Genomic DNA, 57,671 nt, shown 5'->3' on the forward strand with positions numbered 1-57,671 from the left:
AAATAGATCGACAATTATCAAGTCAAAAAAGCTGAATTTTATGAATTAACACACTGTTAACATCTAGTCCATTTGATGTACGATGATGCGATTTTAGTACTATGCGATAATATACGATGGGGGAGGCTGACGATGGACATACTTCAAGAAAACCATTCTGTTGAATTTGAAGATGACGCTATTGGTGCACTGACACAACTTGAGAATGGTAAGTTTATCGAGGTTCCAGAAGGGGCCAGCCCTGCGGGTCGCATAGTCCGCCAAGTAGCGGATAAAATGATGCAGTTTTGTGAGCGCTCCCTGGGGCGTATGGTCGATGTCTCTATCTCGCTCAATAATGCCGTCATTTCCGCCGCATCCATGACCCACGATGTACGGGAAGTTGATCATTTTAGTCACTCAATTCATGCGGCATCCGCTGACATGATCGCCACGGTGGATGAAATTTCCACCAATTCTCAAGCCGCTTCTGCTGAATCTCAGATGGCATTAGAAGCCTCACATTCCGGAAAAATGGCTGCGGAACGTTCCGTCACGACCATGGAAACTATCGCCCGCGCGGTCGAAGACGCCGCCGCTAAGGTGGATACGCTTCAAGGCGCCGCCTCGCAAATCAGCGACATGGTCGGTGAAATTGACGCTATTGCCAAACAGACGAACCTTCTGGCGTTGAATGCAACCATAGAAGCGGCACGTGCGGGCGATGCGGGCAAAGGCTTTGCCGTGGTGGCCTCGGAAGTGAAAAACTTAGCCAACCAAACCTCGCGGGTGACGGATGAAATCACCAATCGCATCGACAACTTGCGCAAGGAAATGAACGTCATCGTTAAATCCATGGAAGAAGGTGCAAACGCCGTTGCTGCGGGTCGTGAAGTCATTCAAGAGACCTGCGATGAGATGGATACCATTTCCACGCACATTGCCGATGTCACCAATCGTATGGGGGAAATCGCCAATGTTTTGGTGCGCCAAACGGATGCTTCTCAACAGGTGAGCAAAGGGATCACGGAGATTTCGGATATGGCGGAAAAAAACGTGGCGTCCATTGACAAAGTGGTTGATGCCATGGAAAACGCGGACAAACACATCACCGCCGACATGGACGATTTGATGGCCATGCAAGTGCCCAACGGCACCATAATGCGGGCCAAGTCTGACCATGTGATCTGGAAGAAAAAACTGGCCGGTATGATGAAAGGCCGTTGTACCCTTAATCCGGATGAATTGGCGGATCATCACACGTGTCGTTTAGGCAAATGGTACGATGCCGTAACCGATCCAACCCTCAAAAACCACCCCGCCATGAAGGCCCTGAGTACTCCCCACGCCTTGGTGCATAAGCACGGTATCGAAGCGGCCCGAAAATTTCAAAATGAAGACTTGGATGGTGCGATTGCGGAAATCTATTTGGTGCAAGAGCCGTCCGCCGAAGTGCTGCGCCTCCTGGATGAATTGATCGCGTCCCATTAGGGTCAGGACCTATTAATTTGATGCATTTTTAACAAATCCGTTCCGGACGGGACGATTTTTACGCCTGATGTCCTAGCTTTTCGTCGGAAGTGATTGGGTGTCTTCAATTACCTGACGCACAATGGCTTCCAGCATGATTTCGCGGGGAAAGGCATTGCGGTTGAGAAACTGCCGGGTGACAAAGCGCGCCAGAAGTCCCAAATTGCGGTTAAAGGGCATGGCCGAGGCGATGTGGTCACAGTTGAGCACGCCCAATACGGTGGCGTTCGGCATGATTTGGTCGCGGAGCAGCATTTGCCCGTCGTTAAGCGGCGAAATGGTGGTTAAGGCTCGATAGGACGGCAACATCCCCTTTGACACCCCCTCTTCCCCCACGGCCGCGCCTAAGCTGTAGACGCGCACGCCTTTGGGCATTTCAAAGTGACTTAAAAAATCCGTACGGGTTTTGGGGCTGAGGCTGTGCACCGCGTCGCCGTTAAAGCGCGCGCAGTTGAACAACGGCATATTGCGCTCAATCCATTTCAGCCATTTGGGCGACATCTGCTGCAAAGGAGAACCGCAAACACAGCCAACGATGGAGACGATAGCGTCGATGTGCGCTACAACGTCGGGATACAGCGCCAACATCTCCAACGTGTCAGCGGCCCCTTTGGACATGGGGACCAAGATGGTGAGTTCACCGGGCTTGGTGCCTTGGGCTTTGATATGCTCATACAGCCGCCCGGCATTGAACGCGCACCCGCCTCGTCCGGCCACCGGGGCGATGGAGGTGCGAGCCCCCAAATCTTCCATGTGCGCCAGTGCATCGGTTAAGCAATCGGCCAAAAAGGCCACGCATTCGGTCAAAAAGCCCGGAACGGCGATGACGTTGATACCGTCCAACGCCCTCGACACGTCAACCTTGGCTCCGCTGCCTAGTGGAGGAGGTCCAAGATCCGTAAAAATCGATTCCGTTGAACGGGCATCCGGCAAAGACGGGCCGTGATGGGCATTCAGCTCTGCGATGATTTCACGAAACCGCCCACGCCCGTCGCAAAGGCTTTGGCGGTCGATCGCTAAATTGAGGGGAAAATCATCAGGCAAGCTCATGGTGCAACATAGCAAGTCTCTGTGATTGTTTCTTTACAAAAAAAAACGCCCCGCTTTGTCTAAGGGGCGTTTTTGAACCAAGACTGTGCTGGCGTTAAAAAACCATGGATATGATCATGATGACGAATGCGCCTGCGGCAATCAGTGCCGTGGCACCAACAGGTATCAACAGGACCAGTGGCCAGTGACTTCTCTTCGGGGCGCCGACCAGGTGTGCGGTATATTCATCAACGTGAGGTGAACGCATAAAGCCTCCTTTGCGCACCGGGTGCGCGGTCTTGTGTGATGAAAGTTAATTATACGCTATTTTGTGGAAAATTGTGCTAAAAACATTGTTTTTCAGATAAATACTTGGAATAACACAAGAATTTTGAGTGTCAAGGTGTGCCCCACACCGCAGCCCTTAAAGGCGAAAGCGGCTGTCGATCAGTTGGACCAGTTGCTCGGTGCACGCTTCAACGGACAATCGCCCGGTGTCGAGCACCAGTTCGGCTTGTTCGGGGCGTTCATAGGGCGCGTCGATGCCTGTGAAGTCTTTGATTTCTCCGGCGCGGGCTTTTTTGTACAAGCCTTTGGGGTCGCGGGTTTCACAGACTTCCACGTCGGCCGACAAGAACACTTCGACAAAGTTTTTTCCGCCAATCTTGCGGGCCAATTGGCGTTCTTCGTGATAGGGCGAGATGAAGGCCGCAATGGCGATGATGCCGGCCTCGGCAAACAAGCCCGCGACTTCACTGACGCGTCGGATGTTTTCGCGTCTGTCAGATTCTGAAAAACCGAGGTTTCCCGACAAACCGTGACGGATGTTGTCGCCGTCTAGGACATACGCCTGAAAGCCTTTGTCGAACAGATGCTTTTCCAAGGTAAATGCCAACGTCGACTTACCTGAACCAGACAGTCCGGTAAACCACACCACGCCCCCCCGGTGACCATTTTTGGAATGGCGCTCAGTGGCCTTAATGCGGTGGTCTACGCGAGTGATGTTTTGTGATTTTTGGCTCATGGGGGCGGAGCATATTGTGCTGTATGGGTTAGGTCAATATTACACTCTCGTAAACGATGATCTCGACGGCGCGAACAAGGCGTGAAAGAATGCGCCTATGAAAATTGACGTGTTTTTTGATCCCATCTGTCCGTGGTGTTTCATCGGCAAGCGCCGACTTCAGCGTGCCTTGGGTTTGCGCGCCACCATCAGTGCAAGTCTGGTGTGGCGTCCGTTTATGCTGAATCCGGAAATGCCTCCGGCCGGTATGGACCGCAATGCCTACTTGATGCATAAATTCGGCACCGAACAGCGCGTGCGGCGGCTGTTGGGGGCGTTGGAAGAAGCCGGGCAGTCTGAAGAAATTTCGTTTCGCTTTGACCGCATCAACTTGACGCCTTCGACCGTCAACGCTCACCGGCTGGTTCATTACGCGGATGAATTCGGTTTGGCTGAAAGCGTGGTTGAACGGTTGTTTTGCGCCTATTTCCAAGAAGGCCGCAACATTGGCGAACTTGATGAACTGTCCGCACTGGGGCGTTCCATCGGCCTGGACGGCGGCGCACTGGATGAATACCTAGACAGCAGCACCGACATTTCCTGGGTGCGCGAACAAAACAGTCGCGCGCATCGCATCGGCGTCAATGGCGTGCCGTGTTTTCTGCTCGACGGCGAACTCGCCCTGCAAGGTGCCCAACCGCCCGAAATCATCGCCCGCTTGCTCGACGCCGCAGCAGCTTAGGCTTCAGCCTCAGCAATATCGGCCAGAGTGCGGACCAAAGTGATGACGCCTTTGAGCCTGTCAGATTCGGAATTCCAGGCGCGCTTGATGACCAGTTTGTGATCGGGGCGCAGGTTGACCGTGCCGACTTGGTCGGTGATGTAGCGAATAAGGCCGCCCGGATTGGGGAAGGTGTTGTTGTGAAACGACAGCACCGCACCCTTGGGGCCGCTGTCGATTTTGTCGATGTGCGCACGCTTGCACATACGCTTTACGGACACGATGTTGAGCAGGTTTTCCACTTCACCGGGCAGCTTGCCAAAACGGTCGATCAGCTCTGCGGCGAAGGCTTCTGATTCTGGGTCACTGGTCAACCGCGACACGCGGCGATACAGCTCCATGCGTAAATTTAGATCCAAAACGTAGCTTTCGGGGATCAGCACCGGAATGCCCAGGCTGACTTGCGGAGAGTATTCCTCAGCGGGCGCGCCCTCGCCGCTGATTTCACCACGCGCCTCGGCGACAGCTTCTTCCAGCATGTGCTGGTAAAGCTCGACGCCCACTTCGCGAATGTGGCCCGATTGCTCTTCACCCAACAAGTTGCCCGCGCCGCGAATGTCCAAATCGTGGGACGCCAGTTGGAACCCAGCGCCCAAGGTGTCCAAGGTTTGCATGACGGTGAGACGCTTTTGCGCCGTCGGGGTAAGCTTTTTGCCCGGTGGCAACGTCAGATACGCATAAGCGCGGGTCTTGGAGCGCCCCACCCGGCCGCGCAATTGGTACAACTGGGCCAAGCCGAACATGTCTGCGCGGTGGATCAAGATGGTGTTGACGCTGGGCAAATCAAGGCCCGATTCAATGATGTTGGTGGACAGCAACACGTCGTACTTGGCGTCGTAAAAATCAGAAATCACATCTTCCAAATCGCTGGCGGGCATTTGCCCGTTGACCACGGCGACGGACACTTCGGGGACCAATTCTTTCAATTGTTTTTTCAAAAAGGCTTGGTCTTGGATGCGCGGACAGACGTAGAACGTTTGCCCGCCGCGAAAACGTTCACGGATGATGGCTTCGCGCACCACCACGGGATCAAACGGCGTGACGAAGGTACGCACCGCCAAACGGTCCACCGGCGGGGTCGCGATGAGGCTCATTTCCCGCACCCCCGTCAGCGCCAGTTGCAGCGTGCGCGGAATCGGCGTGGCGGTCAGTGTGAGTACATGCACATCGGCTTTTAAGGCTTTCAGCTGTTCTTTGTGTTTGACGCCAAAGTGCTGTTCTTCGTCGATGATCAGCAAGCCCAAATCGCGAAAGCCGATGTCTTTGGCCAGCAATGCATGGGTGCCGATGACGATGTCCACGTCGCCCGATTTCATGGCGTCTTTGTTGGCTTTCATGTCTTTGGCGCTGACCAGTCTGGACAATTGCGCGATCCGGACGGGAAAGCCCTTAAAACGCTCCTGGAAGTTTTTGAAGTGTTGGCGTGCCAGCAACGTGGTGGGCACCACCAAAGCCACCTGACGCCCCGACAGGGCCGCGACAAACGCGGCACGCAGTGCGACCTCGGTCTTGCCAAAGCCCACATCGCCACACACCAGGCGGTCGGTGGGACGGCCCTCGCCCAAATCCGCCACCACACTCCTGATGGCTCGGGCCTGGTCTTCGGTTTCCGTGTAAGCAAAGCGCGACGCAAATTCATCCAACGCGCCGGGGTCCGGGATCATGCGCTCAGTCGTGCGCAATTCGCGCGCCGCCGCGATTTTGATGAGCTCCTCGGCCATGTCTTTGAGGCGTTCTTTCAGCCCCGCACGGCGCGCTTGCCATGCGGCACCGCCCAGCTTGTCCAACTGCGCGCCCGCGTCTTCCGATCCATAGCGGGTTATGACGTCAATGTTTTCGACCGGCAAAAACAGTTTGTCTTGACCGGCGTAAATCAGCTTTAAACAATCGTGTGCGGCTCCGCCCACATCCAAGGTCACAAGCCCGGCGTATTGCGCGATGCCGTGTTCGATGTGCACCACCATGTCGCCTTCGGATAAGGTGGTGACATCGGCGATGAAGTTTTCTGCTGAAATCTTGCGCTTGCCGGGGCGGCTTAGGCGTTCGCCCAAAATATCTTGTTCGGAAATAACGCAAATGTCCGCCGTCACGAACCCGCGTTCCAAGCCCAACACGGCCACCCCGATGACGCCCTTGGCCAAGCCTTGTGCGGCGGTCCAGCTGTCGATCAACGCCAGCGGCTCCAAGCCATGCTCGCCCATCACCGTCATCAAACGGTCGCGGGTGCCTTCGCTAAACGCCCCGATAAATGCCCTTTTGCCTTCTTTTTCCAAGGCTTGGACATGGTCGCCCAAGGCATCGAAGACGTTGATGTCGGGATTGACGCGGGCGTCGGAAAAATCCCGCCCGGCTTTGGCCCCACCGTTGATGACGCCCTCCGTTTCGGGGGCGTCAAAGGGGTCCAAATCGGCGGCGGCAAAAGGCTTAAGGACTTGGGGGATGTCTTGCGCGCCCAAATACAGACGTTCCGGCGGGACAGGTTTGTAGGGCGGCGCGTCGGATGACTGCGCCCCTACCTTTGTCCCCTTGGGCCCACCCAGCATAGATTTTCGGGCTTGGTAGTATTCGTTGATCAGGTCCAGGCGGGCCTCCATGGCCTCGCTCGCTTGGTGATCCAACAAAACAATCGCGCCGGGCATATAGTCGAGTATGGTTTCCAATCGGCCATCGTAAAATAGCGGCAACCAGTGCTCCATGCCGATGTGACGGCGTCCTTCCGACACCGCTTCATACAACGGATCAGCCTTGGTTACGGCCCCAAACAGCGCCCGATATCCGGTGCGAAACCGGCTGATGGCGTCTTCGTTTAAGGGCACTTCGCTGACCGGGTGCAGGGCCAGTTCTTCGACGTCACCGATGGTGCGTTGGCTGGCGGGGTCAAAGCGACGCAGGCTTTCGACCTCATCGCCAAAAAAATCAAGCCGTACGGGCTCCAAAGCCCCTGTGGGGAAAATGTCCACCAAACCACCGCGCTTAGCGAATTCGCCCGGCTCCATCACCGTTTGGGCGTTGTGATAGCCGTGCTCAACCAAATAGGTGTCCAAAGCATCAGACGTTATGGTTTGACCTGGACGGATGATCAGGGTTGAGCCTTTGAAGGCATCACGCGGCGGCACGCGCTGCAAAAAGGCGCTGACACTGGCCACAATGACTCGGCCTTGACCTTCGGATTTCGACAACAACTGGGTCAGGGCATGAATGCGCTGGCTGACGATGGTGGCGTTGGGCGAAACCCGGTCATAGGGCAGACAGTCCCAAGACGGAAAATCAATACGTTCCACACCGGGAGCAAAAAACTGCAGCGCCTCATCCAAACGCGCCCCTGCCACGTCATCGCGGGCAATGAACAAAACGTCGCGCCCGCTTTTCGCCAATTCGCCCACCAAGCGGGCATCCATACCGCCGGGGGTGCCGGAAATGCGTATGCGTCCGGGCTGGGTGAAGTGATCAAGTACGTGTTTCACGCGTCTTTGGCCTCTAACGCGAAGGTTTGCAGGCGTTTCATCAAGTCCGTGTCCCACTCGGGTGGCACCGGGGCCTTGCCCATCACCCATTTGAACAGGTCCAGGTCATTGTTTTTAAGCAAAACCTCCAACGCTTCGACCTGTTGATCGCTCAAATCCATCAAATGGGCCTGGGCGAAGTCGCCAAAAATCACATCGTTTTCTTTCATACCCATATGGGTGCAATGAAATAGAAGGCGTTTGCGTTTGGCGTCCATCGATATGCTCGGCTAGTGTGGGAGGGCGAGTGAAGGTATAAATCTTTGTACGCCGTCTGTCAGCACACTCATTTGGGATAAACATGCGCCCTGAAGTCCTCTACCCCCTGTTCAAGCCTGTCGATACGCTCAAAGGCGTCGGTCCGCGTTTGAAGCCGGCGCTGGAGCGTCTTGTGGGCGGGCATGTGGTGGACTTGCTGTGGCACCTGCCCGCCGCCGCCGTTGATCGCCGCCATCAATGTAAAATCGCCGAGGCCGAACACGGCGCGCTGTGCACTCTGACGGTGCGCATTTCTCAGCATATCAAGCCATCCAGCCCGACGCGGCCTTATCGCATCCTTTGCGAAGACGAGACGGGTACGCTTGTGCTGACATTTTTTCGCGCCCATTCCGATTATTTGCTGAAAACCCTGCCCGAAGGCGAGCTGCGGGTGGTGTCGGGAACGGTTGAGCATTATTCGGGCGAAATCCAAATGACCCACCCCGATCATGTGGTGAAGGTTGAAGACATCGATAGCGTTTTGAAGCTGGAGCCCATCTATCCCCTCACCCAAGGTCTGTCGCAAAAGGTTCTTGCCAAGGCCATTCATGGCGCGCTGGCCCAAACCTCGGAACTGGCCGAATGGCACGACCCGGCTTTGATGGCCAAGCATGGGTGGAGCGGCTGGCACGAAAGCCTGTTGAAGGCGCACAATCCCCAAGAGACGACGGATATCGATATGCTGGCCCCGGCCCGCCAGCGGTTGGCCTATGACGAATTGCTGGCCAACCAATTGGCTCTGGCTCTGGTGCGTTTGGGTATGCGCAAGACCAAGGGCCACCCCACCAAAGGTGACGGCGCGTTGCGTCAAAAGGTCCTCGACGCCCTGCCCTTCACCCTGACCGGATCGCAGCTTAAGGCGCTGGGCGACGTTATTTCGGATATGGAATCGGACCACCGTATGCTGCGCTTGCTGCAAGGCGATGTGGGTTCGGGCAAGACCGTGGTGGCCTTGTTGGCGATGCTGGCGGCCATTGAAACGGGCGCGCAAGCGGTGATGATGGCCCCCACCGAAATTTTGGCCCGCCAGCACTTAAAGACCATTGAGCCTTTGGCCGAAGCAGCGGGCGTCAAGGTCGCCTTACTGACCGGGCGCGACAAAGGCAAAACCCGCGAGGCGTTGCTGGAGAATTTGAAGTCCGGCACCATTCAAATCGCTGTCGGCACCCACGCGCTATTTCAAGACGACGTGGCGTTTCAAAACCTGCGCCTGGCGGTGATCGATGAACAGCATCGTTTTGGCGTGCATCAGCGCCTGGAACTGGCCGCCAAGGGCCAAGCCGTGGACGTGTTGGTGATGACCGCTACCCCCATTCCCCGCACCTTGATGCTGACCGCTTACGGCGACATGGACGTGTCGCGTTTGGTGGAAAAACCCGCCGGGCGGCTGCCGGTGAAAACCAGCGTCATGCCGTCGGGCAAGCTGGGGAGTGTTGCCGAAGGTATATCGCGCAAGCTGGATGAAGGGGCGCGGGTCTATTGGGTATGCCCGTTGGTGGAAGAAAGCGAAAAGCTTGATTTGGCTGCTGCCGAAGACCGCTTTAAAGACTTAAAAAAGATGTTCGGCGACCGCGTGGGTCTGGTCCACGGGCGCATGAAAGGCAAAGACAAAGACGCCGTCATGGCGGCGTTTAAAGCGGGCACCATCGACATCTTGGTCGCCACCACGGTGATTGAAGTGGGTGTCGATGTCCCCGAAGCCACCGTCATGGTGATTGAACACGCGGAACGCTTTGGGCTGGCGCAACTGCATCAGTTGCGCGGTCGTATCGGACGCGGTCATGGTGCCTCTTCGTGTTTGCTGGTGTATCAAACGCCGTTGGGCGAAGTGGCGCAAAAACGCCTGAAAATCATGCGCGAAACCGAAGACGGTTTTGTCATCGCCGAAGAAGACTTAAAGCTGCGCGGCGCTGGTGAAGTGCTGGGCACACGGCAAAGCGGCTTGCCCCAATTTCGCATGGCGGATTTGGAAGCGCACAAGGCCTTGCTGACCACCGCCAGCGACGACGCCAAGGTGATTCTAAACGGCGATGCGGATTTAAAAACCCCACGCGGCCAGGCTCTGCGCACGCTTTTGTACTTGTTTGAACGCGACGCTGCGATCAAATATTTGCGATCTGGTTAAAGGAATTTTGATGAAATTTTTTTTCCTCACGCTCTCCCTTGTGTGTGCCTTGGCGTTGAACGCCTGGGCCAGCCCATTGGAGGACGGCCTGAGCGCTTATGAAGCCCAAGATTACGCGACTGCGCGAACGCAGTGGGAGCGCCTCCGGGACGACAAGAGCATAGCGGGCTTTTGGGCCAAGTATTATCTGGGCATTTTGTATGAACACGGCTTGGGCGTAGAGACGGATATGGCCAAAGCGTACAGCTATTATCGCCCCATCTATGGCCAAGTTTCGCGTGTTCTTTTGGATGCGGAAGAGCAAAAAAAGGCCAATGAAGCCCTGCCCATTGACGGCATTTACAGGATGGCCATGATTGACCTGACGAATGCACTGGAAATGGAAAAATCCACCGACAAAAAGGTCCGCGACAAAGCCACCCAGAAGCTTCAAGACCTGCGCATAGCGTTCGACGTTGCAGGCTTTTACCGCCACGGTGCCAGCTTTCACCAAAATGGTTTGCTAAGCCTCAATGGCGTGGGCAAGCGGTTTTACAAGGACCCGCCCCGGGCGTGGGCTTTTTTCACCTTGGCGGCTGAGTTGGGCAACCCCGGATCGCAAAAACAGGCCGATCTTTTGGCAGCAACGTTAAAGCCCCATAAGATGAAAGAAGGCCGAGAAATTTTAGACAGCTACCGTCCCTACATTCGCCAACCGTTTTAGGCTCAGGCCCTATTCCTCTGTGGATGTGTTCTCGGTCGAACGCACGACGTTTTTGGGCCGTTCGTCCTGAGGGCGATCGTCGGGTGGTGTGACGATGCCGCCGGAAATCACCATTTTCAGGGCGTCTTCAACGCTCATGGACAAAGACACCATGTCTTCTCTGGGCACGAAGATCAAAAAACCCGACGTCGGGTTGGGGGTGGTCGGCACAAACAGATTGATGACTTCCTTTTCCGTCAAGCTTTGCACTTCACCCTGGGTTTTTCCGGTGATGAACGCGATCACCCACATGCCACGGCGCGGATATTCAACCAATACGGCTTCGCGAAAGGCATTCGATTGCTGCGCTAAGATGGTCTCCAAGATTTGCTTCAGTGCTTTGTAAACCCCACGCAACACCGGAACGTTGTCCATAATCCCTTCCCAGGAGCGCTGGAAAAACCGTCCCATAAAGCCCGCCGTGAACGCGCCGATGAGGATGAGACCAATCACCAAAACCACGACCCCCAGCCCTGGCACGCCGAACGGCAGGTAGTTTTCAGGATTGTATTTCGCGGGAAACAGCGGTGTGACCTTGCTGTCTACATAGGTGACGAATGCCCATCCCAAATAAATGGTGATGGAAATCGGCGCGGTGATGAGAATGCCCGCAATGAAATAGCCTCTGAGCTTGCCCAGAACCCCACCCCGCGCGGGTTTTGAATTGGAACTTGAGGGACTGATTTCATCGGACATTTGGATCACTCTTCAGGGCTGAAGCGAAAGGATGGGAAACGCGAGCGAACACTCTAGCAAGCGCGGACAATCGGCAAGCGATATTCGTCCGTAAGTCAATATGAGGAATAAAAACGACAAAAATATGGTTTTGCACCCTATTTTTGCAGTTCGTTATGCGCTTTTTTGCCCATGGATCGGATGGTGTCGGCCATGATGTTCATCAGACCGCGAATAAACGGGTCGGCTTTGCTAAGCTTGTTGAGAAACATTTGTTCGGTGATGATAATCACTGTGGTGGGTTCCGCAGCGCGCGCCGTCGCCATGCGCGGGCTGTCGTCGATCACCGCCATTTCGCCAAAGATCCCCCCGACGCCAACCGTGCCCAACAGCACCTGTTCTTCGTCATCCCCTTCGCGCACAATATCAACACTGCCCTTTTGCACGATATAAGCCGTGTGCCCCGTTGTGCCTTGTTTGAAGATGATGTCGCCTTGGGGAAACACCTTGCGTTCGATCAGCACGTCATGTCCCATTCTTGAACACTCCTGGTTTCATTGTCTGAGGTAAACGTAACCTTATTAGGGAGATTTAGATAACTCTTTCGCAAAAAGAGTACGTGCGACCTCAAGGGCTTGGGCCTTGTTCAATCCTGGCTTCATTTGCGGGCTGTACAGGGTTTTGAGATATAATTTGTCCCACCGTGACCAATTCAAAGAGCTGTCGATCGGTTTGAACAAGGTCGGCCAATACGCATCCACATCGTTGGGCAGCCCCATCACCTGGGTCAGTTCTTCCAGCAAACATGCGTTAACTTCTGCTGGTTCAAGTTTCGCATTCACAAGAACGATAGCCTTCACGATCCGGTCGTTGGGGACTTTCCAACTTAAAAAAAAGCACCGTGCCGTCGGATCGTTGATCATCGTCGTCAACGCTGAGGCATCGCGTGGCGGAAGCTGTTTGGCCACCGCCGACATTTCTTGGCGATAAAGAAACATCAAATCGATCTTCGCATTGGGCGAGCCCGGGGCAACTTTTTTGAATTGAACGCCGGTAATTTCAGTCAGTCCGCGAATGTGGCGTGCGGCAATATCGATGAGTTGATCGGTTGAATGCCCTTGCACGGCAATCCCGATGGGACTTTCTTGCCATTTGGCGACCACGCCCGGCGCATCGCCGACCCCATATTCATCGCCAAAGACGACATTGCCGAAGTGGCGCACCAAATCATCAAGTTGCGGGCGCAGTTCTTCTGCTAAAAGCGGTGTGCTCATCAACAAGGACACACACACTCCCAGAACACAGCCTTGACGCCAAAAGATTTTCACCCGACATGCTCCAATGATTTAAGGGGATATCAACACTCTAACGCGATTGTTATGGGATTATTTTGTATCGTGATCCAGTCTTGTATAAAATACCACTGAAACGATCTCAGCCCAAAGACACCTTGAGAAAAAAGTGAGCACCATGTCCACATCAGCCTTGGTTTCCGTTATCGGTCCGGACCGCGTCGGTCTCATTTCCGCCATCACAGGACGGTTGTTCGATTTGGGCGCGGATCTTGGCGACACCACCTTTGCCGTTTTGGGTGGAGGTGCGGAATTCACCGCCATTTGCGAATTTCCCAGCGGCATTGAACTCGATGATTTATACCGTGAACTCGAAGCCCTGCCCGAACTTGAGGGGGCCGAGATCAAAGTTTCCAAGTTTGATCTGTATGCAACCCATCCCGCATCGGAAACCATCACCCACACCATCTCCGTTTCAGGCGGGGACAGCCCCGGTTTGATGGCGCGGCTGTGCGAAGTGTTTGAGCAATTTAATGCCAATATCGTGCGCCTCAATTCCGAACGTTTGCCGGTCGATGGGCTGAACCAATATGTGATCAGCGCGTCCGTGGCCATTCCGCCGGACACTGAAAATTCCTGCCTGGCCACTGTCACCAACACCGCCGGGGAATTGGGCCTGACGTGTGCGTGGCACAAAGTTCATCCGTAGAATTTTTTTACCGCTCATGGCATACTTTTGCGAATCCTGCCGACTTGGCTCAGGACCTGGCAAAATGCATCAATAGATCACTGACATCATGGCCCGTGTAAAAGACGATTATAGAGCCCTCACCGGACCCCAAAAGGCGGCGATTTTCATGCTGTCTTTGGACGATGCACAGTCGTCTGCTTTGTTTGAGTTGATGGACGACGAAGAAATTCGCGAACTGTCGCAGATCATGTCGAACCTGGGCTCGGTCAATTCCAAGGTTGTGGAACGCTTGTTCCTGGATTTTGCCGACCAATTGTCTTCGACCGGGTCGCTGGTGGGGTCGTACGATTCCACCGAACGGTTGCTGAGCAAGGCGCTGGGCGAAGAGCGCGTGGCGCAGATCATGGAAGAGCTGCGCGGCCCTGCCGGGCGCACCATGTGGGACAAGTTGGGCAACGTCAACGAAGCGGTTCTGGCCAACTATTTAAAGAACGAATACCCGCAAACCGTGGCGGTGGTGCTGTCCAAAATTCGCCCCGATCACGCCGCCAACGTGTTGGGTACCTTGCCGGAAAACTTCGCCATGGAAGTGGTCATCCGCATGCTTTCGATGGAAGCGGTGTCGAAGGAAATTCTCGACCACGTGGAAAAGACCCTGCGCACCGAATTCATGACCAACCTGGCGCGCACCGCCCGTCAAGACAGCCATGAAATGATGGCCGGTATCTTCAACACCTTGGACAGAAACACCGAAACCCGGTTCATGGGGGCGTTGGAAGAACGCAACCGCGAAAGCGCCGAACGCATCAAACAGTTGATGTTCACCTTCGACGATCTGGAACGGGTCGACAGCTCCGGCATTCAGGTGTTGCTGCGCCAGACCGACAAGGGGCAACTGTCCATTGCGCTCAAAGGCGGCTCGGAAAGCGTCAAGGAACTGTTTTTCTCCAACATGTCGGAACGCGCCGCCAAGATCATGCGCGAAGACATGGACGCCATGGGTGCTGTACGCTTGAAAGACGTCGACGAAGCCCAGGCCGCCATCGTCTCCATCGCCAAACAACTGGCCGACAGCGGCGAAATCGTCATCGCCGGACAAGGTGAAGAAGAGCAGCTGGTTTACTGACCCTAAAGACCGTGACCGGGCAAGCCCAGAATAAAGGTCGTGAAATCGCTTGCCGACAACGGTCGAGAAAAGAAATATCCTTGAATTTCATCACACCGATAAGCCTTGAGAATATCAAGCTGCTCTTCGGTTTCGACACCCTCGGCGATGATTTTGCGATTGAGGGTATGGCCCATATTGATGATGGTGTGGATGATCTCGGCGTCGTCTTGGTCGACGCTGATATCATTGACGAACGAACGGTCGATTTTGATGGTGTCGATGGGAAACCGTTTGAGATAGCTCAGCGACGAGTATCCGGTGCCAAAGTCGTCCATGGAAATGTGCACACCAAAATCATGCAAGTCTTCCAGGGCCGCGACGATGACCTGCGCGTCGCTCATTAACATGCTTTCGGTGATTTCAATTTCCAGCGCACTGGGTGGCAGGTTGGCGCTTTTTAGCGCCGATTTGACGATCCCCACGAACGACGTTTCGCGCAACTGACGCGCCGACAGGTTGACCGCCACCTTGATGGGCGGCAAGCCTTCTTTGATCCATTGCGCATGTTGACGACACGCGGTGTGCAGGGCCCATTCGCCGACCTCGACCACCATGCCGGTTTCTTCCAAAATGGGGATGAACTTCACCGGGCTGACCGTTCCCATGGTCGGGCTTTCCCAGCGCATCAGCGCCTCAGCACCGGTCACCCGGTTGGTTTTGAGATCCAGTTTGGGCTGATACAAAAGCAAAAACTCGTCATGTTCCAAGGCTTTGGAGAGCCCGTTTTTGACGATCAGGCGTTCTTTCACCTGCTCGTTCATGTCAGCGGTGAAGAATTGATAGTTGGCTTTGCCCTCTTCCTTGGCCCGGTACATCGCCGCATCGGCGTTTTTCAAAAGTTCAAGGGCATCCAACGCATCATCGGGGTAAATGGTGATGCCGATGGAGCCGGAAATAAAGGCTTCGTGGCCACCCAGCAAGAACGCCCGGCCAAGAGTGTCCAAGACTCGTTGCGCCAACAACGGCGCATTTTTGGGGTCGTCCAAGTTGGGCATGATGATGGTGAATTCATCGCCGCCCAAACGCGCGACCGTATCCCCGGTGCGCACGCATATACCCAAACGCTTGGCGGCTTCCTTCAACAGCAAATCACCGATGTTGTGACCCAGAGTATCGTTGACCAGCTTAAAACCGTCCAAATCGATGAACAACAAGCCCAGGTTGCTGGACGTGCGCTCCATATTGTTGATGGCCTGGGTGAGACGATCCAAGAACAGAGAACGATTGGGCAGGCCCGTCAGGCTGTCATAATTGGCCTGGTAGAGGATGCGCTCTTCATCTTGCTTGCGCTTGGTGATGTCGGAAATGATCGCCGCGAATTGCATGACTTCGCCGTTGGGATTGGTGATGGCAGTCACCGACAGGCGTTCGGCGTACTCCTCGCCATTTTTGCGCAGATTCCAAAATTCCCCTTCCCATCGTCCCTCAGCCTCAAGCCCCGCCCACATTTCATCAAACATCGCCCCGGTGTGGCTGAGTGCGGTGTGATTGATGGGGAACTTGCCGATGACTTCTTCGACGTCGAAACCCGAAATGGATGTGTAGGCTGGATTGACCGAACTGATTTTAAAGTCGGGATCAATGATCACCACGCCTTCGACCAAAGCTTCAATGACTTCTCCGGCCAAGCGCAACTTATCTTCAGCGCGGTGACGCTCAACGATTTCCTGGGTCAGTTCACGGGTGCGTTCCTCGACCCGCATTTCCAATTCGTCATGAGCGCGGCGAATTTGTTCTTGGGCTTGCTTATTCTCGGTGATGTCGCGCACCACCCCGGTGAAAAAGCGTTTTGTGCCATGGGTGAGCTCTGTGACGGCCAGTTCCAATGGAAAAATGTCGCCGTTTTTGCGCATACCTTGTTCTTCGCGTCCGGTGACGCCAATGATCTTTTTCTTTCCCGTGGCAGCGTAATTCGCCAAATATTGATCGTGCTGAGCCCCGTGGGGGGCCGGGATCAGCATGGAGATGTTGTGGCCCACCACTTCGCGGGCTTCATAGCCAAAAATGTGTTCCGCAGCCTTGTTAAAAGCGACCACTTCACCACGAATATTGATGGTGATGATGGCGTCGGCAACGGTGTTCAAAATTCCGCGCAGACGCTGTTCACGTTCTTGCAAAATTTCAGCCGTGCGGGTGCGTTCGGTGATATCGCGCGCTTCAAGCATATATTGGCCATCACCGATGGGCGAGAATTTGACATCGGCGTCGATAATATCAGCATTGGCTGCCAAAAACTTGAGCGGAAAAGGTTCTTTTTCATCGGCAAACACATCCAGTCCCATTTCGATCACGTTGTGATAGTCGGGGTGGACAATATGGAGGAACGGACGACCGGAAAGGCCCACCGCGCTGGTGTAGCCTAAAATCCGCCAAGCGGCTTCGTTTGACAGCAAAATGTAACCGTCACGATCCAGCACGCAGATCATCGCCTGCGAACTTTCAAACAGGTACTGATAGAGATTGCTGCCGATCAGGTCGCCTTGCTGCTTTTGGGCAACCGTGCGTACACGGCGTGCCCGAATGGCGATGCCGTCAGGGCCAATTTTTAATGAACTTATGGCGACGTCAAACGGCTCGCTGGAGTCAGAGGGCACCATTTGCACGACGATTTCCGTACCGGGTGACGTTCTGGCCGACAACGCTTCGGCAGCTTTGGGAAGATGGTCGGGAAAAATGTATTCGGCAAAAAAGGACCCCAGCACCTGATCGGCCTGATCCATTCCCAGCATCGTGAGACCGTTTTCATTAATGTCGACAATGCGGCCGTCGCGAAGGAACACGGCCAAGTCATTTTGCAGACAGTCAAATAAACTGCGCGCCCACCCAGCAGGAGCATGCCTTTGACCAGCCTTCCCCTCATCCGACGAAGCTTGTTTTTTGGTTTTAACTGTCATGCCCGTGGTTTGCTTTGTCGGTTTGGTTGATCAAATTTGGTGTCATCTTAAACCTGTACCGCCTCCGCCTTAGCTCATCGTAAATCTTCAACAATTTCAGCATCATTCTTTCCCTGCATAAGCTCAATTGCAAGCAAAGATACGGGAGTGGTTCGACTTAAGAGCAGAGCATTAATTCTAGGCCGTCTAAGACAAGAGGACTAGGCATTCAGACGCGCTCAAAACGAGTCTATTTAGAGGGGGAATCAGCGGTTCCAGGGCGCTTATCCCTTCGGCGGAACAGCCTTGAGTTTTTTGATTAAGGACCCAACTTGTTCCCAAAAGAAGAAGTCACCCATGTAGCCGACAATGCGTCCCATTTCTTTACCGTCTTCAACGGCGACAAAAGTGGGGGTGTAGACGACGCCTTTGATAAAAGCTAAGTCAGCAGCTCTTTCGTCGTGAACATCTTCATGGCGCAGAGGTAAAATTTGCGATTCTTCCGTCTTGGGGTAGATTTCGCCAACCTCTTCGTCCCATCTTTCGCAAACCAAACACGCACTTGAGCCGAAATAAATCAATTCTGCCGCACGGCTCTGTGCGGTAAAGGCAATCGTAGCCACGACAACCAGCGCTGACGTGATCAAGGCGAAGAGTGTTTTCGGCATCGGCTTGCATCTCAACACGATAAAGGAAAACTGATCCCAAAGCACGCCGGCAACTTGGCACATGGGCGACTTAGCGCCAACGGCCTTGGGATCTTTCGTTTTCAAAACACAGCGATATCAGAACATCGCGGAAGCATTTTGATCAAAAAAGAGCTTAGCCTTTTTCGATTTCGTAGGTGAACACACCGCCGTTGTCGTTGCTGCTCAGCAACTTGTTGCCGGTGGATTTGCAAAACGCTTCCATATCTTTCACGGAACCCGGATCGGTCGACAAAACCTCAAGGGTTTCGCCGGTGGCGAGGTCTTTCATCGCTTTTTTGGTTTTCAGGATCGGCAGAGGGCAGTTCATGCCTTTGGTATCAAGAGTTTGGGTAGCCATTCTTAATCTCTCTCTTGTCTGAGGGTTTTTGGTTAAATACGAAAATCCTAAGTGGATAAAACAATGGGCTTTGTCAGATTGAAGTCCTCGTGCCCCTTAAAGGCCAATATTGATAAACTTGAGGCATACGACCCGCAAGCACGAAGCAAGATTTTTTTGGTTTGCAAATTGGCAGTGGTCGTAAATCTTGGTGACGACCATGGCGACGGACAAATCTTCCGAAGCTGCCAATTCTTCAAGAACATTCCAAAAAGCACGCTCCAAACGGATTGTGGTTGAATGTCCATGAATTCGCAAAGAGCGGCGTTCCGGCAAAAACTCCGTATCTTGGTTGCCCGTACTACACAAACCGAACAACTGATTTAACGGCGTTCCTTCATCTTGTTCATGTTCACGTTCATTCCCAAGGTTTGCAATCACGTCAAACGCTCCATTTCGCCATTTACAAAGCACTCAGAGGTCCTTTTTGAGTGTAAATGCGCCTCGAATGTCGCCGATGGAAAAGCCTCGTGCTTGGTCTGTGGGGTACAGCCCATCCAGCTTTGCTGCGACGTCGGGGTTCAATTTGTCACCATGACAGCTTAAACAAACCTCAGCGGTGCCGATGGCTTTCATGAAGCGGTATTGCTTTACGCCGTTCACCTCAACCACTTCACCAAAAGCAATGTCATCAGGGCTTTCACCTGCGGCTTTGCGCGCCTCAAACTGGTTGAGAACATCGCGCTCCCACGCATCCGCTTCATTGCTGGGGTTGCGGAGTTTTAAGCTGGTGCGCGCAACATCCCAACCGGTGCTGGCCATTGCCGCAGCCGCGATCGCTGGTGCCTTTTCGTTACACACGCCAATGGCATGGATCGGTCCGCCATTTTTCATGCCGTCTTGTAACGCCATTTTCAACGGTCCGCCGAACGCTTTAACAACACCGACAGCTTCAGTTTTCAGCGCGGCTGTATCCATAGCGGTTACCGGGAAGGTGAATGCCAGCGCAAAAACGGCGCCGAAAGCCGCTTTAACAGCCCTGCTTTGGAATTTGGATTTCATTGCTATCCCCATTGCTTGATCACGATATCTACACAATCTACACAAAATGTAGGCCTCAACACGGCCCCTTTATGCGTGTGCAGTGCGCCGCCCAGATGTGTACACAGCGCTGTTACGCCAGTCACCATCCGGGCGTCCTGCAGTGAACTTAGATATACAAATTGATGTCAGATTCCAGGGCTTCGGCCATGTAGGTCGCCGCGCCGCCCAGTTCCATTTCCGGGATCATCATATCGGGGGTCCACTCGAACAGATCCAGCGTCATGTTACAGCCGACGATTTTCACGTCGCTTTCAACGCAGATGTCACGCAGTTCGGGAATAGAAGCAATACCCTTTTTCTTGATCATGTTGCGCATCATGGAAGACGCCATGGCGTCAACACCGGGAATAGCCGAAATGATGTTCGGCATGGTCATGTGCATGCCCATCATCGGCATTTCCATCGCCGGGTTGCCCAGGGTGGAAATCTGCAGGTGGCTCAAGTCTTTCTTCAAAAGTTGAAGACCGTAAAACGTAAAGAACAACGTCACGTCAATGTCCAGGCTCGCAGCCGTGGAAGCCAGAATGAACGGAGGATAAGCCCAATCGAGCGTGCCCTTCGTTACAATGATGCTCATCTTTTTGTTATTGCTGCCGTCACTCATGTTCGTCTCCCAATTGCGCCGTCCCGACCTACCCTGCTTCGCAGTCCCTGTAAGGTCGTCCTTGGCGTGTTGTGTTTGCTGTGTGGTGCACAGCCTTGGCTTCGCCTATCGATATTGACCTGCGCTTGTTGGCCGCGCTTTGATTTTAGATTTTGCTTATATACGCACAATCTAAACGTCAACGGAAAGGGCTTGGTAGTATTCGGTGCCCACTTTGCGTTTTTTCATCGCGCCGGATTTTCCCCCAGTATTTTACGTAAAAAACTGAGCAGGTCCCGCGCGACATTTGCATTTAATACGCACCCAAAAGACAGACATCTTCGGCGCGATAAACACTTAAGTCATGACTAATATACACGCCTCCAGCTTTTAGACAAACCTAATATACAAGCGCCGCGAAATGCTCTATATCCGTCGCACAAAAAAAATGCGAAATGTGGGATCAACTTCAGCGCATAAAGGCGGATTTAACCGCCATAAAACGCGATAATGGCTTTAAAATACCGGGAGAGTTAAGATGGAAGAGATGAGTGTGGCCACGCTGGTCGCAACGGCGGGATTCGCTGCAGGCATAGTGTTTGGAGCAACGGCGAACAAAACCAATTTTTGCACCATGGGCGGCGTTTCCGACATGGTTTTGATGGGCGACACCTCACGGTTTCGGGCCTGGATGTTGGCGATTGCCGTTGCGATTTTGGGCACCCAAGCCTTGCATATGATGGAGCTGATTGACCTGACCCTTACACCGGCTGATGGCGGTGCCATTTATTTGACCTCTTCCTTGGGGTGGCCCGGCGCCATTATCGGGGGCTTGTTGTTTGGTTTCGGCATGACCCGTGCGGGGGGCTGCGGCAACAAAACGCTGGTCCGACTCGGTGCTGGGAACCTAAAGTCCCTGGTGGTGTTTTTGGTCATGGGCGTGGTCGCTTACATGACCTTGCGCGGTCTGTTTGGTCTCGTGCGTTTGGAATTGGAAACGTTCAACACTGATTTAAGTGTATTTGGTTTGGAAAGTCAGTCGATGGTTGAAATCGCGGCTGCGCTCGTCGGGATGGAAACGGAAAGTTTGCGTTTGGGGGTGACGGCGGTGTTTGCATTCGCCATTTTGGCTTATTGCTTCAAAAGCGAAGAATTTCGCGGTTCTTCGTCAGACATCATCGGCGGCGTGATTATTGGTCTGTTGATTCCTGTGGGTTGGTACATCACGGGTGTGTTGGGCGCGGATGACTTCGCCCCTACCCCCTTATTTTCGTTCACCTTTGTCGCGCCGTCAGCCGAATCAATCCAGTATTTAATGACCTTTACCGGGGCCTCGATCAACTTTGGGATTGCCACCGTCGGCGGTGTTATCGCGGGATCATTCTTGATGGCTGTTGCCACCAAATCGTTCCATATCGAAGCGTTCAGCGGCGCCGATGACATGAAAAGTCACCTTGTTGGGGCCATTATGATGGGAATCGGCGGTGTTCTGGCCCTGGGCTGCACCATTGGTCAAGGCTTGACCGGCATGTCGACGTTGGCGCTGGGCTCGCTGATTGCTCTTATATCGATTATTCTCGGCGCTGTTTGGGGCTTGAAAGCCCTGGAAGAGGATTCCGTATTGGGTGGTCTGAAAGCCATGCTAACGCGCAGCTCTTAAATCACAATTGTGCATAATTTCGCGGCTAAGTGTCGCGCATATAACACTATTGAAAATGAGGTGGATGTAATATCCACCTCATTTTTTTATACTCATTATAAATTTCCCTGACAGAAAGCTTGCCACGTCGAGAAAAGATATCTAATGTAACTGGATGCTAATACACAGCATGTTTGTGGGTTAATATAACTTAATCCACAAGTTTTCGATACAAATGTGCGATTAAAACATTTCTACGCTGTACGATAGAGACATTGCACGTTTGGGAGGTTTTAAACAATTGGCTCCTCATACATTTCGTATTTGGGCTTGTTTTATCCGAGACGTAGCTATTGGCACTTATGGATTCCCCCTGTGTTCGAGGGAGCGAGTGGGAATTCTGTCTTAATCGGCTCGTTTATGGGAGGGATAATGAAACACACTAAATTCATGACGGCTGCAATCGGTCTTGCATTTGTTGGCGCTTTTGCTGTCAATGCGCAGGCTGCGGATATGCCGAAGTTTACGATCGTAAACGACACAATTCCTGCGTCGCTCACCGGAAAACCGGGTGATGCCGCCAACGGCAGAAAGGTCGCCATTGATCGCAAAAAAGGCAACTGTTTGGCGTGCCATGTGATGCCGATTCCGGAACAGCAGTTTCACGGCCATGTCGGCCCTGATTTGCACGGCGTAGCAAAACGTTATGACGAAGCCACGCTTCGCATGCGTGTCGTTGATCCGAAAGTGCTCAACGAAGACACGATGATGCCGAGTTTTTTCACCACCGGCCAACATCGCGTCACGAAAAAATTTGAAGGTAAAACAATCCTCGGTGCACAAGAAGTTGAAGACGTGATTGCATACCTGAAAACACTGATGTAGTCCCGGTGAGAGACTGTTACTCAATTTAAGGAATATGAGGAAATTATGAGCAATACCAACTCGCAATTGGTCCGTATGGACCGTCGCACAGCGCTTAAAGCCGCTGGCGCAGGTTTCGTCGCTTTGGGTTTCGCTTCGACAGCCCATGCTTCACCTGAAGCCGCCGCTGAGGCACTTGCTAAACTGTCCGGTGGCGCCGCCGCTGCGACATCAGACAAAATCACCATTTCTTTGCCTGAAATTGCAGAAAATGGCGCAACTGTTCCCGTGGGCATCACCGTTGATAGCCCCATGACGGCGGCAAGCTATGTCAAGCAGATCCACGTGTTTGCTGAAGGCAATCCCAGCCCCGAAACCATTACGTTCAATTTGACCCCGACCGGCACGGCCGATGTGAATACCCGTATTCGCCTCAGCAAAACGCAAAATGTGTTGGTTGCAGCGGTCATGAACGACGGTTCGGTTTTGACCAACAAAAAGGAAGTAAAAGTCACCATCGGCGGCTGCGGCGGCTAATCGCCCCGTCCCCTTCCCTTTGGTCACGAAGATATATTAGGAGTGCTATAAACATGGCTAACAAACCTCGCGTTAAGCTGCCGAAATCGGCAAAAGCTGGCGAAATCGTCCAGATTAAAACTCTGGCATCTCACGACATGGAAACCGGAAATCGCAAAGACAAAAAGGGCAATAAGATCCCCCGTCTGATCCTCAACAAGTTCTCCTGCTCCTTTAAAGGCGAAGAACTTTTTGGTGCGACCATGCATCCGTCCGTGTCCGCAAACCCATACATCGCTTTTTCCATTACGGCGAAAGAAAGCGGTACGTATGATTTCACGTGGACCGACGATAATGGCGAAGTCACAAAAGTGTCGCAAGACATGAGTGTGTCTTAAATCAAGACTAAGGGAGGGCTTACGTCATGAATTTCAAGACAATTATCACTACGATCGCCGTGCTCGGTACCGGCATCACACTTGCGGCTTGCCAAATGGATGCCTATCAGGCACCGAACCCGAACGGTAGCGAACTCTGGTCTGGCTACAAAACGGCAACAGCAGAAACACGCGCCATGCAGGACGATGATTTTGCGAACCCCGGCATGCCGATGGTGGATTCCGCCGCTGCGCTTTATAACAAAAAAGACGGTGAAGCCAACATGTCGTGCGCAGATTGCCACGGTGCTGTGGACGACCCCAAAGGTGGCTCTAAGGGGCTTCCGATGAAGGGCGTTTCGGCGCGTTATCCCGTTTATGACGCGGACACCAAAAAGCCGATCAACGTTGAACTGCGCATTAACAAATGCCGTACCAAGTACCAAAAAGCAAAAGAGTACAAATACGAATCAGACGCCATGCTGGGCATGACCGGTTTGATTGCCTTGCAGTCGCGCGGCATTCCGATGATGAGCACGGCAGACAATCCGTCTGACGAGCTGAATGCAGCATGGAAAGCGGGTGAAGCGTTCTACTATGAGCGTCGTGGTCAGCTGAACATGTCGTGCAAACATTGCCACGAAGACCATCAGGGTGAATTGATCCGTGCGGAAGTCCTGTCTCAGGGCCAGTCTAACGGTTTCCCGACTTACCGCTTGAAGTGGAGCAAACTCGGGTCCCTGCATCGTCGTTTCCGTGGTTGTAACGGTAACATCCGTGCGGAGCCGTATGGTTACGGGTCAGACGAATATCTGAACCTGGAAACCTACTTGGCTTGGCGCGGTCGCGGCCTGCCTATGGAAGGGCCGTCCGTTCGTAAGTAACGGTTGACGAACAGGGGCGGCATCCAACTGGATTGCCGCCCCTTTTCCGTTCAAATATCCAGACGTATTTAAAAATTCCCCTAAAATATAAGACCAAGAATAACGGAGACTTCACATCATGCTCACCCGTCGTGATTTTTTGCAGGTGACCGCCGCGACTGCGGCGTTGCTGGGAACAGGCGTCAACATTGCGCGCGCCGCCAGCAATCAAGCTATTACACAAGACGATTTATTGAAATTTAACAGCGTTGGCCAAGTCACGTTACTCAATTTTACCGATATCCACGCCCAACTGATGCCGCTCTATTTCCGTGAGCCGTCGGTAAATCTGGGCGTTGGCGAAGTTTACGGTTTGCCGCCGCATTTGACCGGAAAAGAATTCCTCAAAAAATTTGATCTGATGGCTGGCACCGCCGATGCCTATGCGTTTTCAAGCGTTGACTTCAGCCACTTAGCGGGCGAATACGGCCGCATTGGTGGCTTGGCGCACATGGCGACGTTGATCAAGGCCATTCGCGCCCAACGCGAACCCAACACCTTGCTGATCGATTGCGGCGACACCTGGCAGGGCTCTTACACCTCACTGGCGACCCGTGGCGAAGACATGGTGGACGCCATGAACGCCTTGGGCGTTGACGTGATGGTGCCGCACTGGGAATTCACCTACGGCGCGGAACGGGTGCAGGAACTGATTTCCAAACTCAACTTCCCGTTCTTGGCCGGCAATGTCATCGACAACCAATGGCAGGAAAAGGTCTTCGATTCGACCGCTCACTTTGAGCGTGGCGGCGTCAAAGTTGCCGTCATCGGCCAGGCCTTCCCTTACACTCCGGTGGCCAATCCCCGCTATATGATCCCTGACTGGTCGTTTGGTATTCGTGACGAAATGGTTCAGGCCAGCGTCGACAAAGCCCGTGCCGAAGGTGCCGAACTGGTGGTTCTGGCGTCGCACAACGGCTTTGACGTGGACCGCAAGTTGGCGTCACGTGTGAATGGCATCGACGTGATCTTGACCGGCCACACCCACGACGCCATTCCGGGAATCATTGAAGTGGGCAACACGTTGTTGGTCGCCACCGGATCACACGGCAAATTCCTGGGTCGTTTGGACCTGGATGTGCAAAACGGCAAGGTCAAGAACTACAACTACAAACTGATGCCGATTTTCTCCGACGTGATCAAGCCGGACGCGGAAATTCAGGCGGTGGTCGACGCCATTCGCGCCCCCCATCAAAAGATCATTGGCGAAAAGCTGGGGACCACCGAAAGCCTGTTGTATCGCCGTGGCAACTTCAACGGCACCTTTGACGATTTGATCTGCAACGCCATCATTGAAGAGCGCGAAACGCAGATTTCCTTGTCACCGGGCTTCCGCTGGGGGGCTTCTCTGATTCCGGGTCAAGACATCACCATGGATGATATCTACACCCAGACCGCGATCACCTATCCCAATGTGTATCGTAGTGAAATGACCGGCGAGACCATCAAGTTGATTTTGGAAGACGTGGCGGACAACCTGTTCAACCCCGATCCCTACTATCAGCAAGGTGGCGACATGGTGCGCGTCGGCGGCATGGGCTATCGCATCGATATCCAAAAATCGATCGGTTCACGCATTTCCGAGATGACCTTGCTGTCGACCGGGGAAGCCATCGATGCCAGCAAAAAATACACGGTTGGCGGCTGGGCTTCGGTCAACGAGGGCACCGAAGGCCCGCCCATTTATGACTTGTTGGCGGACCACATCCGCAAAAAGAAAGTCATCGACGTTCAACCCAACACCAATATTAAGGTTGTGGGGGCTTAAGGCCCCCTCACCTTTTGCCATTTTGGCATTTAGAGGGGAATTTTTATGGATATCACCTACTGGGGATCATTCGGCGCTGGCGTACTGAGCTTTGCCTCGCCTTGCGTCTTGCCCCTTATCCCGGCGTATTTGTGCTTTTTGGGCGGCGCCTCGCTTGATGAATTGACAGCAGAGGGCGGCGTTGACAAAAAAGTGCAACGCCAAGTGTTCGTTTCCGCCCTGGCATTCGTGTTGGGCTTTGCCTCAGTGTTTATCATGCTGGGCGCCACGGCCACCCAAGTCAGCGCCATGATTGCCGACAACATCGGTATTCTGTCCAAAATTGCGGGCGTGATCATTGTGATTTTCGGCTTGCATTACATGGGCCTGTTCAAGATCGGCTTCTTGAACTTTGAAAAGCGCTTTCATTTGGAAAACAAGCCCGCCGGATTGGTGGGGTCCTACGTCATCGGCCTCGCTTTTGCGTTCGGTTGGACGCCTTGCGTCGGCCCGATTTTGGCAACCATTTTGATGGTGGCGGCCAGTGGCGACGACGTCATGTACGGCACTTCTTTGCTGGCGGTTTATGCCTTGGGCATCGGTCTGCCGTTCTTGCTGGCAGCGTTTGCGGTGAAACCGTTTATGCTGTTTTTGGGCAAGTTTCGCCGCCACATGCGCACCGTTGAAATCATGATCGGCACGTTGTTGGTGGTGACGGGCATTGCGATCTTCACCGGTTCGTTATCCGAAGCGTCCAACTGGCTGCTCGAGACCTTCCCCAGCTTTGGTGAAGTTGGCTAAGGTCTTTTGATCTCACAAAAAAGCGGCGTTTCCGATTTTGGAAACGCCGTTTTTTTGTGTCTAAATTGATGCGTTACATCAAGTGCGTCTTAAAAAACGCCAAGGTGCGTTCCCACGCCAAGTTAGCATCGGCTTCGTCATAGCGCGCCCCCGTTGGGTTGGCGAAGGCATGGTTGGCTTCGTACCAGTTAACCTGCAAATCGGTCTTGCCCGCCTTGGCCATGGCCGCTTCAAAGCCGTTGACCATTTCGGCGTTGATGTTGGTGTCCAAGGTGCCGAAATGCCCCAAAACCGGGCTGTTGAGGGAGGCCAGTTGTTCCGGCGATTTGTTGCAGCGTCCGTAATAGATGACGGTGGCGTCTACGGGCGTGGCGATGGAGGCATTGAGCGACCAACCGCCGCCAAAGCACCATCCAATCGTACCGACCTTTCCGGTGCTCTTGTCTGAGTGTTTGAGATAGTCGATCAACGCCACCAGGTCTTCGGTGCCGCCTTGTTCGGTGACGCCGTTCATCAAGGCTTTTGCACCTGGCCCATCGCTCGCCGTTTTGCCGCCGTACATATCTACGGCCAAGGCGATATAGCCAAGTTTGGCAAGTTCGGCAGCGACCGATTTGATTTGGTCGTTCAACCCCCACCATTCATGGATTAACAGCACCGTCGGTGCGGGGGTGACGGCAGGCATGGCGATCACGCCCATGGCCGTCCTGCCGCTGGGAGTTTTGATGGAAATGGGGGTCGTCATATTGTTGCCCGAAGCGCGCGCCAAATCCGGATAGGCCAGCACGGTTGCCAACGGCAAAACGGCTAAGCCTTTGATAAAGTTACGACGAACTTCATCACTCACTTCGGGTAACGGTTTGTCTGATGGCACTGTGCCACAGCCGAGTTCATCACACATGGAAGTTTCCCCTTAAATTGAACGGTTATGTATTGAGCGGACTGTTTACAGGTCCGGCGGTAAATTCTCGGGCAGTTCGTCAGCATACAAATCATATTCCACGCCAAGAGCATCGAGCTTGTTGCCCACGCCACTCAGCCAGCGCTGAAAGCTGGGCTCAGCTTCATAGCCTTTGGTGGCGGCATAACGGAGCAGAAAGTAAAAGTGAAACGGCTTGAAATAACCAGGAATGCGCACGACTTCCCCTTCGCCGCCCGCCTGTCCGTTCATCTCTTTCAGCGTGGAAGGGAAAAATTGTAGCGTCGGTGTGAACATCACCCGCCATTTGTTGGCGAGGTCTTTTTCCTTCAGCACTTCGCCGTCGAAATCGGTGACTTCACGGTCCCCCCACAAGTTCAGCTGCACCACCATAAAATCGTTCTTGATGGTGTCGACCACGCGCGGGAGGCGCAAGTTAACATCGTGAAGGCGTTTGCAGTACGGACAGCCGCGCTGCTCCCAGATGATCATCAAGCGTTTGCCCTGGGCATGTGCTTCGCTCAGGTCTTCGCTTAAGTTGAGAAAACCGTGGTGCAACCACGGCTGCATATGCAGACCGTCCTCACCGATATCACCAGCGGGCAAAAGGTTTTCTTTCGCGATGGCTGCGGGGGCACCGAGGCTAGATACAGCCCCAATGACAAGTGTAAGTATTACAATAAGAAAGTATCGTAACGGTTTGTTGTAAAAATACATTATTTGCATCTCCGCAGAGTTTGGCGTCCCCCAGTATGTCGGCATTGGGAAGCGTTATTTCAAGCTTTTAGGGTTTGATATCGACCCAGCCGGACAATCGGCGTTCGATGATTTCGACCAAGCCGGTTTGGGTCCAGCCGACCCCGTTGATAATGTCTTCACGGGTTTTGTGGATGGAGTCCAAGGTGTTGCCGCAGGCAATAAATTCAATGTCATACAGCAACATGCTTTCAATCCGGGCGCGCACGGGCGAGTCTGCCAGTACGGACCAAATTCCGGGGCCATAAGCTACGATAGCCAATTTAACGTGGTCCGCTCCATAAGCCTTGTGAATGTTCATGACATTGTTGAGCACCGCATTGACACGCGTTTCGTCTTTTTCATTCAGGGAAACAACGATCAGGCGCGGGTTGTCAAAATCGGGTGCGGGTTCCGCCATCATTGCATGTGCGGGCGTTGAAAGCGCCAAGTGCCCCAACAGGGCAAAACACAAAATCCCTAAAAGCTTTTTCATCTGCGTTTCCTCCCCCCCTGTGGATTTGCCTCAGTTTACCGTGTAACGCCTTTTATCTAAATAGGTTTCAATTCAAAGTTGGAGAAATTTTGGGACGACAAAGGAGGGTTTCCCTGCATGCGTCTCTTCGTTGATGTCGGGCGCACGTTCCGAGATCGCCCTAAACGCGTCAAGTTAAGATCCACATGATTTCTTAGTTGAAATAACGCTAAAGGAACCTTGACTTTTTCTCAATATAAGCCGTATCTAATTAAGAATTATCTACAGCAAGGATACTCGGAACGTGGAACTAAAACTTGAAGACATGGAAGGCAACGCACAAGCTGCGAGTGAGTTGCTGAAAGCGATGAGCAATCAAACGCGTCTGATGATCCTCTGCCAGCTTCTGCACGGTGAAAAAACGGCAGGTGAGTTGGATTCGGCTACCAAATTGAGCCAATCCGCATTATCGCAGCATTTAGCGGTGCTGCGCGATCACGGTTTGGTTCAGACCCGACGGGAATCGCAGAATATTTTTTATTCCATTGATGGCGATAAGCCGCGCGCGATCATCGAGGTCTTGTATCGCCTGTTCAACACCGGACAATCCAGTTGCGCGTGATAAAAAGAGCCTCCACCTTCTGTGTTTTTTGATGTATTATCAGATGGTTCGTTGCCCCTTTGGGGTTCGACCGTCAGTCTTGGGACTGATCTAAGTCGCGAAACCACGCCGTTTTCCCCCGGTGGATTTCACTCTTTGCAGTTGGCAAGATGAAGCCCGCTGAAGACGCTCTTTTCCGGCTTCATGCGAAACTTTTTTGGCGTGCTGAGGCGTAAAGATGCAAATTTACCTGCCCATTGCCGAGGTCTCGGTTAACATTTTCCTTATTCTTGGTATGGGTGGCGGGATCGGTTTTTTATCCGGTCTGTTTGGCGTCGGTGGTGGTTTTCTGATGACGCCGCTGCTGATTTTCATTGGCATCCCGCCCGCCGTTGCGGTCGGCACGGAAGCCAACCAGATTGTCGCCTCCTCCATTTCCGGCGTGTTGGCGCATTTCAAACGTGGAAACGTCGATGTGAAAATGGGGATTATGCTGCTGATCGGCGGTGTGATCGGGTCGACATTTGGGGTGTGGCTGTTCACGTTCCTAAAGACCCTTGGCCAAATTGATCTGGTCATTAAATTGTCATACGTGATTTTCTTAGGGATCATTGGTTCGTTGATGTTTATTGAAAGTCTCAATGCCATGCGCCGCGCCAAAAAAGCGGCACCGCCCAAACACAAGGGCCACAATTTTTTGCATGCGCTGCCGTTTAAAGTCCGCTTTCGCCGCTCTAAGCTTTACATTTCCGCCATATTGCCCATCGGTGTTGGCGTCGTCGTCGGCATCTTGTCCGCCATCATGGGTGTCGGTGGTGGCTTTGTTATGGTTCCGGCAATGATCTATTTGCTGGGCATGCCCACCGCCGTGGTGGTGGGGACGTCGCTGTTTCAGATCATTTTTGTGACCGCCAACGTCACCGTGCTGCAAGCGGTCAACAACTACGCCGTTGACGTTGTGTTGGCCCTGCTGTTGCTCATCGGGGGCGTGATTGGGGCGCAATTTGGGGCACGGGCTGGGGCCAAGCTGAAAGGCGAGCAATTGCGCGGGCTGCTGGCCTTGATGGTTTTGGGTGTGTGCGTCAAAATCGCTTTGGACCTGACGTTAACGCCCGTTGATCTCTATGCCCTCGGCACCACGGGAGGCCATTAAAATGACCCGCGCAATGATGCTAACGTTTAAGCGTTTGATGGTTTTAAGCGCCCTTCTCCTCTCCTCCGGATTTGCCAGTGCGTCTCAGTTAGACGTCGATTTATCCAAGCCTGATGTGCGTTTGGATGTGTCTTTCGAAGGCTCTGAGCTGCTGTTGTTTGGCGCCAAGCAAACCGATGGTGATATCATTGTTGTGGTTCGCGGCCCGGAAAAAGACACGTCAATGCGCCTGAAAGAGCGCATTATGGGCGTTTGGGTCAACACCGATGAAGTGATTTTTGAAAAGGCGCCGACGTATTATGCCTTGGCTGCGACCAAGCCCGTTGAGTTTATCTTGCCCAAGGCCGTTCTTGAGCACGAAAAAATCGGCACCGAGCACTTAGGCCTCAAAGCCATTGCGGCTCCCGATGGCGCAGATGAAGCCACCATTCAGAATTTCCGGGCTGGCCTGATCCGCAACATGGTGCGTCGGGCTTTGTATTCGAGCAAAAACAGTCCCGTCGATTTGGTCGGCAAACAGCTGTTTCGCACCAATTTATGGTTCCCCGCCAACGTGCATGTCGGCCATTACGCGGTCGACACCTACTTGGTTCAGGATGGAAAAATCCAAATTCACAACACGACCAATCTACAAGTGCACAAGGTCGGTCTTGAAGCGGAAATCTTTAGCTTCGCCCATGATCATGCCTTAATTTACGGGCTCCTTGCTATCTTGATTGCAGTGGTGGCAGGATGGTCCGCGAACGCCGTGTTCAAGAAAAGGGGGTAGGACCATGAACGACGCCCAAACCGCGAACAGTGATAAAGAATTTGTCTTCCTGTGCGTGGTCGACAAAAGTCCTGAGCTGAGCCGTGCGCTGCGTTTTTCCTGTCAACGCGCCAAACGCGTCGGCGGGCGGGTGGCTTTGGTGCATGTGATCCAACCTGCCGAATTTCAGCATTGGATGGCCATTGGCGACCTGATGGAGGAAGAGGCCCGCGAAGAAGCGGAAGCCCTGCTGGCGGAGAATTCTGATCGGGTCGTGCAAGCCACCGGAAAAACACCCATCGTCCATTTGCTCCATGGCGACACCTCAGAAGAGCTGCTGAAACTGATCGATGAAGACAAAACCATTTGCTTGCTGGTCTTGGGCGCAGCAACGGGCAAAGACGGCCCCGGTCCGCTGGTCAGCTATTTTGTCGATAAATCAGCTGGTCGCCTGCACATTCCCGTCACCGTAGTGCCCGGCAACATGACGGATGAAGAAATCGACAACATCACTTAAGTGAAAGCTTTTGCGTACAAAAAACGGCCGACGCATGCAGCGTCGGCCGTTTTGTCATTTTAAATGACGCCGTGCTTAGACACCCGCGCCCTGGAACAGACGTTGGTTGAGAACGCCGCTGTCTTTGAAGCGGTGCAAGCCTTTGACCGATGCCAATACGGCTAAGTCCACCAACGGTTCGACCGCGATGACCGTCATATAGGCCGCGCCGAAGGCGGCGACGTTGGCGACGTTTTCTGCGCCAAAACCTTGACCGTAAAACGCCCAGAACGCCACCCAGCTGACAATGCCGCCTTGGAAAGCCGTCGAGAGCTTTAAGGCTTGTCCATAGGTGACATCCTTATAGGCGACGTTTGCCGGGATGACCCGCTTCGCCAAAACGCTCATGGCGAACAACGGCACCAGCAAGGTGGTCAAGTTCATGCCCAACTGGGGCAAATCGAACGGCGCGAAAAACAGCCCTTGGACCAACAATCCCAAGGTGAGACCGATTGCCGCAGCCGGTGCGCCAAACATCAAAAAGAGGGTCGAGCCGAGAATTAAGTGAACTTCCGACACGCCAACCGGTTGGTGCGGTAAGATTTGGAAAAAGCTGAACACCAATGCGGTGGCAATGGCACTGCGCATGCCCAGGGAGACAATCCCTTTGGACACGGCACCGCTGTTTTTGATGGAATCCACAGCCAGTTTCGCGGCAAATCCAAGGGATCCGGCTGCGGTGGCAAAGCTGAGGGTGATTTTTGCGCCTTCGACGACGCCTGGTTCGATATGCATGGGTAAATTATCCTTTCGTACCCGCCGTACACGGCCCCAATTCATCGGGGCCACAACACACACAGGCAGGTCTCCTGGCTCACGGATCAGAGTTTTCTTGCGCCTTCCCAAGACTGAAGCCTCAGTGGCATGTGCAAGTCAACTACCGTTAACAGTTGCGGGGGCAGCCATGGTTCAGGACCCGTCAAGGTCATCCCTACCATGTTCCCTTTTCATCCAGCAGGCTTTGCCCGCTTAGAACCTATGCATATCTATGTTTGGCAGAGCCCTCAGCATATGGCAAGGCATTTCAACGTTCACACCAGTGTGGTTTTACAGATGCGGGCGCGAATAGTCTTTGATTATCAGTGTGGAATGCGTCAGAGTCTCTCAAGGATGTCATTTTGACATCCCTATCTTGGCGTCATAAAATCATGCTGCGCGATGGTGTTCTTGCCGATGTTTCGGCCCTTGTGGATCTTGAAAGTCGCTGTTTTGCGACGGATCGTCTTTCAGCGCGCAGTTTCCGCCATTTCCTGGCCAAAGGCCGCGCACCGCTGATTGTCGATGACGTCGATGGCGTTTTGCAGGGCTATGCCCTGGTGTTGCTGCACCCGAATACCTCTTTGGCGCGGCTGTATTCCCTGGCCGTCGATCCCCGTTTGCGCGCCAAAGGCATTGGTCGCGCCTTGTTGGCGGCGGCTGAAGCGCGGGCGCTGGAACAAGGGGCCACGCGCATGCGTCTCGAAGTTCACCAAAACAACGCCGCCGCCCAGGCGCTTTATGCCGATGTCGGCTACCACGCCTTCGCCATTGAATCGGACTATTACGAAGACCACGCCGCCGCCGTGCGCATGGAAAAGCATTTGGCCCCCCACCTGTCCAGAGACTTGGATCGGGTTCCCTATTTTGCCCAAAGTTTGGAATTCACCTGTGGCCCGGCCTGCCTGATCATGGCCATGCGCGCGCAAGATAAATCGATTGAGGCCAGTCGCCAGTTGGAACTGCAATTGTGGCGGGAGGCAACCACCATTTTCATGACCTCAGGCCATGGTGGGTGCGGTCCCTTAGGCCTTGCGCTGGCGGCGCACAAGCGTGGTTTTAAAGTTGATGTTTCCGCCAGCGACGAAACCGAAATGTTCATCGATTCTGTGCGCAGTGAGGACAAAAAAAACGTCATCCGCTTGGTTGAAGAAGGTTTTCAAAGCGAACTCGCCGCCGCCGGCATGAAAGTGGCGGAGACGCCGCTGACGGCGCACGACCTGTGCGATCTTTTGGATCAAGGGGCGATCCCCATCGTGCTCATCAGCGCCTATCGTCTCAGCGGTGACAAAGCGCCCCATTGGGTGGTTGCCACCGCCCATGATGAGCGCTTCATCTACGTCAACGACCCGTTTGTGGACATTCCCGAGAACCGCACCGAAACGGACTGCATCGGCATTCCCATCACGCTGCCAGAATTTGAACGCATGCTGCGATTTGGTCGGCGCAAGCATTTTTCAGCCATCGTTATTCACCCCCATTGAGAGGAGCTTATTCGCTCGTGTCTCGTTACATCATCATCGTTGACAGACCAAGTGATTGGACGTGGTCGCAAGAAGGTCTCAACATCACCAGCGCTGAGGCGTTTCTCACCCAAGACCACAAAATCCGTCGTCAACCGACGCGCATCATCAACTTTTGCCGCCATTACGACTACTTGAGCGCCGGGTATTATTGCTCTTTGTTGGCCGAGGCACGGGGCCAGTTGCCCATGCCGACGGTGGCCGATGTTTTGAGCTTGGCACGCAAGAACCTCTATTCGTTCGCCATTCCCGAACTGGAATCCATGCTCAACAAAATCATCAAACGCCTGACCGATCCGCCCGAAGATGCGTTCAGCCTGACGGTGTTTTTTGGACGCTCAAACGATCCCCGCTTTAAGCGCTTGGCGGCGGAATGTTTTGACGTGTTTCGCTTTCCCATTTTGCGTCTTGAGATAACCCCAGGGAAACGTTGGAAAATTTCGTCAATCCATCCGATGGGCCTGCATCAGGTTCCCGACGATATGGGACACATCTTGTTTGACGCCGTCAGAGCCTACACCCGCACCCGCAAGATACCGGGCGGTTCGCGTCAATCGGCGCTTTACAACTTGGCCATTCTTTACGATCCGGACGAGGCGCTGCCGCCATCAGATGCGCAAGCCTTGGATAAGTTCATCCGCGTCGGCCAGTCGTTGCGCATCGACGTCGAATTGATCACCAAAAAAGATTATCGGCGGATTCCTGAATTTGACGCCCTGTTTATCCGCACCAACACGTCGATTGATCATTACACATATCAGTTTTCCCGCAAGGCTGAACAAGAAGGGCTGGCGGTGATTGATGATCCGACTTCGATTTTGCGCTGCACCAATAAAGTTTATCTGCATGAATTGCTGCGCCGCCATGACGTGCCAACGCCGAAAACCCAGACCATCAATCGGCACAATTTCACCCCCGAAATCATCCCCGAATTGGTCCGTGAACTGGGCTATCCGATCATCTTGAAAATTCCCGACGGCTCTTTTTCCCGCGGTATGCACAAGGCTGAAAACGCTGAAGAAATCATGCGTTTTGGGGAAGAATTGCTGCAAAGCTCGCGGCTGATTTTGGCCCAGGAATATATTTACACAGCTTACGATTGGCGTGTCGGCGTGTTGCGCGGCGAGCCTCTGTATGTCTGTCAGTATATGATGTCGCGCAATCACTGGCAGATCGTTAACCACAGCACCGACGGCACCTTCCGCCAAGGTACTTTTAAGACCTTTGCCATTGATCAAGCGCCGCCCGGCGTGGTCGAAACCGCCACCCGCGCTGCCGCCCTGATCGGTAATGGATTGTATGGTGTGGATCTCAAACAAACCGATAAAGGTCTATTTGTGATCGAAGTCAACGACAACCCGTCACTTGATCGTTTCGTCGAAGACAAAGTCATCAAGGACGAACTTTACATCAAGATTCTCAACGAGTTCATCCACCGCATCAACCACAAGACCTAAGCCACAAAAAGCCCGCCCGGTTAACCAACCAAGGCGGGCTTTCGTGTTTCTGGAATCGCGCGATTTAAGCGCTGTAGGCGTCTCGGATGGCTTTGATGGTGGCAACGTAATCATCGCCCTTAAACACTGCCGAGCCAGCGACCAAGCAGGTTGCGCCCGCGTCCACAACCGATTTGGCGGTGGCTGCATTGACGCCGCCGTCGACTTGGATGTCGATGGGACGGCCCGCGATCATTTCTTTGACCTGGGTGATTTTGTTCAGTGCGGCGGGAATGAAGCTTTGACCGCCGAAGCCCGGGTTGACGCTCATGATCAAGACCATATCGAGCTGATCAATGACGTTTTCCAGCACGCTCACCGGGGTGTGCGGGTTCAGGCTGACGCCGGCTTTTTTGCCCAAGCCTTTGATCACCTGGATGGAACGGTCCAAGTGCTTGTCGGCTTCTGCGTGAACGACGATTTGGTCGGCACCGGCTTTGGCGTAATCTTCCAAGAACGGTTGCGCCGGGTCGATCATCAAATGCACGTCGAAGAATTTTTTGGTCCACGGACGAATGCACGCGATTACGGGCGGGCCGAAGGTCAGGTTCGGCACAAAGTGACCGTCCATGACGTCGATGTGAATCCAATCCGCACCCGCTTCGTCAACGGCTTTGACTTCTTCGCCGAGGCGCGCGAAATCAGCAGACAGAATGCTGGGAGCAATTTTGACGTAATCAGTCATGGCGGTTCTCCGTATGGGGCCAAATTTAAGGAGCGATAAGCTCTGTTGTGAAAGAGAAGGCCCCCGCCAGAGACGGGGGCCTTCCGGGTGGTTCTGGGATAGGTGCGAGCGGACCTCCCCAGGTTTACTCGTCGCCCAGAACCTCCGCGATCCGGAGCTCATTCAACGTCTTCAACGTCTGTATTGGCAGCTTATGTAAGCCCCCTACCCAATCGGTTTTCACCGACGAATGAACATATTTTCTTGTATGGCAGTTTCCTAATAAAGTCAACGCAACAAAGCCTTAAACGGCAGAATTTAAGTACTTTTTCGCAATTCCCAACCCTATTGGGTAGTCACCTGCTGCCCATTTAAATGGTCTTTACTTGGTTAAGGACATAAACAGTTGCGGTAATCTTTCCGGCAGCCGTTCAACATTGTCGATAACGGTGTATTGATTCCCAAAAATGTCGCCAATGTAGTCGTCGGCCTTTTTGTCAAGATTGATGCAGTACGTATAAATCCCCAGTTGGTCGAGTTCTTGAACCGCTTTGCGGGCGTCTTCGATCAAGTGGCGTTCGTCCGATACATCAATGTCGAACGGTTCGCCGTCGGTCAGCACCAGCATGAGTTTTTTATCCGATTTGCGTTGCGACAAGGTCTGCGCCGCGTGGCGCATGGCCGCGCCCATGCGGGTGGAATAGCCCGCTTCTATGGCGGCCAAGCGGCCTTTGACTTCATCGTTCCAGGACTGTGAATAGCCTTTGATGTGCTGATAGCGCACTTCGTGACGGGAATTGGATGAGAACCCGGCAATCGCCAACTCGTCACCCAAACAGTCCACCGCCCAGCCCATCAAAGACACCGCTTCCTGACTGAGTTCCAAAATGGTTTGCGAGCAGCCTTCAGGAATCTCGTTCACCGATTGGGACAAATCCAACAGCAACATGACGGAGATATCGCGGCCGTCATGACGGTGGCTCATGTTGATGCGGGGGTCCGGTTGGGCCCCGGACTTGAGATCGATGAGCGAGCGAATGGCCACGTCCAAATCCAGCTCAGAGCCTTCTTCTTGGTAGCGTACCCGCACGTAATGCTGTGGCTTCAGCAGATCCAAGATCTGTTTCAAACGCTTGGCCAGCATGGCGTGCTTGGCCAGCAAGCCGTCGATCACCCCGGCATCGCCCATGGGGTGCAGGCTTTCGTACAGGCTCACCCAATCGGGACGGTAGGTTTTGGACAGGTAGTCCCATTCCGGATAATGACGCGGCGGCAAGCCTTGTTCGTCTTCGCTGTCTTGGTCTTTGGCGTTGCGCTCTTGCTGGTCAAACATTTCTTCTTCGTCGCCCAGCTCGTGGTATTTCCACATGTGGCGATTGTCGTCTCTGTAATTGACTTCGGTGTCGGTGAAATAGACTTGAGCCGACTGGTCTTGCTGGCGGCGCGTGCGGGCGATAAACGAAATCGCCAAATTGGCAATCTCTTGGGTCGAGCTTTCGCCCTTTTTCATTTCGTCCAAAAAGCGCTCTGCGTATTCAATCACGTCTTTGTTTTCATAGCCGTGGTCCGGGTCCAACACGGCATAGGAAAACATCGCCAAACGATGGCGGATGCATGACTGAATTTCCGGGTTGCAATCGCCTTCGATGGGTCTGGGATGTAGAGCCAAAAACAAATTCACCAGACCCGGATATTCGCGCATGGCCAGATGCTCAACCCGGCAATCTTCAAACATTTCCGCCGCGACCCGTTGAAAGGGGCTGAAATTGTCGGCGAAAATGGCCTGGGTCCAACGCCGGTGTGCGGCCATGTGGGCCAGCAAAACGCGGTAACGATCCGTGCCCTTGACCCGCAACCCGGTGCCGGGGCGGACAAAGTCATCGTACACATCGGGCACCCGCAACCCCAGCTCGTCAAAGTACGGCATGGGTTTGCGCAGTTCGTCATAGCCCAGCGAATACGGCACAAAATGCGCGTCGTGCTCGCTCCACAGGCCTTTCATATACAGCCCCATTTTGCGTTCGTTGTCGGCGAACAAGGTGCCGTGACGTTCGCGCTGCAAGATCGCTTTGGAATCTGCGGACTGTAACGAAAAATAGTCTTTTTGCCGTTCCGGATGGCTGAGGTAATGGGTGGCTCCGTAGGTGATCCAGTTTTTCAGGCCTTCCAGTGACAACTGGCTCAACAGATACGGCATATGCGCCAGCATTTCGGGCAGACCGGGGCTGGGAATGGTGGTGTGAAAACCGTGGATGGAACCGGTGGTCTTTTCCATGAAGGCAAACAGGGTGTCGATGTATTGGCTGAACAAGTCATGGGAGCGCAAGCGCCGGGCGGCTTCGCCCAAAGTCTGCAAAAACGGCAAGATGGCTTTGCCGTTGGGGGTGCGCGACATCTTCCACACCGATTGGGAGACCTGTTCGATCACACCCTCGCCCAGACGCTCGGCAATTTCGGGCATTTCGGCCAGGTAAACCTGCACCGGCTCAAAGCCGCGACCAATCATGCAAATCAGCGACGCGCCGTCCAACAAGGTGCGCACACCTTGCGGGCTGAGGCGCTGGACAGCGTCTTCCATACACCCCGCGAACGCGGTGTCGAGCTGCTCAAACCCACACGTGAGTTGGCTGCGCAGTTCGTCCAGTTCGGCTTGGTTGAGGGTCATCGCAAATAGCCTTTTTGCAAGGTGAATTGCTGGTAAAAAAATACATAAGCTTCATTTTGAACCACAAAGAGCACAGAGGTCACAGAGATGATCTTCAAAACCGCCCTCACCTCTATCAAAAAGCCATTTTAAAGATCTTCGATGAGATGAATTTTTGCTGTCTTAGGGTCCTCTGTGTGCTCTGTGTACTCTGTGGTTAAAAAACAATTCCTAGCCGAAAACGGCATCAATTGTGTGCTTCAACGTTGCGGCAATGTCCGCATCGTCGGTGATGGGCGCCACCAAAGCCATGCGGCATGCGGCGTTGGGGTTGATGCCTTGCTTGATCAAGCGTGCGGCGTAGACCAACAAGCGCGTTGAGATGCCTTCATCCAGGCCGTGGCCCTTCAGATTGCGCGCGGTGGCGCCGATTTTCACCAGCTTGGCGGCGGTGTCTTCATCGGTTCCCGTTTCTTTGGCAATGATGGCGGCCTCGACAGCGCCTTCGGCATAATCGAAATTCAGCCCGGAAAAGCGCTGTTTGGTTGACTGTTTTAAGTCCTTCATCAGGCTTTGATAACCGGGGTTGTAGGAAATCACCAATTGGAAATCGGCGTGGGCGTTGACCAATTCACCCTTTTTATCCAGCGGAAGCGTGCGGCGGTGATCGGTCAGCGGGTGAATGACGACGGTGGTGTCTTGGCGCGCTTCAACCACTTCGTCCAGATAACAAATCGCGCCGATACGCGCCGCCACGGTCAGCGGGCCATCCAGCCAGCGGGTGCCGTTGGCATCCAACAAATAGCGCCCCACCAAATCGGACGCGGTCATGTCTTCGTTACACGCCACAGTAATCAGCGGTTTTTTGAGCTTCCATGCCATGTATTCGATAAAGCGTGATTTACCGCACCCGGTGGGGCCCTTGACCATCACCGGAAGACGTTCGGCATAAGCGGCCTCATACAGTGCCACTTCGTTTCCGGTGGGCTGATAATACGGCTCTTGAGTGATCTGGTACTGTAAAACGTCTATTTCATGGCTGGGCATAACTTAGAATCCTTACAAACATGTAGGGCGGAGGAAAAAAGACCGGGAGCAGTTTGCACCACGCCCGGTCCTTTTTGCAAAGAATGCGTTCTCGAAAGAACTTTGGGCAAGCTTATTTGTGCACGCCCAATTTTTCGCGCCAACCGGGGAAGATCGTATCGGCATCGCCGGGGAAGCTTTCGAACGCGCGCGCAAATTCTTTGTGCTCTTTCGCGAATTCGATGGGATCAGCGCCCTGCTGCCAGCATTCGTAAGCCTGACGCAGCGAGATCGCACCCGCAGCCGGGCTGTCGATGTGACCGTAGGAACCGCCACCGGACGTGTTGATCAAGTTGGCGTGGCCCAGGTTTTCGAAGAAGCCCGGCAAACGCAGTGCGTTCATGCCGCCCGAAATGATCGGGGTGGTCGGCTTCATGCCATACCATTCCTGGTGATAGAAAGGACCGTCGGCGCTGTCGCGTTCGATCATGTAAGCGATGTTTTTATCGGTCGCATCGCCTTCCATCTTGCCGTAGCCCATGGTGCCCACATGGATACCGGAAGCACCCTGCAAGCGGCTCATTTTGGCCAACACAAAGGCGGTGTAACCGCGTTTTGCGGACGGCGACGTCACAGCGCCGTGACCGGCACGGTGATAGTGCAGGTACTGGTTGGCAAAGTGACGACGAGCGGTGGTGACCATACCGGGGCCACCCACATAACCGTCAACCAAGAACGCAACCTTGTCGGCGTCCGGGCCGAAGGTGTTCAAGATGAATTCGCCACGGGCCATCATTTCATAGTGATCGTCAGCGGTGATGTTGGCGGAGAACAATTTGGCTTCGCCGGTTTCATCCATAGCGCGCTTCATGGAGTCATAGACCAAAGGAATGGTTTCGCGCATCGGCGAGAACACCTGGTTGCCCTGGGGTTCGTCGTTTTTGATGAAGTCGCCGCCCAGCCAGAACTGGTAAGCCGCTTCGGCAAAGGGTTTCGGACGCAGGCCCAGCTTCGGTTTGATGATGGTACCGGCGATGTAACCGCCGTTGACCACGGGACGGCCCAAAATGCGCCACAAATCGGAAATGTCTTTGGACGGACCGTCGAACAAACGCAGGTATTTCTGCGGCACGTAGAAATCGAGCATCTTGGCGTAGGCGATGTCGCCCATGCCTTGGTTGTTGCCGATGGCCAACGTCAAGAACGACACGATCATCGCGCGGCCGTCGGTGATGTTGCGGTCGAACAGATCAACCGGATAGGCGATCTTCATGATTTCTTTGGCTTCGTCGATTTCGTAAACGAGCGCGTCAACACCTTTGGTGAAGTCATCCGTGGTGGACACTTCAACGTTGGTGCCGGTGGACGATTCAGCAGAGAAGTGAGCGGCGGCTTCAAGGTAACCGTAGCCGGTCTTCGGTTTCATCAAGTAAGCAACAAGAACGTGGTTGCCGCCTTTGATCAGGTCGTCTTCTTTAAGGCTCAAGTCTGCGTAACGATTGGACTGGTCCATAATAGGCCCCTCTCTTCATGTCTCTCGATTGCGTGAAGGTCCCGCTTGGTTATCGCTTGGGACCAGCACCTTCCCTTAGGTTTCTGTTTCTGTTTGGAGGGCGTTGTGTTCAACACCGTGTAGAACCACCCTTCAAGTGGCGCAGACTATACGGGGCACATGTGCATAAAAGAATTCATTTATATTGATGATCAGCATAATATTTGCTTATAGTAATGCGCGAACACCATGATCTGCTTGGCTTTTTTAAAAAATTAAATGAAATACAACGACATGCACGTAACTTTACGACAATTAGAAGCTTTCACCGCCGTCGCAAATCACCTCAGCTTCACCCGTGCAGCGGAACAGTTAAACCTTTCGCAGCCTGCTGTGTCCATGCAAATCAAGCAATTGGAATCGCAACTGGGCCAAGCCTTGTTCGAACAAATGGGGAAAAAAATCCACCTCACTGAATCAGGTCACGAAGTGCGTAAATTTGCGCGCTCGATTCTTCAGCAGGTTGATGACATGGAAACGGCGCTGACCAGCCTCAGCGGCTTGGAACGCGGCACCTTGAGCATTTCGGTCGCCACCACGGCGCACTATTTTGCCCCGAAGCTTCTGAAGATCTTTTGTGAGCGCTACCCCGGCGTCAACGTCAAACTGGATGTCACCAATCGAGAACAGTTGGTCAGCCAGTTGGAAAACAACATCGTCGATATGGTGATCATGGGCCGTCCGCCGGAAAACGTGGACGTGGAATCGGGGGCGTTCATGGAAAACCCCCTGGTTCTGATTGCCCCCGCCGACCATCCATTCACGCGGGAAAAATCGATCCAACTGAAACGTCTGGCCAACGAAGTGTTTTTGGTCCGCGAAGTGGGTTCGGGAACCCGCAAAGCCATGGAACTGTTTTTCACCCAACACAATATTCCCATGATTATGGGCATGGAGGTCAGCTCAGACGAAGCCATCAAGCGCAGCGTGCAAGCGGGCTTGGGACTGGGCATCATGAGCCGCGACGCGATTCAGAATGAACTTCAACTAAATCTTCTAAGCGCGCCAGATGTTTTGCATTTTCCGATTATGCGACATTGGTACGTGATGCACCGTAAAGGCAAACGACTGTCGCCCATCGCGCAAGCCTTTAAGGACTTTTTGCTCCAGGAAGCGGCCGGTATTCTCAACAAAGAACCAACGCTGCGTGATGCCGCTCAGTTACAGACGCCCCAGATGCCCCCGCTGAAGGCCCCAACGCCTTCCGCTGCAAACAACAAATACGCTCCAGCGCGCCCCAAGTATGTTTTGACGGGCCCTGACGGCAAGCCCATCCCCCCGGCCCCGCGCAAATAAGCGTCCACTTTGGCTCAATGCCTTAATGTTAATCCAGCACACATCCTACAGAGATTGTCTTGAGCGTGTATTTACGCAATTATGGTTGCGCAAGTACAATTGCTTGGTGCATGCGTAAATATCAAGACATAACCGTAGGACTAAAAAAAGAGTGGAAAATGACACGCCCGTTTTAATGGTTCCGGGGCTGGGTGGGTCCGACTCGGGACACTGGCAAACCCATTGGCATGACCGTCATGCAAGCTGTGAGTTTGTTCAATCCGTCAATTGGAACCTGCCCGAACGGGAAAGCTGGTTGGCGGGCTTGGACTTGGCCATTCACGCCTGTGCAACCCCGCCTTTGCTGGTGGCCCACAGTCTCGGCTGTGCTTTGGTGGCGCACTGGGTGGCTCAAGCCCATAAAAGAAACGGCGGCGTGTCCAATCTACCTGTCCGCGGTGCGTTGCTTGTGGCCCCTGCAGATGTGGATTCTGAGGCCCATACCCCGGCCGAGACACACGTTTTTGCGCCTATGCCGCTGTCCGTTTTCCCTTTTCCCTCGACCGTCGTCGCCAGCACCAATGACCCATACGTCGATCCCGTAAGGGCCAAACTGTTCGCCACGGCGTGGGGCGCCGAATACACCAATGTTGGTCCACGCGGTCACATCAACGCGGACTCGCATTTAGGAGACTGGCAAGAAGGCTGGGACCTGCTTACAGATCTATACCGTGAGGATGAGCAGCTGTCGCGGGCTTGATCCGGGTTTCTCGGTGCAACAGATACAGGCCGCTGGCGACAATCACCCCTGCCCCAACCACCGTGGACAAACCCGGAACGTGCCCCCACAGCACAAATCCGATCAACCCGGCCCACACCATCGCCGAATACTCAAAAGGCGCCACCAAACCGATTGGCGCGATGGAAAAGGCACGGGTCAGACTCAAATGTCCAGCCACGGCAAAGGCTCCCGCCAAAGCCACCCAGCCAACGTCGATCGCCGACATGGGTTTAAAGTCGGCCCAGATAAGGGTACTGGCGACCACGCCAACCCATACGTTAAAATACAGAACCTGCTTAAACGCCCCTTCGCCCACATCGTCACCCTTGCGGCCCATCCACCGGGTGATCAGCATGAACACGGCGTAGGCGAAGCTGGCGAGCAAGGCATACACGGCTCCGCTTTGAAAAAAGTCACCCCCGGGGTTGGCCGCGATCATGACGCCGACAAAACCAACGATAACAGCGGCCCAACGGTGCGGCCCCACATACTCTTTCAACAGCGGCACGGACAAGGCCGTCATCACAAAGGTTGTGCCGAAAAAGATCACTGTGGCATCCGCCAAAGCCATCGTTTGCAACGCCTTGAAAAATGCGAGCGGAGCAAAAAATCCCACCAAGACCCGCACAAAATGCAATCCGGGCCGTTTTGTACGCAACGCCTCGCTGGGCAGCGACCGCCAGGCCCAAATCAACATAACGGGGGCCACAAACCAACTGCGCACGGCCAGAATCTGCAAAACGCTAAAATCGCGTTCCAGCAGAATTTTGATCACCCCATCCATCACCGACAACAACAAAGCGCCCAGCAAAATCAACGCAATGCCCTGCATATTATGGCGGTGGGTATCAATCATCATGGTTGGTCCGTCCCGGCAGAAAGCACAACTTGTGATAGCGCACCCTGAATAATTCCGATATGATTTTGCACTATAAATTATCCAAGCGGAATGAGGAGTTGTTTATGCACAAAGGGTTGGTCGGCGGCGTGGTCGTCTTAGCATTGGTTGGGGCGGGTGTCGGTGGTTTTTTTTGTGATCGACAACAAGGTCCGTACGGCCGTGCACAATAATTTTGATGACCTTGCCAAATCATCGCCCTCAGTCAAGTCCGCAAGCTTTGAAGGGCATGAGGTGGATTTTTTTGCTGATGAGATCAAACTTCATAAGGTTCAAGTTGACCTTTATCTCAGCAAACTGCCTGAGTTTAACAATACAAAAACAGATGGTATTGACCTCAAAGGTATAGGCACCCAAACGGTTCAGACGATGACCATCTCTGGGCTTCGGGAGATCGTTTTTGGCGGCAATAAGATCAGTCGTATCGATGCAGATGGCATCGAATTCGGCGCTGAGATGGTCCAAACCATCACCTCGCCTGCGGATGCTCAGCAGCCCAGCCCCTTGTCGACCTCGATGGTGATGAGCGGCGCCCTACCCCATGCAGAGATTTACGGATTTGATTACAGCCGATTGGGTCAGGCGACTAAGGCAATGCTGTTGCCGTATAAGGTTGACCGCTACGAAGCCAAAGACATCCAGATCATCTTGGCCATCAAACAAACCTCTCAAGGACTCATAGACAACCTCACGGGCGAGCCCAAGAAGGTTGCGCCCCTACATGCAGACCTCAGCATTTCCCGCATCATCGGCACCGATGTCTCAAATGATTATATCGGCTCAGTGCGCTATGAAAACACGATTGCCAACCTTTCAGATCCTGAAAACTTAAAAGAACCTGTGATGCTTAAAATGGCTGAAATGTCCATGACCGACACCAAAATGGTTGACCTGATGCCGTTGCAGAGCACTCTGGAAATCAAGGGGTTTGAATTTGATACCTCCAAAATGGACAGCCCCAAAGGCAAGGCGATGATGGCCGTGTTGGGCATCGATCAAATCAACGTTCATATAAAAACAAGCTATGATTTTGATCCAGACCAACACACCCTAAGCGTCAGCGCGCTCCGTTTTGGCTTGAAGCAAGCGGGCAGCATCGACCTAAACTTTGCCCTTTCGGGGCTGCCTGAGCTTGATGAACTGCGCAGCTTGGATGATCTACAAATGGCCTTAAAGCAAGCCCCTGCTCTGTCCTCATCGCCGGAACAGGCCCCGGAACAGTCACCCGAAATGGTTCAAGCGCAGGCAGAGTTGAAGGCCATGTTTAAGGACCTGTCCATTGCCCAACTTGCCCTGCAATACCAAGACGAAGGCATCTTGAAGAAGTTTTTGGGTGCTCAGGCCATGCAATTGAACGCGGAACCCGCCCAGGTGGCCGAAGCTTACGCCCAGCAAGCGGCGAAAATCATCACCGCCACCCATGGTGCAGAAGCCGCCGAGAAAGCACAAAGGGTCCTGATTGCGTTCCTTACCAACCCCGACGCTTTGCGCGTTGAGCTGAAATCCACCCCGCCCGTTAACCTTCAAGACTTGTCCGAACAAATCAAAGTCAGCGGCCCGATGGCCTTACAGGCTTTTGAGCTCAACGTTCTCGGTGGTGCCGAGGCGCTCTCAAACTCGGGGCGATGATTTTCACCTGAGGGATAAATAAAAAGGGCGGCCCGTTTGGACCGCCCTTTTTGTTTGGATAGCTGACGTTTTGGTCTTAGTTGACCTTCGCATCCAGCTCACCTTTTGCATATTTCCCGAACATGACTTCAAGAGACAGCACTTTGATTTTGCTGGCTTGACCCGCTGAACCGAAGGCTTCGTAGCGGTTCTTGCAAACGTCACGCATGCCTTTGGTGGCTTCCGCCAAGAATTTACGCGGATCGAAGTTGGACGGGTTGTCGTGCAGGTGACGACGGATCGCCCCCGTGGACGCCATACGCAAATCGGTGTCGATGTTGACTTTGCGCACACCGGACTTGATGCCTTCGACGATTTCTTCGACAGGAACACCATAGGTTTGGCCCATGTCGCCACCGAAATCGTTGATGATTTTCAGCCAGTCTTGCGGAACCGAGCTGGAACCGTGCATCACCAGGTGAACCGACGGAATGCGTTTGTGGATTTCTTTCACGCGGTCAATGCGCAAAATGGCTCCGGTCGGCTTTTTGGTGAACTTGTAAGCACCGTGAGACGTGCCGATGGCGATGGCCAGCGCGTCCACGTTGGTTTTTTTGACGAAGTCAGCGGCTTCGTCCGGATCTGTGAGCATCTGGTCCATTTCCAGCTTGCCTTCAGCGCCTTGGCCGTCTTCTTCACCCGCTTCGCCGGTTTCCAAAGAACCCAAGCAGCCCAACTCGCCTTCGACGGAAACGCCACAAGCGTGCGCCATGTCGACCACCTGACGGGTGGTGGCAACGTTGTATTCGTAAGACGACGGGGTTTTGCCGTCGCTCATCAACGAGCCGTCCATCATCACCGAGCTAAAGCCCGATTGGATGGAGCGTTGACACACGTCCGGGGAAGCGCCGTGATCTTGGTGCATGCAAATCGGAATGTGCGGATAGGCTTCAACGGCAGCCGAGATCAGGTGGCGCAAAAACGTTTCGCCAGCATAACCGCGGGCCCCTGCGGAACCTTGCAAAATCACCGGGCTGTCAACCGCATCGGCGGCTTCCATGATGGCTTTGACCTGTTCCATGTTGTTCACGTTAAACGCAGGCAAGCCGTAGCTGTTTTCTGCTGCGTGGTCGAGAAGTTGGCGCAATGATACGAGGGCCATGAGTCTCTAACTCCCTTTTTTGTTGTTTCGTTACCGAATGGCTTACAGGCGCGCTTTGGCTTGTGCAACCACATTCTCTGCGGTGATGCCAAAGTGCTTATACAATTCAGGCGCAGGCGCAGAAGCACCGAACCCGGTCATACCGACAAAGCCGCCGTCTGAACCGATGTATTGATCCCAACCAAAGCGCATAGCGGCTTCGACGCCGACTTTAACGGTGCCTTCGCCCAACACACTGGCACGATAGGCTGCGTCTTGCTGATCGAACAGTTCCCAACATGGCATGGACACAACCGCGGTCGGTACACCTTCGCTTTGCAGCGTTGCCCGTGCCGCCATGGCGATTTCGACTTCGGAACCCGTCGCCATCAAGGTGACTTTGCGGGCGCCGCCTTCAGCTTCGGCCAGAACATACGCACCCTTGGCGGAGAGGTTTTCATCCGTGTGGGTGGTGCGCAACGGGGTCAAGGCTTGACGGGTCAAGATCATGCCCGTCGGAGTCTTTTCTGCTTTCAAAGCCGTTGCCCAGCATTCCGCCGTTTCCACAATGTCGCACGGACGCATGGTGTAGAAGTTCGGCATGGAGCGCAACATCGCCAGGGTTTCGACCGGCTGGTGGGTCGGGCCGTCTTCGCCCAGACCGATGGAATCGTGGGTCAGAACGTAAACCACGCGTTTGCCCATCAAAGCCGACAAGCGGATACCGCCCATCATGTAGTTGGCGAACACCGCAAAGGTGCCGGAGTACGGAATGAAGCCGCCGTGCAGCGCCAAACCGTTCATGACCGCCGACATGGCGTGCTCACGCACACCGTAGTGCAGGTAACGACCGGAGAAGTCGGTGTTCAAGATTGACGCGGTGGAAGGCGTCTTGGTGTTGACCGAGCCGGTCAAATCGGCGGAACCGCCAATCATTTCCGGGATAGAAGCGGTGAGCACTTCCAAAACCTTGCCAGAAGCCTGACGGGTCGCCAACTTCGGCGGTTCTTCAGCCATTTTTTTCTTAAACGCGTTGAGGGTGTCTTCCCAGCCTGCGGGCAGCGTGCCGGCATCGGTGCGGACAAATTCAGCCTTGGTCGCGGCGTCGAGCTTGTTCAAACGGCCTTCCCAAGCGTCACGGTCGGCAGAGTTCCGCGCCATGGCGGAACGCCAGGCTTCCAACACGTTCTGGGGGATTTCAAACGCCGGAGAATGCCAGCCCAGGCCTTCACGCATGCCTTTGATTTCGTCTGCGCCCAACGGTGCACCGTGGGTGTCGTGGGTGCCCGCTTTGGTGGGCGCGCCATAGCCGATGGTGGTTTTGCATGCGATCAGCGACGGCTTGTCGGATTTGCGTGCAGCATTCAGGGCCGCTTCAATCGCAACCGGGTCATGGCCGTCAACTTTTTGCGTGTGCCACTGCGACGCTTCAAAGCGTGCACACTGATCATCAGAAAGCGTCAAGTTGGTGTTGCCATCGATGCAAATTTCGTTGTCGTCCCACATTAAGATGAGTTTGCCCAGCTTCATGTGACCCGCCATGGAAATGGCTTCCTGGGAAATACCTTCCATCAAGCAGCCGTCGCCAGCGATGACGTAGGTGTAGTGATCGACGATGTCTTTGCCGTAACGGGCGGCCTGCATTTTTTCCGCCAACGCCATACCGACGGCGGTGGTGATGCCCTGACCGAGCGGCCCGGTGGTGGTTTCGACACCGTCCACATGGCCGTATTCCGGGTGACCGGCGGTCTTGGCGCCCATTTGGCGGAAGTTGCGCAGGTCATCCATGGTGACGTCTTCAACACCCGACAAATACAGCAATGCATACATCAGCATGGAGCCGTGGCCAGCCGACAAAACGAAGCGATCGCGGTCTGCCCATTTGGTTTTGCGCGGATCGAATTTCATGAACTTGGTGTACAGAACCGTGGCGACGTCGGCCATGCCCATGGGCATGCCAGGGTGGCCAGAGTTTGCGGCTTGCACGGCGTCAACAGCTAAAAAGCGGATAGCGTTGGCCATTTCGTTATGCGTTGCGGTCATTGGATTTAACTCCTCCCGAGTGGTTTTTTAAAGCTTTAGATTGCGTGGTGGCCAAGGGCAGCCTTGACCATGTGATAGGTGATTAACAATTCAGACAGCGCCAGCGGATGGCTGTGTGCGGTGTGATTTTCAGCATCTAGGTATTCTCCGACGTTTTCGCGCAGGTGCTGCGCTTCGGGGATCAGGTTCCACAACAGATCCTCAACCGCTTTGGCGCGTTTGTCGGAAATGTCGCCATGAATGTCGAGCACATCGACCGGTTTGCCGTCGATGTCGCGCGCCAGCTCCAAGCGAAAGCCTTTTTTCGCCGCGTCCAAAACCGGCGTCAGATCCGGGTGCGGCAAGGTTGGGCGCAGGGTGTGGCGAACGTTCAAGTGCGCCCCGGTTTCGCTTTGGTCGGTTTCCGGCGGATAGAACGTCACCACCATGTCGGCGAAGGTGCGTTGCGGCTGGATGTAGTTGTGGCTATCCGTAGCCCGCTTGGCGATGATTTCCGAGACCCGGTCTTCGGAATAACCGCGCACTTTGGTGTCACGTTGCAGTTTCCATTTGATGCGCAGGTCTTCGTCGGGCTCTAAAAACAGTTTCACGTCGTAACAATCGCGCATATCGCGGGTGGCGTAGCCCATCAGGCCTTCCAGGATGATATATTCGCGAGGCTCAACGTATTGGCACTGGCTGAAGGTGCCGCTGTCATGGTTGTAGATGGGCTTCAAAATCGGTTGGCCATCGCGCAACAGCTGGATGTGCTGTTCCAAGATGTCGATGTGATTGGCGGCAGGATCAAGCGCCGTGATGCCTCGTTTGGCCCGCTCAGCGCGGTCAAACTTGTGATAATCGTCAGTGCAAATGCTGACCACGCGCTCTGAACCCAAAATGCCCGCAATGCCTTCGGCAATGGTGCTTTTGCCCGATGCGCTGTCGCCAACGATGCCGAGTATGATCGGTCGCGTGATGCGTTTAAACGTCATGGTCTCAAAACTTCCTCTGGCGGGTCATCATCTGGCACATCCGTTAAGCCTGCTCGCCCAACTGGTGCCAGGTGCTCAGCACTTGGCGGCGGCCATTTGGATGGAGGGCGCTGGGTCCCGAAATCAGCAATGATTGGGTGCGTTCCATCGGCCCTTCTCGTTCGACACCTTCAAACAACAATCCGGTGGTGATGCCCGTGGCGGTGAAATGAACATTGTCCGACTTCACCAAATCGTTCAGCGCCATCCATGTTTTGGTGTCCATCTCGGCTTTGGAAACGGCGGCTTTTTCGGTGGTCAGTTGGGGGTCAATGCGCATGGTGAATTCACCACCCAAGGCGCGAATGGCGACCGCCGAAAGCATCCCTTCGCGCGCCCCACCGGTGCCCATCAAGGCATCAATGCCGGAGCCCGAGCCAAAATCAGGCATAGCCGCCATCAAGGCCCCCGCAACATCCCCCGCCGGATACAAGGCGACCCGCGCCCCGGCGTTGTGGATTTGGTTGACCAATTCCCGGTGACGGGGTTTTTCCAAAACAAACACGGTGAGTTCGGAGACCGGCTTGTCGAGAACCGACGACAACTGTCCCAGCTTAACCTGGGTGGGTGCGCTGGGATCAATTTTGCCGCGCGCCTTGGCTGATGCGGCGAATTTTTCCATATAAAATGCGGGACCGGGATTGAACAACGCCCCTTCGGGGGCCAAGGCCATAACCGCCATGGCGTTGGTCATGCCACGCGCCAAATAAGATGTGCCTTCAATCGGATCAACAACGACGTCAAAGCGGGTATCGCCTTCCCGTCCGCCAACCAATTCCAAACCCGTAGGTAAGCCAACGGCATTGGGGGGAACGTCCCCGACGGGGTTGTCTTCACCAATCACGACACGGCCCGAAATGGCGAGCTTGCCCAGTTCCAAACGCATGGCCTCAATGGCGGTGTGCGACGATTGTCCACGACTGCCGCGCCCGACCAGTCCCGCAGCGGCACGCGCAGCCGCTTCCGTTACACGGCACAGCGCATATACGAACAACTGATCATCGCAGCCAGAAACGCCTTGAGACATAAAAAATCCTGAGCATGAGGTGAGAACTGAAAAAAAATATCGCGCACCAAACCGACAGATCCGAACCTCATCCATATGAAGCTCAGCCGTTTTGTCCGGTCTGCCAAAGGCATCTTCAGACACCCCGGAGAAAGAGATCTCTGAGAGACCTTTGGCATTTCAGAGAGCAGCGCCTCCCCGCGCGCTCATCCAAAAAGGAGACCGGTAACACACAACCCCACCCTATGAGGCGGGGTGCGTCGCCATCAAACGCCTAATGGCGACAAATTCAAACACCCGGGTGGGGAGCCGCTCCATTTCTTTCGGGTGGGTCAAGACCCACACTAATGGTGGGGGTTGAATAGAAAGAGGTGAATATCACTGCTAACACAATGAATTGATTGAGCTTTAAACATTCCCACTGGCGTTCAGATAACACGCGACGGCTTGTGCGCGGTTCTTCACATCCAGCTTTCCGTAAAGATTTTTCAGGTGAAACTTCACCGTATTCAGGGAAATGGACAAATCCCCCGCAATTTGTTGGTTGGTGCGCCCCCGTGCCAATGACGCCAGCAGTTCTTGTTCACGCGCCGTAAGGCCTGAAAACGGGTCTGAACTGGAGCGAGACAAATCCATAAACGGAAACACCATACGCCCTTCGGAGACCGCCAAAACCGTTTCCGCCAGCACTGTAGATGCATCGCATTTTGAACAAAATCCGGCCCCGCCAAAGCGCATCACCTGACGCGGAATATCCGGCGCAGCGTTGCCTGTAAACACGATAATACGTGGGGCGTTCTCATTTTTTTGCAAAGCTTGCAGAACGCCCTGACCATTGAGGTAGGGCATATTCCAGCCGATGATGCCAACGTCGAAACTCAACCGGTCAACGGCTTCCATAAAGCGTTCGCCGTCCGCCGCCGTGGCGACCAGATTGAAGCGATCATCCAAATCGAACAACTGCACCAAGCCCGCCAAAATCAAGGGCGACTTATCGGCGATAACGATGTCGATGGGTTCGCGTTCTTCGGTGGGTGTTGTTTTCACGGAAAGCTCCTCACTTTCACAGAAGCAAACCGTTTGGCCCTGCCTCGTCACCAATTTGAGCAAAAATCACGCCCAAATGGGTAGGTTGGCGTTATGTCTACCAGCATTAAACCAAATAAGTAAAGGACTTACCTACCCGCATTGCAGCATTTCCACACAAGATATTGTTTATAAATCATATTTTTTATCAAAAAGAAGGTCCTGCAGACCACCCACTGGGAGGGTTTCAGATCGAATCAAGTGTCTTCGCAGTCGAAACAGCCTCCCCACCCCACCTTTTTGTGGGGTTTTGTGCAGATCAACGGAAAAGTTGGGTAGGATTGTACAGTTTTACGCTGACACAATAAGGGAATGTAGGGAGGGATAAAAAAACCTCGCCCTGTGTCCAACTGGGACAATCGGGGCGAGGCTTTGAAGTGAAGCGGAAATCCGCTTATTTGTGGGTCGGCAAGGTTTGAAGTTTTGCCAAAATATCCTTGATAATGGATGGCGACATACTCGCCTGCCAGGCGGGCATGTTCTCTCCCGGGTGACCATGCAATGTTTTGTGCAGGGCTTTCCAGGGACTTTCGATGGCGACACGACCAAGCGGCGGTATGGTCCGGATTGCATACCCCTGATCCCCGTGACACGTCGCGCACAAGGTCAAGTAATATTGCGTGCTGTTGCCCGCCACACCGCGGGCTTCCAGGGACCGAGCATCAATATACTCGTTCATATCAACTTGTCCGTTGCTGACAAAGTTGGCCAGGTCGTACAGGTCCGCATATTCGAGTTTATGTTCTAAGTCATGGGTTTCATCTTGCAAAACCTTGATGATTGCGGACGGATGGGCACCGACCATGGTGCGGATTCCGCGGATCCCGTTGGCGCCTTTGTAATCCCAACCGTGACATTCCACGCAACGCCACGTGTTTGACCCGGTCTCAACCTTTTTGTCTTTGGGATAAGCGGGTTGCGGATCTTTTGGATATTTGGTTTTCAGCTCAGCCGCCCAGTCATCATACAGCTTGCCGCCCCGGGCAATGGAAAACAGCGGATCGCGCGGTGGCAGCCCCTGAATGAACGCCAAGGTCGATAGGGTCGTGCGTACGTCAAACGCACGCAGCGCCGGCATAGCGTCCCCAGGATGACCATTGAGCATCTTATGCAAAGCTTGCCATGGATCCATCCTGGCGGCATCGCCCAACGGCGGAATGGTTTTCATCAAGCGCCCGTCAGATCCATGACAATTGACGCAAATGGTGGAAAAGTGCGCCGACGATGTGACAGGTTCGATCAACGCGCGGCCCGAAGCACGGTCAATAACACGGTCCATGGGCACCAAGCCCTTGACGATGAAGTTAGAGATATCTTCAAGGGCCTGATCGTCCAAGAAGTCTCTGTAGCCATGTTTTTCATCGGTCAAAATAGCGCTGACTTGAGCGGCTGTTGAACCGATCATGCCCGCCACACCTTTGATTCCGGTATAGTTCTCACCCGTGCTGAACGCACCTTTATCGCCCAGATAATCCCAACCATGACAGGTCACACAGCGCCAGGTTTGCCATGGTGTTTTCGCGTATTGACCGTCTGCAGGGTACAGCGGATGCAACGTGGTCGGCTTTTTTCGGGCCAATTCACGGATCCAATTGTCGTACATGCGTCCGCCAGCCGCGACCGAGGCCACCAACTCTTGCGCCTCTTGAGGTATGGCCTCCGATGTTTCTTGGGGTGGCGTTGAGGGCGCAGGCGTATCGGCGGCATTTAACGACGCACTTGAGAACAAGCCGATGGCGAGGGCCGTAACAACCGGCACAACGCTCCCCAGCGCGTTCAAAGGGAAAGAAATATTCATCTTCGTGAAGGCCATTTGCATTGTGTTGCCTCTTCTCGAACTCATTCACTACATACCAAAACCGGCATATTTAAGCTGGGACATCTAAACCAATTCTACAGCGCTTATGGTGCCTGCGCACTTACAAGACACGCCTAAGGCGCGAAGGGCACTGAGCCATGAAGCACCCTACCCCAAGCTGTCCTTAAAAATCAGCGCCCTTGGGCAGTTCATGCACCACGCCTTTATGGCACTGAATGCAATGACCGCCTTCATTTTGCGCTTCTTTATGCTTGCGCTGTGCACGACGGCCCTGTTCGTCGATGAGCATATTGTTAAAGTCGTGACAGTTTCGGCATTCGCGTGATTCGCGGTTTTCCATTTTCGCCCAAACCCGTTTGGCCATGTCCAAACGATGCTCTTCAAACTGTTCTTTGGTGTCGATGGTGCCCAAAATTTCGTGCATCACGTCCTTGTAGGCCAAAATCTTCGCAATCAGCTTGGCCGGATATTCTTTCGGGACGTGACAATCGGGGCAGCCCGCTTGAATGCCAACCGTATTTTTGAAATGGAAGCTCTTTTTGTATTCTTCATACGGATGGGTCATCGAATGACACGACACACAGAAATTCATGGTGTTGGTCATGGCGACGCCATTAAAGAAAACAAACAAGAATATGGACGTTCCAAGGACGCCAACAAACACACCGGCCCACAGCATAATCGGCCTTTTCAGCCAATTGATTATAGTCGATATCATTTTCCCGAGCTCCCTAGATCACGATCTTATCAATCAGGTGAAAGCGCCGTCCCCCAACGGCTACACCCTCTTGATCTTGCAGCCAGCGCCCTCTGCAGGCGTCCTGCTAAACGCCGATTATTCGGCTTTGTTCGTTCTTAATTCTGATGAACAAAAGCCCCCGTTCCCAAATGGGAACGAGGACTGTTGTGTCATGTCTTTAAAGACAACCCGGCATTAGCCCCAGGTGTCTTTACAGATGTTGTTGTACCAACTGTGGGCAAACTCGACTTCACGACGGAGCATTTCAGCGCTCGCGTCCATCGGCGTCAGCCCGCCTGCACCCGCAACACCGCCAATGACGTCTTTTTCGGCGTCGAAGCGATAAACCGCGGCAACCGAGAACGCATAGTCCTTACCGGCGATCGAGTAACAGGTGTTGACATAAGACGGCGTACCAACCGGCTTGCCAGCAAGCATGTTGATGATGGCAGCTGCCGTCACCTTACCTTGCGAGTTGGCGGAGTAACCAGATTTCGGCATGGACGTCGCCACGGAAGCGTCGCCCAGCACGTGGATACCCTTGTGCACTTTGGATTCGAACGTCGTTTTATCGACATCGCACCAGCCTTTGTCGTTGGTGAGACCGGCGATCGAAGCGATCGTGCCCGCAACTTGCGGCGCAATGTAGTTGATGACGTCGAACTTTTCTTTGCCACCCGACAGGGTTTCAATGGTCATGTCCGCAGCACTGACGGCATCGATACCGCCCGTCGATGCACCGGAACGCCATTCGATGATGGAGTTGTCGGTGCCAAAGCCATAGAGGTTCTTCCATGCCTGGGTAAACAACCCCTGCTTGGAGAACTTGTCCTTGCGGTCAATGATCACGACCTTGGACTTCGGCTTGTTGTGCATAAAGTATTGAGCAATCAAGCTCGCCCGTTCGTACGGTCCAGGAGGACAGCGGAATGGGTTGGGCGGTGCAATGATGGCAACTTTACCGCCATCAGGCATGGCTTCCAACTGTGAGCGCAGCAAAGCTGTCTGCGGACCGGCTTGCCAAGCATGAGGCAACTTGTCAAAAACGGCTTCGCCTTCTTTGACAAACGGATCAACGACAAAGCTGATGCCCGGTGCAACCACACAATGGTCGTAGCCATATGTGGTCCCGCCAGCGGTCGTTACGGTTTTCTTCGCCGCATCAATGGCCGTGACGTGGTCTTTGATGACTTTAACGCCCATTTTCATCAGACCATCGAATGTGACTTCGATTTGGCCCATGGTGCGCTCGCCGCCGAGCACTTCGTTCGACATAAAGCACGTGTGGTAGCTGGCTTTGGGTTCGATCACCGTGACATCGATGTCGGGATTGCCCATCTTCAAGTAACGCGCCGTTGTGGCACCACCGACACCGCCACCGACGATGACAACCTTACCGCCCGCAGCTGCGTTGGCAAGGCTCGGAGCCGCAAGAGTGGCTGCGCCAGCAATGGCGACGCCGCTTGTTGTCTTCAAGAAATGACGACGGTTCATAGTGTTCATGATCTTACTCATTCTCAGTTCCCCCCCTTACTTACGGCTGGCGTAAAATTGAAGTACTGCTTCAACGCCGCCCTTTTCTTTGAGTTCGCCGAGGACACGTAACTTTTTGCGTTTTTCCTTGTCGGACATGTTCGGATTGGCTTCGATATTGCGGCTACCCGAATCAAAATCCATCAAGTTGTTGCGCAGATACGGCAACATTTGACCGGCCAGAACGGGATAATCTTCTGCCGTATAGCCATCTTTTTCATGGCAACCTTCGCACATGTCTTTGATCAAAGCCTGACCTTTTGCCACTTCGGCAGGGTCAGTTTTTTGCATCGCCACACGTTCAAATTTCTGTTTAGAGAAAAAATCAGCCATTTTGGCGATTTCTGCATCGGAGTAGCCTTTGGCAATCCGCTGCATGACCGTTGATTTGCGAATAGTGCCATCACGATAGTTCGTCATAGACTCGATCAGATAATTCTTATTCATTCCTGCAATCGTTGGGGTTGCTGGACCTTGGCTAACGCCATTGGGGCCGTGGCAACCGTTACAGGTGTTGGCCAGCATGCTGGCTTCTGCATCGCTTGCTTGTGCTGTGGAAAAGCCCATCAGGCTGATCACGGCACCAGTTGCGAAAGCATAAGTCATAAATTTACGCACTGAGCATCCTCCCACTCGTTGTTGACGTGAATATTTC

The 57,671-nt window shown here is 53.8% G+C and carries 54 protein-coding genes and 1 riboswitch; of the genes, 22 read left to right on the top strand and 32 right to left on the bottom strand.

What is annotated here, in order from left to right:
* Positions 1-132: 132 nt before the first annotated feature.
* A complete protein-coding gene (locus BEN30_RS09245; protein WP_069958064.1) occupies positions 133-1,470 on the top strand; it encodes a methyl-accepting chemotaxis protein in 1,338 nt (445 codons plus the stop codon).
* Positions 1,471-1,542: 72 nt separating this feature from the next.
* Here BEN30_RS09245 and BEN30_RS09250 read toward each other — a convergent pair whose 3' ends face one another.
* From BEN30_RS09250 to cysC, 3 genes are all read right to left on the bottom strand, one after another.
* On the bottom strand, positions 1,543-2,559 hold the full coding sequence (locus BEN30_RS09250; protein WP_069958065.1) for a hypothetical protein: 1,017 nt from the start codon (positions 2,557-2,559) through the stop codon (positions 1,543-1,545).
* Between the two features lie 94 nt (positions 2,560-2,653).
* Positions 2,654-2,806, bottom strand: coding sequence for a hypothetical protein (locus tag BEN30_RS18630; RefSeq protein WP_170827009.1), 153 nt, complete (start codon positions 2,804-2,806; stop codon positions 2,654-2,656).
* A 156-nt stretch (positions 2,807-2,962) separates the two neighbouring features.
* Positions 2,963-3,562, bottom strand: coding sequence for an adenylyl-sulfate kinase (gene cysC / locus BEN30_RS09255; RefSeq protein WP_069958066.1), 600 nt, complete (start codon positions 3,560-3,562; stop codon positions 2,963-2,965).
* Between the two features lie 97 nt (positions 3,563-3,659).
* Between cysC and BEN30_RS09260 the strand changes: the two genes are divergently transcribed.
* Positions 3,660-4,283: a DsbA family oxidoreductase gene (locus BEN30_RS09260; protein ID WP_069958067.1), complete on the top strand. Its 624-nt coding sequence runs from the start codon at positions 3,660-3,662 to the stop codon at positions 4,281-4,283.
* Here the strand turns inward: BEN30_RS09260 and mfd are convergent.
* Positions 4,280-7,786, bottom strand: coding sequence for a transcription-repair coupling factor (mfd, locus tag BEN30_RS09265; RefSeq protein WP_069958068.1), 3,507 nt, complete (start codon positions 7,784-7,786; stop codon positions 4,280-4,282). The genes BEN30_RS09260 and mfd overlap by 4 nt on opposite strands.
* On the bottom strand, positions 7,783-8,043 hold the full coding sequence (locus BEN30_RS09270; protein WP_069958069.1) for an FAD assembly factor SdhE: 261 nt from the start codon (positions 8,041-8,043) through the stop codon (positions 7,783-7,785). The genes mfd and BEN30_RS09270 overlap by 4 nt, the downstream gene beginning before the upstream one ends.
* 83 nt (positions 8,044-8,126) lie before the next feature.
* Between BEN30_RS09270 and recG the strand changes: the two genes are divergently transcribed.
* Together recG and BEN30_RS09280 are read left to right on the top strand one after the other, a co-directional pair.
* Complete coding sequence (recG, locus tag BEN30_RS09275; protein ID WP_069958070.1) at positions 8,127-10,208, top strand: ATP-dependent DNA helicase RecG; 2,082 nt, start codon at positions 8,127-8,129, stop codon at positions 10,206-10,208.
* A gap of 10 nt (positions 10,209-10,218) precedes the next feature.
* Positions 10,219-10,911, top strand: a complete 693-nt coding sequence (locus tag BEN30_RS09280; protein WP_069958071.1) for an SEL1-like repeat protein — start codon at positions 10,219-10,221, stop codon at positions 10,909-10,911.
* A gap of 9 nt (positions 10,912-10,920) precedes the next feature.
* Here the strand turns inward: BEN30_RS09280 and BEN30_RS09285 are convergent, their stop codons facing one another.
* From BEN30_RS09285 to BEN30_RS09295, 3 genes are all read right to left on the bottom strand, one after another.
* Positions 10,921-11,646 (bottom strand): DUF502 domain-containing protein, encoded by a 726-nt coding sequence (locus BEN30_RS09285; protein WP_069958072.1) that lies wholly within the window; start codon positions 11,644-11,646, stop codon positions 10,921-10,923.
* A 137-nt stretch (positions 11,647-11,783) separates the two neighbouring features.
* The gene (locus tag BEN30_RS09290; protein ID WP_069958073.1) at positions 11,784-12,161 is read right to left on the bottom strand and encodes a cyclic nucleotide-binding domain-containing protein; all 378 of its coding nucleotides are present in this window, start codon (positions 12,159-12,161) and stop codon (positions 11,784-11,786) included.
* Positions 12,162-12,206: 45 nt separating this feature from the next.
* On the bottom strand, positions 12,207-12,899 hold the full coding sequence (locus tag BEN30_RS09295; protein ID WP_139134944.1) for a DUF2927 domain-containing protein: 693 nt from the start codon (positions 12,897-12,899) through the stop codon (positions 12,207-12,209).
* A gap of 196 nt (positions 12,900-13,095) precedes the next feature.
* On the opposite strand from BEN30_RS09295, the gene BEN30_RS09300 reads away from it, so the two are divergent.
* Entirely contained in the window at positions 13,096-13,626 is a 531-nt protein-coding gene (locus BEN30_RS09300; RefSeq protein ID WP_069958075.1) for a glycine cleavage system protein R, read from the top strand.
* An 88-nt stretch (positions 13,627-13,714) separates the two neighbouring features.
* A complete protein-coding gene (fliG, locus tag BEN30_RS09305; protein WP_069957273.1) occupies positions 13,715-14,734 on the top strand; it encodes a flagellar motor switch protein FliG in 1,020 nt (339 codons plus the stop codon).
* 2 nt (positions 14,735-14,736) lie between these two features.
* Here fliG and BEN30_RS09310 read toward each other — a convergent pair whose 3' ends face one another.
* The 6 genes from BEN30_RS09310 to dsrE2 form a co-directional block, all read right to left on the bottom strand.
* The gene (locus tag BEN30_RS09310) at positions 14,737-17,670 is read right to left on the bottom strand and encodes an EAL domain-containing protein (RefSeq protein WP_069958076.1); all 2,934 of its coding nucleotides are present in this window, start codon (positions 17,668-17,670) and stop codon (positions 14,737-14,739) included.
* A 263-nt stretch (positions 17,671-17,933) separates the two neighbouring features.
* Positions 17,934-18,362 carry a thioredoxin domain-containing protein gene (locus BEN30_RS09315; RefSeq protein ID WP_139134945.1) on the bottom strand — a complete coding sequence of 143 codons (429 nt, stop codon included), beginning with the start codon at positions 18,360-18,362 and terminating at the stop codon, positions 17,934-17,936.
* 109 nt (positions 18,363-18,471) lie between these two features.
* On the bottom strand, positions 18,472-18,696 hold the full coding sequence (locus BEN30_RS09320; protein WP_069958077.1) for a sulfurtransferase TusA family protein: 225 nt from the start codon (positions 18,694-18,696) through the stop codon (positions 18,472-18,474).
* Positions 18,697-18,792: 96 nt separating this feature from the next.
* Positions 18,793-19,116, bottom strand: coding sequence for a ribbon-helix-helix domain-containing protein (locus tag BEN30_RS09325; protein ID WP_211563342.1), 324 nt, complete (start codon positions 19,114-19,116; stop codon positions 18,793-18,795).
* A gap of 33 nt (positions 19,117-19,149) precedes the next feature.
* Positions 19,150-19,737, bottom strand: a complete 588-nt coding sequence (locus BEN30_RS09330) for a Tll0287-like domain-containing protein (protein WP_069958078.1) — start codon at positions 19,735-19,737, stop codon at positions 19,150-19,152.
* A 148-nt stretch (positions 19,738-19,885) separates the two neighbouring features.
* Positions 19,886-20,383, bottom strand: a complete 498-nt coding sequence (gene dsrE2 / locus BEN30_RS09335) for a sulfur carrier protein DsrE2 (RefSeq protein WP_069958079.1) — start codon at positions 20,381-20,383, stop codon at positions 19,886-19,888.
* Positions 20,384-20,900: 517 nt separating this feature from the next.
* Here dsrE2 and BEN30_RS09340 point away from each other — a divergent pair.
* From BEN30_RS09340 to BEN30_RS09370, 7 genes are all read left to right on the top strand, one after another.
* Positions 20,901-22,022 (top strand): YeeE/YedE family protein, encoded by a 1,122-nt coding sequence (locus tag BEN30_RS09340; protein ID WP_069958080.1) that lies wholly within the window; start codon positions 20,901-20,903, stop codon positions 22,020-22,022.
* Between the two features lie 411 nt (positions 22,023-22,433).
* Positions 22,434-22,886 (top strand): sulfur oxidation c-type cytochrome SoxX, encoded by a 453-nt coding sequence (gene soxX / locus BEN30_RS09345; RefSeq protein WP_069958081.1) that lies wholly within the window; start codon positions 22,434-22,436, stop codon positions 22,884-22,886.
* 45 nt (positions 22,887-22,931) lie between these two features.
* Complete coding sequence (gene soxY, locus BEN30_RS09350; RefSeq protein WP_069958082.1) at positions 22,932-23,402, top strand: thiosulfate oxidation carrier protein SoxY; 471 nt, start codon at positions 22,932-22,934, stop codon at positions 23,400-23,402.
* A gap of 53 nt (positions 23,403-23,455) precedes the next feature.
* Positions 23,456-23,779: a thiosulfate oxidation carrier complex protein SoxZ gene (gene soxZ / locus BEN30_RS09355; RefSeq protein ID WP_069958083.1), complete on the top strand. Its 324-nt coding sequence runs from the start codon at positions 23,456-23,458 to the stop codon at positions 23,777-23,779.
* A 26-nt stretch (positions 23,780-23,805) separates the two neighbouring features.
* Positions 23,806-24,642: a sulfur oxidation c-type cytochrome SoxA gene (gene soxA, locus BEN30_RS09360; RefSeq protein ID WP_069958084.1), complete on the top strand. Its 837-nt coding sequence runs from the start codon at positions 23,806-23,808 to the stop codon at positions 24,640-24,642.
* A 118-nt stretch (positions 24,643-24,760) separates the two neighbouring features.
* Positions 24,761-26,449, top strand: a complete 1,689-nt coding sequence (gene soxB, locus BEN30_RS09365) for a thiosulfohydrolase SoxB (protein WP_069958085.1) — start codon at positions 24,761-24,763, stop codon at positions 26,447-26,449.
* Positions 26,450-26,494: 45 nt separating this feature from the next.
* Complete coding sequence (locus BEN30_RS09370; protein ID WP_069958086.1) at positions 26,495-27,229, top strand: cytochrome c biogenesis CcdA family protein; 735 nt, start codon at positions 26,495-26,497, stop codon at positions 27,227-27,229.
* 73 nt (positions 27,230-27,302) lie between these two features.
* On the opposite strand, the gene BEN30_RS09375 is transcribed toward BEN30_RS09370, so the two are convergent.
* From BEN30_RS09375 to BEN30_RS09385, 3 genes are all read right to left on the bottom strand, one after another.
* A complete protein-coding gene (locus tag BEN30_RS09375) occupies positions 27,303-28,130 on the bottom strand; it encodes a dienelactone hydrolase family protein (protein ID WP_069958087.1) in 828 nt (275 codons plus the stop codon).
* Between the two features lie 45 nt (positions 28,131-28,175).
* Positions 28,176-28,754, bottom strand: coding sequence for a thioredoxin family protein (locus BEN30_RS09380; RefSeq protein ID WP_170827010.1), 579 nt, complete (start codon positions 28,752-28,754; stop codon positions 28,176-28,178).
* Between the two features lie 178 nt (positions 28,755-28,932).
* Positions 28,933-29,379 carry a DsrE family protein gene (locus tag BEN30_RS09385; protein ID WP_069958089.1) on the bottom strand — a complete coding sequence of 149 codons (447 nt, stop codon included), beginning with the start codon at positions 29,377-29,379 and terminating at the stop codon, positions 28,933-28,935.
* Between the two features lie 283 nt (positions 29,380-29,662).
* Between BEN30_RS09385 and BEN30_RS09390 the strand changes: the two genes are divergently transcribed.
* From BEN30_RS09390 to BEN30_RS09405, 4 genes are all read left to right on the top strand, one after another.
* Positions 29,663-29,980 carry an ArsR/SmtB family transcription factor gene (locus BEN30_RS09390; protein ID WP_245649030.1) on the top strand — a complete coding sequence of 106 codons (318 nt, stop codon included), beginning with the start codon at positions 29,663-29,665 and terminating at the stop codon, positions 29,978-29,980.
* Positions 29,981-30,197: 217 nt separating this feature from the next.
* On the top strand, positions 30,198-31,112 hold the full coding sequence (locus BEN30_RS09395; protein WP_069958091.1) for a sulfite exporter TauE/SafE family protein: 915 nt from the start codon (positions 30,198-30,200) through the stop codon (positions 31,110-31,112).
* Between the two features lies 1 nt (position 31,113).
* The gene (locus BEN30_RS09400) at positions 31,114-31,881 is read left to right on the top strand and encodes a TIGR02186 family protein (RefSeq protein ID WP_170827011.1); all 768 of its coding nucleotides are present in this window, start codon (positions 31,114-31,116) and stop codon (positions 31,879-31,881) included.
* 4 nt (positions 31,882-31,885) lie between these two features.
* Positions 31,886-32,377, top strand: a complete 492-nt coding sequence (locus BEN30_RS09405; protein WP_069958092.1) for a universal stress protein — start codon at positions 31,886-31,888, stop codon at positions 32,375-32,377.
* A 75-nt stretch (positions 32,378-32,452) separates the two neighbouring features.
* On the opposite strand, the gene BEN30_RS09410 is transcribed toward BEN30_RS09405, so the two are convergent.
* Positions 32,453-33,151, bottom strand: coding sequence for an energy-coupling factor ABC transporter permease (locus BEN30_RS09410; protein ID WP_069958093.1), 699 nt, complete (start codon positions 33,149-33,151; stop codon positions 32,453-32,455).
* 47 nt (positions 33,152-33,198) lie between these two features.
* Positions 33,199-33,411: riboswitch (cobalamin riboswitch) on the bottom strand.
* 123 nt (positions 33,412-33,534) lie between these two features.
* Between BEN30_RS09410 and BEN30_RS09415 the strand changes: the two genes are divergently transcribed.
* Positions 33,535-34,656, top strand: coding sequence for a GNAT family N-acetyltransferase/peptidase C39 family protein (locus BEN30_RS09415; RefSeq protein ID WP_245649031.1), 1,122 nt, complete (start codon positions 33,535-33,537; stop codon positions 34,654-34,656).
* 17 nt (positions 34,657-34,673) lie between these two features.
* Positions 34,674-36,152, top strand: coding sequence for a RimK family protein (locus tag BEN30_RS09420; protein ID WP_069958095.1), 1,479 nt, complete (start codon positions 34,674-34,676; stop codon positions 36,150-36,152).
* 64 nt (positions 36,153-36,216) lie between these two features.
* Here the strand turns inward: BEN30_RS09420 and rpe are convergent, their stop codons facing one another.
* The 4 genes from rpe to BEN30_RS09440 all read right to left on the bottom strand — a co-directional run bounded on the left by rpe (position 36,217) and on the right by BEN30_RS09440 (position 42,038).
* Positions 36,217-36,876: a ribulose-phosphate 3-epimerase gene (gene rpe / locus BEN30_RS09425; RefSeq protein WP_069958096.1), complete on the bottom strand. Its 660-nt coding sequence runs from the start codon at positions 36,874-36,876 to the stop codon at positions 36,217-36,219.
* A 361-nt stretch (positions 36,877-37,237) separates the two neighbouring features.
* Entirely contained in the window at positions 37,238-39,520 is a 2,283-nt protein-coding gene (locus BEN30_RS09430; RefSeq protein WP_069958097.1) for a nitric oxide reductase activation protein NorD, read from the bottom strand.
* A gap of 210 nt (positions 39,521-39,730) precedes the next feature.
* The gene (locus BEN30_RS09435; RefSeq protein ID WP_069958098.1) at positions 39,731-40,546 is read right to left on the bottom strand and encodes a CbbQ/NirQ/NorQ/GpvN family protein; all 816 of its coding nucleotides are present in this window, start codon (positions 40,544-40,546) and stop codon (positions 39,731-39,733) included.
* A 112-nt stretch (positions 40,547-40,658) separates the two neighbouring features.
* Positions 40,659-42,038 carry a ribulose-bisphosphate carboxylase gene (locus BEN30_RS09440; protein ID WP_069958099.1) on the bottom strand — a complete coding sequence of 460 codons (1,380 nt, stop codon included), beginning with the start codon at positions 42,036-42,038 and terminating at the stop codon, positions 40,659-40,661.
* Positions 42,039-42,311: 273 nt separating this feature from the next.
* On the opposite strand from BEN30_RS09440, the gene BEN30_RS09445 reads away from it, so the two are divergent.
* Together BEN30_RS09445 and BEN30_RS09450 are read left to right on the top strand one after the other, a co-directional pair.
* Positions 42,312-43,373, top strand: a complete 1,062-nt coding sequence (locus tag BEN30_RS09445) for a LysR family transcriptional regulator (protein ID WP_084005343.1) — start codon at positions 42,312-42,314, stop codon at positions 43,371-43,373.
* A gap of 151 nt (positions 43,374-43,524) precedes the next feature.
* A complete protein-coding gene (locus tag BEN30_RS09450) occupies positions 43,525-44,112 on the top strand; it encodes an RBBP9/YdeN family alpha/beta hydrolase (protein WP_245649032.1) in 588 nt (195 codons plus the stop codon).
* Here BEN30_RS09450 and BEN30_RS09455 read toward each other — a convergent pair.
* Complete coding sequence (locus tag BEN30_RS09455; RefSeq protein ID WP_069958102.1) at positions 44,069-44,992, bottom strand: DMT family transporter; 924 nt, start codon at positions 44,990-44,992, stop codon at positions 44,069-44,071. The two genes, BEN30_RS09450 and BEN30_RS09455, sit on opposite strands and share 44 nt — an antisense overlap.
* Before the next feature lie 162 nt (positions 44,993-45,154).
* Here BEN30_RS09455 and BEN30_RS09460 point away from each other — a divergent pair, with 162 nt between their 5' ends.
* Positions 45,155-46,660 carry a hypothetical protein gene (locus BEN30_RS09460; protein WP_139134947.1) on the top strand — a complete coding sequence of 502 codons (1,506 nt, stop codon included), beginning with the start codon at positions 45,155-45,157 and terminating at the stop codon, positions 46,658-46,660.
* 76 nt (positions 46,661-46,736) lie between these two features.
* Here the strand turns inward: BEN30_RS09460 and fba are convergent, their stop codons facing one another.
* From fba to BEN30_RS09505, 9 genes are all read right to left on the bottom strand, one after another.
* Entirely contained in the window at positions 46,737-47,801 is a 1,065-nt protein-coding gene (gene fba / locus BEN30_RS09465) for a class II fructose-bisphosphate aldolase (protein ID WP_069958104.1), read from the bottom strand.
* Between the two features lie 42 nt (positions 47,802-47,843).
* On the bottom strand, positions 47,844-49,823 hold the full coding sequence (gene tkt, locus BEN30_RS09470) for a transketolase (protein WP_069958105.1): 1,980 nt from the start codon (positions 49,821-49,823) through the stop codon (positions 47,844-47,846).
* A 35-nt stretch (positions 49,824-49,858) separates the two neighbouring features.
* Positions 49,859-50,794 (bottom strand): phosphoribulokinase, encoded by a 936-nt coding sequence (locus tag BEN30_RS09475; protein WP_069958106.1) that lies wholly within the window; start codon positions 50,792-50,794, stop codon positions 49,859-49,861.
* A gap of 43 nt (positions 50,795-50,837) precedes the next feature.
* Positions 50,838-51,860 carry a fructose-bisphosphatase class II family protein gene (locus BEN30_RS09480; protein WP_069958107.1) on the bottom strand — a complete coding sequence of 341 codons (1,023 nt, stop codon included), beginning with the start codon at positions 51,858-51,860 and terminating at the stop codon, positions 50,838-50,840.
* A gap of 387 nt (positions 51,861-52,247) precedes the next feature.
* Positions 52,248-52,886: a response regulator transcription factor gene (locus BEN30_RS09485; protein WP_069958108.1), complete on the bottom strand. Its 639-nt coding sequence runs from the start codon at positions 52,884-52,886 to the stop codon at positions 52,248-52,250.
* Positions 52,887-53,319: 433 nt separating this feature from the next.
* Entirely contained in the window at positions 53,320-54,723 is a 1,404-nt protein-coding gene (locus tag BEN30_RS09490) for a cytochrome c (RefSeq protein ID WP_170827012.1), read from the bottom strand.
* Positions 54,724-54,907: 184 nt separating this feature from the next.
* Entirely contained in the window at positions 54,908-55,462 is a 555-nt protein-coding gene (locus BEN30_RS09495; protein WP_069958110.1) for a NapC/NirT family cytochrome c, read from the bottom strand.
* A gap of 216 nt (positions 55,463-55,678) precedes the next feature.
* Positions 55,679-56,986, bottom strand: coding sequence for an NAD(P)/FAD-dependent oxidoreductase (locus tag BEN30_RS09500; RefSeq protein ID WP_069958154.1), 1,308 nt, complete (start codon positions 56,984-56,986; stop codon positions 55,679-55,681).
* Between the two features lie 27 nt (positions 56,987-57,013).
* Entirely contained in the window at positions 57,014-57,634 is a 621-nt protein-coding gene (locus BEN30_RS09505) for a c-type cytochrome (RefSeq protein ID WP_211563344.1), read from the bottom strand.
* Positions 57,635-57,671: the final 37 nt, after the last annotated feature.

Origin of the sequence: Magnetovibrio blakemorei, assembly GCF_001746755.1 — a bacterium.
In the GTDB taxonomy this organism is placed as follows: Bacteria; Pseudomonadota; Alphaproteobacteria; order Rhodospirillales; family Magnetovibrionaceae; genus Magnetovibrio; species Magnetovibrio blakemorei.

Excerpts from the sequence above, each read along its gene's own strand:
- BEN30_RS09245 (WP_069958064.1), top strand. The coding sequence starts at position 133 with ATGGACATACTTCAAGAAAACCATTCTGTTGAATTTGAAGATGACGCT.
- BEN30_RS09250 (WP_069958065.1), bottom strand. The coding sequence starts at position 2,559 with ATGAGCTTGCCTGATGATTTTCCCCTCAATTTAGCGATCGACCGCCAA.
- BEN30_RS18630 (WP_170827009.1), bottom strand. The coding sequence starts at position 2,806 with ATGCGTTCACCTCACGTTGATGAATATACCGCACACCTGGTCGGCGCC.
- cysC (WP_069958066.1), bottom strand. The coding sequence starts at position 3,562 with ATGAGCCAAAAATCACAAAACATCACTCGCGTAGACCACCGCATTAAG.
- BEN30_RS09260 (WP_069958067.1), top strand. The coding sequence starts at position 3,660 with ATGAAAATTGACGTGTTTTTTGATCCCATCTGTCCGTGGTGTTTCATC.
- BEN30_RS09270 (WP_069958069.1), bottom strand. The coding sequence starts at position 8,043 with ATGGACGCCAAACGCAAACGCCTTCTATTTCATTGCACCCATATGGGT.
- recG (WP_069958070.1), top strand. The coding sequence starts at position 8,127 with ATGCGCCCTGAAGTCCTCTACCCCCTGTTCAAGCCTGTCGATACGCTC.
- BEN30_RS09280 (WP_069958071.1), top strand. The coding sequence starts at position 10,219 with ATGAAATTTTTTTTCCTCACGCTCTCCCTTGTGTGTGCCTTGGCGTTG.
- BEN30_RS09285 (WP_069958072.1), bottom strand. The coding sequence starts at position 11,646 with ATGTCCGATGAAATCAGTCCCTCAAGTTCCAATTCAAAACCCGCGCGG.
- BEN30_RS09290 (WP_069958073.1), bottom strand. The coding sequence starts at position 12,161 with ATGGGACATGACGTGCTGATCGAACGCAAGGTGTTTCCCCAAGGCGAC.
- BEN30_RS09295 (WP_139134944.1), bottom strand. The coding sequence starts at position 12,899 with ATGAGCACACCGCTTTTAGCAGAAGAACTGCGCCCGCAACTTGATGAT.
- BEN30_RS09300 (WP_069958075.1), top strand. The coding sequence starts at position 13,096 with ATGTCCACATCAGCCTTGGTTTCCGTTATCGGTCCGGACCGCGTCGGT.
- fliG (WP_069957273.1), top strand. The coding sequence starts at position 13,715 with ATGGCCCGTGTAAAAGACGATTATAGAGCCCTCACCGGACCCCAAAAG.
- BEN30_RS09310 (WP_069958076.1), bottom strand. The coding sequence starts at position 17,670 with ATGACAGTTAAAACCAAAAAACAAGCTTCGTCGGATGAGGGGAAGGCT.
- BEN30_RS09320 (WP_069958077.1), bottom strand. The coding sequence starts at position 18,696 with ATGGCTACCCAAACTCTTGATACCAAAGGCATGAACTGCCCTCTGCCG.
- BEN30_RS09330 (WP_069958078.1), bottom strand. The coding sequence starts at position 19,737 with ATGAAATCCAAATTCCAAAGCAGGGCTGTTAAAGCGGCTTTCGGCGCC.
- dsrE2 (WP_069958079.1), bottom strand. The coding sequence starts at position 20,383 with ATGAGTGACGGCAGCAATAACAAAAAGATGAGCATCATTGTAACGAAG.
- BEN30_RS09340 (WP_069958080.1), top strand. The coding sequence starts at position 20,901 with ATGGAAGAGATGAGTGTGGCCACGCTGGTCGCAACGGCGGGATTCGCT.
- soxX (WP_069958081.1), top strand. The coding sequence starts at position 22,434 with ATGAAACACACTAAATTCATGACGGCTGCAATCGGTCTTGCATTTGTT.
- soxY (WP_069958082.1), top strand. The coding sequence starts at position 22,932 with ATGAGCAATACCAACTCGCAATTGGTCCGTATGGACCGTCGCACAGCG.
- soxZ (WP_069958083.1), top strand. The coding sequence starts at position 23,456 with ATGGCTAACAAACCTCGCGTTAAGCTGCCGAAATCGGCAAAAGCTGGC.
- soxA (WP_069958084.1), top strand. The coding sequence starts at position 23,806 with ATGAATTTCAAGACAATTATCACTACGATCGCCGTGCTCGGTACCGGC.
- soxB (WP_069958085.1), top strand. The coding sequence starts at position 24,761 with ATGCTCACCCGTCGTGATTTTTTGCAGGTGACCGCCGCGACTGCGGCG.
- BEN30_RS09370 (WP_069958086.1), top strand. The coding sequence starts at position 26,495 with ATGGATATCACCTACTGGGGATCATTCGGCGCTGGCGTACTGAGCTTT.
- BEN30_RS09375 (WP_069958087.1), bottom strand. The coding sequence starts at position 28,130 with ATGTGTGATGAACTCGGCTGTGGCACAGTGCCATCAGACAAACCGTTA.
- BEN30_RS09385 (WP_069958089.1), bottom strand. The coding sequence starts at position 29,379 with ATGAAAAAGCTTTTAGGGATTTTGTGTTTTGCCCTGTTGGGGCACTTG.
- BEN30_RS09395 (WP_069958091.1), top strand. The coding sequence starts at position 30,198 with ATGCAAATTTACCTGCCCATTGCCGAGGTCTCGGTTAACATTTTCCTT.
- BEN30_RS09400 (WP_170827011.1), top strand. The coding sequence starts at position 31,114 with ATGACCCGCGCAATGATGCTAACGTTTAAGCGTTTGATGGTTTTAAGC.
- BEN30_RS09405 (WP_069958092.1), top strand. The coding sequence starts at position 31,886 with ATGAACGACGCCCAAACCGCGAACAGTGATAAAGAATTTGTCTTCCTG.
- BEN30_RS09410 (WP_069958093.1), bottom strand. The coding sequence starts at position 33,151 with ATGCATATCGAACCAGGCGTCGTCGAAGGCGCAAAAATCACCCTCAGC.
- rpe (WP_069958096.1), bottom strand. The coding sequence starts at position 36,876 with ATGACTGATTACGTCAAAATTGCTCCCAGCATTCTGTCTGCTGATTTC.
- BEN30_RS09430 (WP_069958097.1), bottom strand. The coding sequence starts at position 39,520 with ATGACCCTCAACCAAGCCGAACTGGACGAACTGCGCAGCCAACTCACG.
- BEN30_RS09435 (WP_069958098.1), bottom strand. The coding sequence starts at position 40,546 with ATGCCCAGCCATGAAATAGACGTTTTACAGTACCAGATCACTCAAGAG.
- BEN30_RS09440 (WP_069958099.1), bottom strand. The coding sequence starts at position 42,038 with ATGGACCAGTCCAATCGTTACGCAGACTTGAGCCTTAAAGAAGACGAC.
- BEN30_RS09445 (WP_084005343.1), top strand. The coding sequence starts at position 42,312 with ATGCACGTAACTTTACGACAATTAGAAGCTTTCACCGCCGTCGCAAAT.
- BEN30_RS09455 (WP_069958102.1), bottom strand. The coding sequence starts at position 44,992 with ATGATGATTGATACCCACCGCCATAATATGCAGGGCATTGCGTTGATT.
- fba (WP_069958104.1), bottom strand. The coding sequence starts at position 47,801 with ATGGCCCTCGTATCATTGCGCCAACTTCTCGACCACGCAGCAGAAAAC.
- tkt (WP_069958105.1), bottom strand. The coding sequence starts at position 49,823 with ATGACCGCAACGCATAACGAAATGGCCAACGCTATCCGCTTTTTAGCT.
- BEN30_RS09475 (WP_069958106.1), bottom strand. The coding sequence starts at position 50,794 with ATGACGTTTAAACGCATCACGCGACCGATCATACTCGGCATCGTTGGC.
- BEN30_RS09480 (WP_069958107.1), bottom strand. The coding sequence starts at position 51,860 with ATGTCTCAAGGCGTTTCTGGCTGCGATGATCAGTTGTTCGTATATGCG.
- BEN30_RS09490 (WP_170827012.1), bottom strand. The coding sequence starts at position 54,723 with ATGAATATTTCTTTCCCTTTGAACGCGCTGGGGAGCGTTGTGCCGGTT.
- BEN30_RS09495 (WP_069958110.1), bottom strand. The coding sequence starts at position 55,462 with ATGATATCGACTATAATCAATTGGCTGAAAAGGCCGATTATGCTGTGG.
- BEN30_RS09500 (WP_069958154.1), bottom strand. The coding sequence starts at position 56,986 with ATGAACACTATGAACCGTCGTCATTTCTTGAAGACAACAAGCGGCGTC.